Source organism: Kangiella profundi, from assembly GCF_002838765.1.
Classification (GTDB): Bacteria; Pseudomonadota; Gammaproteobacteria; order Enterobacterales; family Kangiellaceae; genus Kangiella; species Kangiella profundi.
In genome coordinates this window covers 1,326,443-1,383,924 of record NZ_CP025120.1, presented here as the reverse complement: position 1 = coordinate 1,383,924, position 57,482 = coordinate 1,326,443, and the positions used below count along the sequence as shown (strand labels likewise).

The 57,482-nt window shown below is 44.4% G+C and carries 57 protein-coding genes and 5 pseudogenes (2 of these 62 running past the window's edge); 39 read left to right on the top strand and 23 right to left on the bottom strand.

The features are described 5' to 3' along the window. On the top strand, window positions 1–388 hold the final stretch of the coding sequence (locus tag CW740_RS06450; RefSeq protein WP_227523799.1) for a sensor domain-containing diguanylate cyclase. The gene continues 944 nt to the left of window position 1, outside the view; the window shows 388 of its 1,332 coding nt (coding positions 945–1,332); its start codon lies beyond the left edge, outside the window; its stop codon occupies window positions 386–388. Between the two features lie 87 nt (window positions 389–475). Here CW740_RS06450 and CW740_RS06445 read toward each other — a convergent pair whose 3' ends face one another. After that, window positions 476–2,353, bottom strand: coding sequence for a M2 family metallopeptidase (locus CW740_RS06445; RefSeq protein ID WP_106646749.1), 1,878 nt, complete (start codon window positions 2,351–2,353; stop codon window positions 476–478). Window positions 2,354–2,560: 207 nt separating this feature from the next. On the opposite strand from CW740_RS06445, the gene nagZ reads away from it, so the two are divergent. Next, window positions 2,561–3,565 carry a beta-N-acetylhexosaminidase gene (gene nagZ, locus CW740_RS06440; protein WP_373286462.1) on the top strand — a complete coding sequence of 335 codons (1,005 nt, stop codon included), beginning with the start codon at window positions 2,561–2,563 and terminating at the stop codon, window positions 3,563–3,565. A gap of 37 nt (window positions 3,566–3,602) precedes the next feature. Continuing rightward, complete coding sequence (locus CW740_RS06435) at window positions 3,603–3,962, top strand: DUF2288 domain-containing protein (protein WP_106646747.1); 360 nt, start codon at window positions 3,603–3,605, stop codon at window positions 3,960–3,962. A gap of 83 nt (window positions 3,963–4,045) precedes the next feature. Here CW740_RS06435 and CW740_RS06430 read toward each other — a convergent pair whose 3' ends face one another. After that, a complete protein-coding gene (locus CW740_RS06430; RefSeq protein WP_018624835.1) occupies window positions 4,046–4,336 on the bottom strand; it encodes a hypothetical protein in 291 nt (96 codons plus the stop codon). A 157-nt stretch (window positions 4,337–4,493) separates the two neighbouring features. Here CW740_RS06430 and CW740_RS06425 point away from each other — a divergent pair, with 157 nt between their 5' ends. Beyond that, window positions 4,494–5,738, top strand: a complete 1,245-nt coding sequence (locus CW740_RS06425) for a lipoprotein-releasing ABC transporter permease subunit (protein ID WP_106646746.1) — start codon at window positions 4,494–4,496, stop codon at window positions 5,736–5,738. Continuing rightward, window positions 5,731–6,417 (top strand): lipoprotein-releasing ABC transporter ATP-binding protein LolD, encoded by a 687-nt coding sequence (gene lolD, locus CW740_RS06420; protein WP_106646745.1) that lies wholly within the window; start codon window positions 5,731–5,733, stop codon window positions 6,415–6,417. Before CW740_RS06425 ends, lolD begins: the two co-directional genes overlap by 8 nt. Window positions 6,418–6,712: 295 nt before the next feature. On the opposite strand, the pseudogene CW740_RS06415 reads toward lolD, so the two are convergent. Beyond that, window positions 6,713–7,219: pseudogene (locus CW740_RS06415) on the bottom strand (DUF2062 domain-containing protein); the annotation flags it as partial. Window positions 7,220–7,267: 48 nt separating this feature from the next. On the opposite strand from CW740_RS06415, the gene CW740_RS06410 reads away from it, so the two are divergent. From CW740_RS06410 to CW740_RS06350, 13 genes are all read left to right on the top strand, one after another. Further along, window positions 7,268–9,610 (top strand): DNA internalization-related competence protein ComEC/Rec2, encoded by a 2,343-nt coding sequence (locus CW740_RS06410; protein ID WP_106646743.1) that lies wholly within the window; start codon window positions 7,268–7,270, stop codon window positions 9,608–9,610. A gap of 67 nt (window positions 9,611–9,677) precedes the next feature. Continuing rightward, a complete protein-coding gene (locus tag CW740_RS06405) occupies window positions 9,678–10,400 on the top strand; it encodes a hypothetical protein (RefSeq protein ID WP_157826405.1) in 723 nt (240 codons plus the stop codon). A gap of 175 nt (window positions 10,401–10,575) precedes the next feature. Continuing rightward, window positions 10,576–10,854 carry a hypothetical protein gene (locus CW740_RS06400; RefSeq protein ID WP_106646741.1) on the top strand — a complete coding sequence of 93 codons (279 nt, stop codon included), beginning with the start codon at window positions 10,576–10,578 and terminating at the stop codon, window positions 10,852–10,854. Between the two features lie 334 nt (window positions 10,855–11,188). Beyond that, window positions 11,189–11,842 carry a MotA/TolQ/ExbB proton channel family protein gene (locus tag CW740_RS06395; protein ID WP_018624844.1) on the top strand — a complete coding sequence of 218 codons (654 nt, stop codon included), beginning with the start codon at window positions 11,189–11,191 and terminating at the stop codon, window positions 11,840–11,842. A gap of 30 nt (window positions 11,843–11,872) precedes the next feature. Beyond that, the gene (locus CW740_RS06390) at window positions 11,873–12,295 is read left to right on the top strand and encodes an ExbD/TolR family protein (RefSeq protein WP_106646740.1); all 423 of its coding nucleotides are present in this window, start codon (window positions 11,873–11,875) and stop codon (window positions 12,293–12,295) included. A 7-nt stretch (window positions 12,296–12,302) separates the two neighbouring features. After that, window positions 12,303–14,051, top strand: coding sequence for a lipid A export permease/ATP-binding protein MsbA (gene msbA, locus CW740_RS06385; RefSeq protein WP_106646739.1), 1,749 nt, complete (start codon window positions 12,303–12,305; stop codon window positions 14,049–14,051). A 31-nt stretch (window positions 14,052–14,082) separates the two neighbouring features. Continuing rightward, a complete protein-coding gene (gene lpxK, locus CW740_RS06380) occupies window positions 14,083–15,048 on the top strand; it encodes a tetraacyldisaccharide 4'-kinase (protein ID WP_106646738.1) in 966 nt (321 codons plus the stop codon). Then, window positions 15,038–15,223 carry a Trm112 family protein gene (locus CW740_RS06375; protein WP_106646737.1) on the top strand — a complete coding sequence of 62 codons (186 nt, stop codon included), beginning with the start codon at window positions 15,038–15,040 and terminating at the stop codon, window positions 15,221–15,223. Before lpxK ends, CW740_RS06375 begins: the two co-directional genes overlap by 11 nt. Beyond that, window positions 15,213–15,983 carry a 3-deoxy-manno-octulosonate cytidylyltransferase gene (kdsB, locus tag CW740_RS06370; protein ID WP_106646736.1) on the top strand — a complete coding sequence of 257 codons (771 nt, stop codon included), beginning with the start codon at window positions 15,213–15,215 and terminating at the stop codon, window positions 15,981–15,983. Before CW740_RS06375 ends, kdsB begins: the two co-directional genes overlap by 11 nt. Window positions 15,984–16,014: 31 nt before the next feature. Continuing rightward, on the top strand, window positions 16,015–16,500 hold the full coding sequence (locus CW740_RS06365) for a low molecular weight protein-tyrosine-phosphatase (protein WP_106646735.1): 486 nt from the start codon (window positions 16,015–16,017) through the stop codon (window positions 16,498–16,500). A gap of 88 nt (window positions 16,501–16,588) precedes the next feature. Then, entirely contained in the window at window positions 16,589–18,355 is a 1,767-nt protein-coding gene (gene argS, locus CW740_RS06360; protein ID WP_106646734.1) for an arginine--tRNA ligase, read from the top strand. Between the two features lie 123 nt (window positions 18,356–18,478). Continuing rightward, a complete protein-coding gene (locus CW740_RS06355) occupies window positions 18,479–19,912 on the top strand; it encodes an NAD-dependent succinate-semialdehyde dehydrogenase (RefSeq protein WP_106646733.1) in 1,434 nt (477 codons plus the stop codon). A gap of 116 nt (window positions 19,913–20,028) precedes the next feature. Beyond that, window positions 20,029–20,814, top strand: coding sequence for a class I SAM-dependent methyltransferase (locus CW740_RS06350; RefSeq protein WP_106646732.1), 786 nt, complete (start codon window positions 20,029–20,031; stop codon window positions 20,812–20,814). Here CW740_RS06350 and CW740_RS06345 read toward each other — a convergent pair. From CW740_RS06345 to CW740_RS06305, 9 genes are all read right to left on the bottom strand, one after another. After that, on the bottom strand, window positions 20,811–22,199 hold the full coding sequence (locus CW740_RS06345) for an MBL fold metallo-hydrolase RNA specificity domain-containing protein (RefSeq protein WP_106646731.1): 1,389 nt from the start codon (window positions 22,197–22,199) through the stop codon (window positions 20,811–20,813). The two genes, CW740_RS06350 and CW740_RS06345, sit on opposite strands and share 4 nt — an antisense overlap. Next, a complete protein-coding gene (locus CW740_RS06340; protein WP_188459690.1) occupies window positions 22,189–23,784 on the bottom strand; it encodes a Na/Pi cotransporter family protein in 1,596 nt (531 codons plus the stop codon). The genes CW740_RS06345 and CW740_RS06340 overlap by 11 nt, the downstream gene beginning before the upstream one ends. Window positions 23,785–23,797: 13 nt before the next feature. Continuing rightward, the gene (locus CW740_RS06335) at window positions 23,798–24,682 is read right to left on the bottom strand and encodes a ribose-phosphate diphosphokinase (RefSeq protein WP_106646730.1); all 885 of its coding nucleotides are present in this window, start codon (window positions 24,680–24,682) and stop codon (window positions 23,798–23,800) included. Further along, on the bottom strand, window positions 24,679–26,193 hold the full coding sequence (locus CW740_RS06330) for a thymidine phosphorylase family protein (RefSeq protein ID WP_106646729.1): 1,515 nt from the start codon (window positions 26,191–26,193) through the stop codon (window positions 24,679–24,681). Before CW740_RS06330 ends, CW740_RS06335 begins: the two co-directional genes overlap by 4 nt. 20 nt (window positions 26,194–26,213) lie before the next feature. Continuing rightward, a complete protein-coding gene (locus CW740_RS06325; protein ID WP_106646728.1) occupies window positions 26,214–26,960 on the bottom strand; it encodes an endonuclease/exonuclease/phosphatase family protein in 747 nt (248 codons plus the stop codon). A gap of 28 nt (window positions 26,961–26,988) precedes the next feature. After that, the gene (locus CW740_RS06320) at window positions 26,989–27,279 is read right to left on the bottom strand and encodes a hypothetical protein (protein WP_106646727.1); all 291 of its coding nucleotides are present in this window, start codon (window positions 27,277–27,279) and stop codon (window positions 26,989–26,991) included. 554 nt (window positions 27,280–27,833) lie between these two features. Then, entirely contained in the window at window positions 27,834–28,853 is a 1,020-nt protein-coding gene (gene arsB, locus CW740_RS06315; RefSeq protein WP_106646726.1) for an ACR3 family arsenite efflux transporter, read from the bottom strand. Further along, window positions 28,853–29,356 carry an arsenate reductase ArsC gene (locus CW740_RS06310; protein WP_106646725.1) on the bottom strand — a complete coding sequence of 168 codons (504 nt, stop codon included), beginning with the start codon at window positions 29,354–29,356 and terminating at the stop codon, window positions 28,853–28,855. The genes arsB and CW740_RS06310 overlap by 1 nt, the downstream gene beginning before the upstream one ends. A 62-nt stretch (window positions 29,357–29,418) precedes the next feature. After that, window positions 29,419–29,760: a metalloregulator ArsR/SmtB family transcription factor gene (locus CW740_RS06305; RefSeq protein ID WP_106646724.1), complete on the bottom strand. Its 342-nt coding sequence runs from the start codon at window positions 29,758–29,760 to the stop codon at window positions 29,419–29,421. 195 nt (window positions 29,761–29,955) lie between these two features. Between CW740_RS06305 and CW740_RS06300 the strand changes: the two genes are divergently transcribed. From CW740_RS06300 to nhaD, 3 genes are all read left to right on the top strand, one after another. Further along, entirely contained in the window at window positions 29,956–32,208 is a 2,253-nt protein-coding gene (locus tag CW740_RS06300; protein ID WP_106646723.1) for a heavy metal translocating P-type ATPase, read from the top strand. 17 nt (window positions 32,209–32,225) lie between these two features. Further along, window positions 32,226–32,588: a cupredoxin domain-containing protein gene (locus CW740_RS06295; RefSeq protein WP_106646722.1), complete on the top strand. Its 363-nt coding sequence runs from the start codon at window positions 32,226–32,228 to the stop codon at window positions 32,586–32,588. Between the two features lie 325 nt (window positions 32,589–32,913). After that, complete coding sequence (gene nhaD, locus CW740_RS06290) at window positions 32,914–34,317, top strand: sodium:proton antiporter NhaD (protein WP_227523798.1); 1,404 nt, start codon at window positions 32,914–32,916, stop codon at window positions 34,315–34,317. 16 nt (window positions 34,318–34,333) lie between these two features. Here nhaD and CW740_RS06285 read toward each other — a convergent pair whose 3' ends face one another. The 3 genes from CW740_RS06285 to CW740_RS06275 form a co-directional block, all read right to left on the bottom strand. After that, window positions 34,334–35,074, bottom strand: coding sequence for a HesA/MoeB/ThiF family protein (locus tag CW740_RS06285; protein ID WP_106646720.1), 741 nt, complete (start codon window positions 35,072–35,074; stop codon window positions 34,334–34,336). Between the two features lie 134 nt (window positions 35,075–35,208). Beyond that, on the bottom strand, window positions 35,209–36,825 hold the full coding sequence (locus CW740_RS06280; RefSeq protein WP_188459691.1) for a BCCT family transporter: 1,617 nt from the start codon (window positions 36,823–36,825) through the stop codon (window positions 35,209–35,211). A 9-nt stretch (window positions 36,826–36,834) separates the two neighbouring features. Continuing rightward, entirely contained in the window at window positions 36,835–37,938 is a 1,104-nt protein-coding gene (locus tag CW740_RS06275) for a hypothetical protein (protein ID WP_106646719.1), read from the bottom strand. A gap of 250 nt (window positions 37,939–38,188) precedes the next feature. Between CW740_RS06275 and CW740_RS06270 the strand changes: the two genes are divergently transcribed. The 4 genes from CW740_RS06270 (at window position 38,189) to CW740_RS06255 (ending at window position 41,005) form a co-directional block, all read left to right on the top strand. Continuing rightward, complete coding sequence (locus tag CW740_RS06270; RefSeq protein WP_157826404.1) at window positions 38,189–39,007, top strand: FRG domain-containing protein; 819 nt, start codon at window positions 38,189–38,191, stop codon at window positions 39,005–39,007. Window positions 39,008–39,037: 30 nt separating this feature from the next. Continuing rightward, window positions 39,038–39,538, top strand: a complete 501-nt coding sequence (locus CW740_RS06265; protein ID WP_106646717.1) for a hypothetical protein — start codon at window positions 39,038–39,040, stop codon at window positions 39,536–39,538. A gap of 228 nt (window positions 39,539–39,766) precedes the next feature. Then, window positions 39,767–40,360 carry a hypothetical protein gene (locus CW740_RS06260; RefSeq protein WP_106646716.1) on the top strand — a complete coding sequence of 198 codons (594 nt, stop codon included), beginning with the start codon at window positions 39,767–39,769 and terminating at the stop codon, window positions 40,358–40,360. A gap of 390 nt (window positions 40,361–40,750) precedes the next feature. Beyond that, a complete protein-coding gene (locus CW740_RS06255) occupies window positions 40,751–41,005 on the top strand; it encodes a hypothetical protein (RefSeq protein ID WP_106646715.1) in 255 nt (84 codons plus the stop codon). Window positions 41,006–41,270: 265 nt separating this feature from the next. Here CW740_RS06255 and CW740_RS06250 read toward each other — a convergent pair. Continuing rightward, a pseudogene (locus CW740_RS06250) lies at window positions 41,271–41,690 on the bottom strand (Tn3 family transposase); the annotation flags it as partial. A gap of 18 nt (window positions 41,691–41,708) precedes the next feature. After that, window positions 41,709–42,131, bottom strand: a complete 423-nt coding sequence (gene merR, locus CW740_RS06245) for an Hg(II)-responsive transcriptional regulator (protein ID WP_106646713.1) — start codon at window positions 42,129–42,131, stop codon at window positions 41,709–41,711. A 71-nt stretch (window positions 42,132–42,202) separates the two neighbouring features. Here merR and merT point away from each other — a divergent pair, with 71 nt between their 5' ends. The 5 genes and pseudogenes from merT to CW740_RS12440 all read left to right on the top strand — a co-directional run. Continuing rightward, window positions 42,203–42,553 (top strand): mercuric ion transporter MerT, encoded by a 351-nt coding sequence (gene merT / locus CW740_RS06240; protein ID WP_106646712.1) that lies wholly within the window; start codon window positions 42,203–42,205, stop codon window positions 42,551–42,553. A gap of 16 nt (window positions 42,554–42,569) precedes the next feature. After that, the gene (merP, locus tag CW740_RS06235) at window positions 42,570–42,845 is read left to right on the top strand and encodes a mercury resistance system periplasmic binding protein MerP (protein WP_106646711.1); all 276 of its coding nucleotides are present in this window, start codon (window positions 42,570–42,572) and stop codon (window positions 42,843–42,845) included. 25 nt (window positions 42,846–42,870) lie between these two features. Then, window positions 42,871–43,278 (top strand): organomercurial transporter MerC, encoded by a 408-nt coding sequence (gene merC, locus CW740_RS06230; RefSeq protein ID WP_000522993.1) that lies wholly within the window; start codon window positions 42,871–42,873, stop codon window positions 43,276–43,278. Window positions 43,279–43,316: 38 nt separating this feature from the next. Next, window positions 43,317–44,999, top strand: a complete 1,683-nt coding sequence (gene merA / locus CW740_RS06225) for a mercury(II) reductase (protein WP_106646710.1) — start codon at window positions 43,317–43,319, stop codon at window positions 44,997–44,999. 17 nt (window positions 45,000–45,016) lie between these two features. After that, window positions 45,017–45,094 (top strand): annotated as a pseudogene (locus CW740_RS12440) (transcriptional regulator MerD); the annotation flags it as partial. 278 nt (window positions 45,095–45,372) lie between these two features. Here CW740_RS12440 and CW740_RS06220 read toward each other — a convergent pair. From CW740_RS06220 to CW740_RS06210, 3 genes and pseudogenes are all read right to left on the bottom strand, one after another. Further along, window positions 45,373–45,567 (bottom strand): annotated as a pseudogene (locus CW740_RS06220) (Tn3 family transposase); the annotation flags it as partial. A 459-nt stretch (window positions 45,568–46,026) separates the two neighbouring features. Continuing rightward, window positions 46,027–47,460: a heavy metal sensor histidine kinase gene (locus CW740_RS06215; RefSeq protein ID WP_106646709.1), complete on the bottom strand. Its 1,434-nt coding sequence runs from the start codon at window positions 47,458–47,460 to the stop codon at window positions 46,027–46,029. Then, window positions 47,450–48,142, bottom strand: coding sequence for a heavy metal response regulator transcription factor (locus CW740_RS06210; protein WP_106646708.1), 693 nt, complete (start codon window positions 48,140–48,142; stop codon window positions 47,450–47,452). The genes CW740_RS06215 and CW740_RS06210 overlap by 11 nt, the downstream gene beginning before the upstream one ends. A 229-nt stretch (window positions 48,143–48,371) precedes the next feature. Here CW740_RS06210 and CW740_RS06205 point away from each other — a divergent pair, with 229 nt between their 5' ends. The 9 genes and pseudogenes from CW740_RS06205 (at window position 48,372) to CW740_RS12515 (ending at window position 54,509) form a co-directional block, all read left to right on the top strand. After that, entirely contained in the window at window positions 48,372–50,219 is a 1,848-nt protein-coding gene (locus tag CW740_RS06205; RefSeq protein WP_106646707.1) for a copper resistance system multicopper oxidase, read from the top strand. A 5-nt stretch (window positions 50,220–50,224) separates the two neighbouring features. Continuing rightward, window positions 50,225–51,061: a copper resistance protein B gene (locus CW740_RS06200; protein WP_373286463.1), complete on the top strand. Its 837-nt coding sequence runs from the start codon at window positions 50,225–50,227 to the stop codon at window positions 51,059–51,061. Window positions 51,062–51,099: 38 nt separating this feature from the next. Then, a pseudogene (locus CW740_RS12665) lies at window positions 51,100–51,303 on the top strand (hypothetical protein); the annotation flags it as partial. A 63-nt stretch (window positions 51,304–51,366) separates the two neighbouring features. After that, a complete protein-coding gene (locus CW740_RS12660) occupies window positions 51,367–51,804 on the top strand; it encodes a YybH family protein (protein WP_106648061.1) in 438 nt (145 codons plus the stop codon). A gap of 15 nt (window positions 51,805–51,819) precedes the next feature. Further along, window positions 51,820–52,413 (top strand): c-type cytochrome, encoded by a 594-nt coding sequence (locus CW740_RS06185; RefSeq protein ID WP_106646705.1) that lies wholly within the window; start codon window positions 51,820–51,822, stop codon window positions 52,411–52,413. A 77-nt stretch (window positions 52,414–52,490) separates the two neighbouring features. Next, on the top strand, window positions 52,491–52,676 hold the full coding sequence (locus tag CW740_RS06180; RefSeq protein ID WP_106646704.1) for a hypothetical protein: 186 nt from the start codon (window positions 52,491–52,493) through the stop codon (window positions 52,674–52,676). 49 nt (window positions 52,677–52,725) lie between these two features. Beyond that, the gene (locus tag CW740_RS12620) at window positions 52,726–52,857 is read left to right on the top strand and encodes a hypothetical protein (RefSeq protein WP_264755012.1); all 132 of its coding nucleotides are present in this window, start codon (window positions 52,726–52,728) and stop codon (window positions 52,855–52,857) included. A 73-nt stretch (window positions 52,858–52,930) separates the two neighbouring features. Then, complete coding sequence (locus CW740_RS06175) at window positions 52,931–53,815, top strand: DMT family transporter (protein WP_106646703.1); 885 nt, start codon at window positions 52,931–52,933, stop codon at window positions 53,813–53,815. Between the two features lie 337 nt (window positions 53,816–54,152). Further along, the gene (locus CW740_RS12515) at window positions 54,153–54,509 is read left to right on the top strand and encodes a hypothetical protein (RefSeq protein WP_198555394.1); all 357 of its coding nucleotides are present in this window, start codon (window positions 54,153–54,155) and stop codon (window positions 54,507–54,509) included. Window positions 54,510–55,205: 696 nt separating this feature from the next. On the opposite strand, the gene CW740_RS12570 is transcribed toward CW740_RS12515, so the two are convergent. The 3 genes from CW740_RS12570 to CW740_RS06150 all read right to left on the bottom strand — a co-directional run. After that, complete coding sequence (locus tag CW740_RS12570; protein WP_227523796.1) at window positions 55,206–55,640, bottom strand: bile acid:sodium symporter; 435 nt, start codon at window positions 55,638–55,640, stop codon at window positions 55,206–55,208. A gap of 282 nt (window positions 55,641–55,922) precedes the next feature. Continuing rightward, on the bottom strand, window positions 55,923–56,810 hold the full coding sequence (locus CW740_RS06155) for a cation diffusion facilitator family transporter (RefSeq protein WP_106646700.1): 888 nt from the start codon (window positions 56,808–56,810) through the stop codon (window positions 55,923–55,925). Window positions 56,811–56,844: 34 nt separating this feature from the next. Further along, window positions 56,845–57,482, bottom strand: partial view of a cation transporter gene (locus CW740_RS06150; RefSeq protein WP_106646699.1) — the 3' portion only. 265 nt of this gene lie beyond the right edge of the window; the window shows 638 of its 903 coding nt (coding positions 266–903); its start codon lies beyond the right edge, outside the window — the gene reads right to left on this strand; its stop codon occupies window positions 56,845–56,847.

Genomic DNA, 57,482 nt, shown 5'->3' with positions numbered 1-57,482 from the left:
TGATTTTAAAAAAATTAATGACACTTACGGTCATGACTTTGGCGATTATGTCCTTGTCAGACTGGCGCAAGTCATGCGTCAAAGCTGTCGCGATATCGATTACTACGCCCGAATTGGTGGCGAAGAGTTTGCAGTGTTGCTTCCTGAAACTGATATGGAATCGGGCAAGAGTGCGATGGAACGTTTCAGAGCACAAGTTGCGGAAGAAGTATTTACAGCCCCAGATGAAACCCGGCATTCTGTGACCATTAGCATAGGCATTGCCTGTTTGGCCGGACGTAGAATCAAAGAAACAGAGTTGCTGGCAGAAGCCGATAAGGCTCTCTATAAATCTAAGGAGCGGGGTAAAAATCAGACCACCTCCTATTGCCGAGACAGCATGAATTAATAACGCCCTACAGCACAGTTGGAAACATAAAAAAAGACGCCCGAAGGCGTCTTTTTACATAGCAAATAGTAATTACGTTAAACGCTATTACCATCCACAGTTACGATCTTTATTTTGCTCATCTAACCAGGTTTTCAATGGCGCATAGTACTCAAGTACTGCAGTTGCATCCATTTCACGCTGGCCTGTCATGGCTTCTAACGCATCTTGCCAAGGGCGACTAGCACCCATTTCAAGCATAGCATTCAACTTAGCACCAACTTCTTTGTTGCCGTAGAACGAGCAGCGGTGAAGAGGGCCTTCGTTGCCAGCCATTTCACACATGTCGCGGAAGAACTGGAATTGCAGAATGTGAGCCAAGAAGTAACGCGAGTAAGGTGTGTTACCTGGAATGTGGTATTTTGCGCCTGGATCAAAGTCGGCTTCAGTACGCTCAACCGGTGGCATGATACCTTGATATTGAGTACGTAGATTCCACCAGCCCTGATTGTATTCAGCAGCTGATACTTCACCGTTGAATACCTGCCAGCGCCACTTATCAACCATTAAACCGAATGGTAGGAAAGCAACTTTATCCATTGCTGAACGCATCAATAAAGCGATATCAGCACTTGCATCAGGCTCTTCTTCTATCAAACCAATTTGCTTTAAGTAGGCTGGAGTGATTGAAAGTGCAATCGTGTCGCCAATAGCTTCATGGAAACCATCGTTAGCACTACCTTTATAAAGGATTGGTTGATCTTTATAGGCACGTTGATAGTAGTTGTGACCAAGCTCATGGTGAACGGTCTGGAAGTCTTCAGAATTGATTTCCGTACACATCTTAATGCGGATATCTTCCTGATTGTCCAGGTTCCATGCGCTCGCATGACACTGTACTTCGCGGTCACGTGGTTTTACGAATAATGAACGCTCCCAGAATGTTTCTGGAAGAGGTGCGAAACCTAATGAAGAGAAGAAGTTTTCTGCAGTTTTAACTAGCTCTTTTACTGCTTTTTCTTTCTCGTTATAGGTTACAACTTCGTGATCTACGCCATAGTGCTTACGAAGGATAGGATCTAAATCAACACCTTTGCCAGCGCCTTCTGGTGCAACCAGGTCATAGATGTTACCCCATTGTTGAGCCCACATATTACCCAACAAGTGCGCTGGAATAGGCTGATCCAATGGAACCACTTCATCGCCATACTCTTCATTTAGCTCTGCGCGAACGTGGCAGTGAAGGGCTTCGTATAATGGTTCAACCTGACCCCATAAACGATCCATTTCGTTAGCGAAATCATCTGCTGGCATGTCGTACTTTGAACGCCACATGGCACCGGTATCTTTATAGCCAAGCTCTTTAGAACCTTCGTTAGCAATCTGTACCATTTCTTCGTAAAGAGGACGCATTTCTGGAGAAACGGTGCGCCAACCAAGCCATGCTTCAAGCTGTTCCTGAGGATCGCGAGAAGTACGTAATACTTCGCTTAACTGGCCTAAACTACGGCCATCCGGACTTTTACCAGTAGCGTAGATGCTGTCCAGTTTAGACGTGATTTCAGCAAGTTTTTTAGTTTTAGCTTCATCAGAAGGTGCTGGAAGTGTTAAGCCCAACTTGATCATTTCAAGTTTACGATTTAAATCATATGGCAAATCAAGATCGTTAAACTTTTTAGCTTCATTCGCCAGCTCAACACCAAGCTTGGTGTATTCTTCACCAACTTTAGCGTTAAGTTGAGTCGTATCGTAAGTCACAAAGTTTGCATTAACCCACGCTACTCGAGCCCCATACTCTGAAATTTCTTCAAGACGCTTTTCTGCATCAGCTACAAATTTTTCCGCATCGGCTACAGTAACCTGTGCTTCAGCCGGTTTTACTTCGGTGGTTTGTTGCTTGTCAGCGCTTTCATCGCCACAAGCCGACAAACCAAGTAGTGCACTGAATAGCACGGCACTACTGACGGCAGTTTTAATTTTCATCATAAGCTATACCTTTAACTCCACAGTGTGTTTATTGGTAATCATGGTTGTAATATGATTTTAATTTGAATAAATATTGACCTAACAGCGCAACATTATATCGGTTTTGGCTAATTTTAGAAGCAAGCAGTGATTTTGTAGCCCTCAATCGGTTACCATTACACACATTATTTAGGCATAACAGCTAACCAGGAACAGATATTCATGAGTATTGGCCCATTGATGCTTGATATTGAGGGTTTAGAAGTTAACTCTCGCGAGCGTGACCTGCTTCAGAACCCTTTGCTCGGTGGCATGATTTTATTTAGCCGCAATTATGACTCTCCTCAACAGGTCGCAGAGCTGACTCAGTCGATTCGTGAAATAGCGGGTAGAGATATCCTGATTGCCGTGGATCATGAAGGTGGTCGGGTGCAGCGCTTTCGTGAAGGTTTCACTGCCGTACCTGCAATGGGCACCATCCTTTTGGAGAACTCAGATCACGAGCAGGCCAAGCGCAAAGCCTATCATTGGGGCGCCATGATTGCGATAGAAGTGCAGGCCGTAGGCATTGATTTTAGTTTTGCACCGGTGCTTGATTTGAATAAAAACATCAGTCAGGTCATTGGTGACCGTGCTTTTTCAGGCAAGGTGGACGAAGTTATAGAACTTGGCCGCGAGTTCATTCGTGGCATGAACGATTACGGAATGGCCGCAACGGCTAAGCATTTCCCCGGACACGGTTCAGTGGAAGCTGACTCACACATAGATATTCCTGTCGATGATCGCCCTCGGGAACAGATTATCAGTGATGACATGCGAGTGTTTGCAGAATTAGCGAAGAACTACCAGGCTGTAATGCCTGCACACGTTATCTACCCAGCTTTCGATAAGCAACCAGCGGGTTTCTCGAATATTTGGCTTCAGGACATTCTTCGCGGCCAGCTTGGCTTTGACGGTGTCATATTCAGCGATGACTTGAGTATGAAGGGTGCAGAGGTGGTTGGCGGTTATTACCAGCGTGCCGAAGCAGCTATCAAAGCTGGATGTGACATGGTGCTGGTCTGTAACCACCCCAAAGAAGGACAGGAACTTGCAGAACAGTTTGATTTTGACTGTGATCCTAAATCAACTGAGCGTCTAGCAGCCATGAGAGGTAAAGCCCTTAATTACTCATTGTCCAAAGTGCAGGGCAGTGACCAATGGTTATCGTTAAAAGACAATTTACTGGCGTAACACATCATTGAATTAAAGAGATTAAAAAAGGTTAGACATGAGCGAGTCGGATAAGATTGAACAGTTAAAGAACGAACAAAAAACAGACAGCTTTACTGAGCTGACGCCGAGAGAAGAGTTAATTATGAAGCTCAATGGTGAGACAGCGGTTGTCGCCTGGAAAGAAATCGAGCGATTCTTTGCCAAAGGTAATTTGTTGCTGATAGAGCAGGGGGTGGATCTGATTAACTGTGCTGCAGACTTGTCATTGGATAATGCTGAAGCCATTAAACCCCTGATTGATTCGGAGAAGATTCAGCGCATGCCAATAGACTTCGTGAAAGCTAACTGCCAGCCTGAAACTGAATTTTGGTCAGTGGTTGTCGCGCCTTATGTGTTAGCCCAACTTAAAGAGTAATCAGATCAAAAAAGCCACTCAAAAGAGTGGCTTTGATATGTCTAACTGTAGGAGTCGTGGTTTAATCGACTATATAAAAAATCCTACTGATGATGAATAACGGTGTGAATCACACGGTCATATTCAAAGTAAACGGTAAATCCTGAATAAATCCATTTAGTGATAGGTGGATCGCCTACAGGGCCTTGAATTGATTGCGGTGCCCCAAACTTTTGCTCAACAGATGCTTGGGTAACGCCACTTTTAGGGACTTCGATACCAGCATTTTGACCTTGCTCAGAAACTGGAACGCGAACTTCGTCTGCGTTTGCTACCCCAAAAGCCATGGTGACAGCTAATGATACGCTGATGGCTAACCCCTTTAATGCTTTCATCTTACGACTCCTTAATCGTTATTTTCTTTAGAATATCAAAAAAATAGGTTGCTGTGTCAATAATTTAGCGCACTAACTTAATAATTTTAACCGATAACTTGACTCCAAATTGTGATCCATTCAATATGACGCCAACTTTGTTTGACCAGATAAGCTGATGCGACTGCCATTCTCGTTATTTGTAGGGTTGCGCTACACCCGGGCTAAACGCCGTAACCACTTCATTTCTTTCATATCACTCATATCCATGATCGGGATTGCACTCGGTGTAATGGTGTTAATCACCGTTATGTCAGTCATGAACGGCTTTGAACGTGAGCTTAGAGACCGTATTCTGGGCATGGCACCTCATGTACTGGTTCAGGGTTTAGGTGGGCCGCTTGAAGACTGGCAGTCTCTGGAAAAGACCGTTAAACAACACCCTGAAGTCATCGGGGTATCTCCTTATATTCAGACTGAAACCATGTTCCGTTTCCAGGGCCGTGAGCGATTTGGAATGGTGCAAGGCATATTGCCAGACAAAATTGGCGAGGTGTCGATAGTCAAAGATAACATGAGCATGGGCTCATTCGATGACATTAAATCTGGTGAATATAATATCGTTCTAGGAGCCTCAATCGCGAGAGGCCTGGGAATCAATCTTGGTGACAAGGTTTCGCTATTAATTCTTAGCGAAACTCGCATTTCTCTTGCTGGCGTCAGTATGCGCACTAAGCGTTTTACCGTTACCGGGATTTTCGAAACACGTTCAGAAGCTGACAAGAGTCTGGCGTTCATCCATATGGATGATGCTGCGCAGTTATTGCGCCAAGAAGGTGTAACAGCGTTGCAACTTAAAACCGATAATGTCATGAACGTTTATGACATTAACTATCAGGTCAGCCAATTACTTGACCACCAATATTTTGTAACCGACTGGACACGTCAGCACGAAACGCTATTCAATGCCATTGATATGGAAAAGAAGATAATGTTCATTCTTCTAACCTTCATCATTGCCGTTGCTGCATTCAATATTGTCACATCTCTTGTCATGTTAGTTACTGAGAAGCAGGCTGACATTGCCATTTTAAGAACCCTTGGCGCAAGCCCAGGCTCAATTCTACGCATATTCATGACCAGCGGTATTATCAATGGTCTGATCGGGACTTTAGCAGGTGTTATTCTCGGCGTTCTATTAGCTTTGAATCTTCCAGATATCGTGAGCTGGGTAGAAACGACTTTTGGTGTCAGCGTCTTCCCACAAGACGTTTATTTCGTAAACTTCCTGCCTACAGAGTTAATTGCTGATGACGTGATTAAAATTGGTCTTTCGGCATTTGCCATAAGCGTATTAGCAACTTTATATCCTTCCTGGAAAGCATCTAAAACACAACCTGCGGAGGCTCTTCGTTATGAGTAATGATCGTTTAATAGAAGTAACGAATTTGAGTCGTGTTTATGAAGACGGAGCTAGCAAGGTAACCGTCCTCGAGTCGCTTAATTTATCCGTAGAACGAGGCGAGCAGCTGGCCATTGTCGGTGCTTCAGGTTCCGGAAAAAGTACCTTGTTACATCTTATTGGCGCATTGGATAAACCTACCGAAGGTACGGTACTGATCAATGATCAGGATGTTCATAAGCTTAAGCCAAAAGCGCAGGGTGAGTTCCGCAACATGAATATAGGTTTTGTGTATCAGTTTCATCACTTATTGCCAGAGTTTACGGCCCTTGAAAATGTCGCAATGCCATTAATTATTCGTGGTACTAATCGTGACCAGGCCTACCGTAAAGCTTCTGCGCTAATCGAACGAGTTGGCCTAACAAACCGTGAAAGTCACAAGCCTTCAGAATTGTCCGGCGGTGAGCGTCAACGAATAGCTTTTGCACGAGCGCTGGCTAATGAGCCTGTTTGTGTATTGGCTGATGAACCAACAGGTAACTTAGATCACGCTACAGCCTTGAAAGTTTATGATCTGATGTGTGAAATTAATCAGGAAATGGGCACGACTTTTATTACAGTGACCCACGATCTGGAGCTGGCATCAAAAATGCAGCGTCAGTTAAAGCTTGAAGATGGTCACTTAATGGCGATTGAATAAGTAGTGAATAATTTGCAATAAAAAAGCCGCTGAGATTGATGTCATCAGCGGCTTTTTTGTATCGACTTGTTGAATTCTCGGATATGTCTTAATGCAAAGAGAGTTAATCTCGCACAGTGTTCCAATTACTGCTTTGTCATAATCCCAATCAATCGTTGCGATGGTCGTTATGACTCTTGCGGTAATCTTCGCTTTCAGACTCTGCTTCTGATTTTGGCTCAGACTCATCAGTTTCTTCTTCATCTTTTTTATTTAACTGATCAAGATGTAAAGTATGAAGCAACTTTTCTTTCCAGCGAGTCTGACGTGCGCGCCATGCACGAACTACGTGATAGCGCCAGAATAGGCTGATGGTGTAGTAGCCGATTAAAGACAGAGTACCGCCGCAAATTAAACAGCCCAGCAGGAAAGGTTTCCAGATATGAACCAGTTCAGACTGAAGCCATGCAAAGCTAAGTTCGAAATTAAACTCACTGGGTGGGACGCCGAGAATCCATGCACCCAGCTTATAAGCAAAGTAGAACATGGGGACCATTGTAATAGGGTTAGTAATCCAACACAGAACAACTGATATCGGCAGGTTAACGCGGAAATAGATGGCTAGACCTGCCGCAATGACCATTTGAAATGGGATTGGCAAAAAGCCACAAAATAAACCCACTGCGAAAGCACCTGATGCACTGTAACGGTTCAGGTGCCATAAGCCGGGATCGTGTATAAGATTACCGAAAACCTTCATATAGCGGTTTTCTTTGATCTTCTTATGATCAGGCAAATATTTTTTAAAAATTTTGCGGGGCATTAATAATCACTTAACACTTTAAAACAATCAGGATAAGGACTATCCATTATGTTTGTATGGACGCTGGCATTATTAGCAGGTTGTTGCTCTATACTGTTCATTCCAAGCTTGTCGTTTGATGTCATCATATTATCAACGCTGTTATCGGCACTGGCAGTGTTTGGTCTTGCCTCGACTGCCTTATGCATCTTAACAAAAGCCCCCAAAGCAATTAAAACAAAGCTATTGGTGTTCGGAGGTTTGAGCCTTGGAATTGTATGGTCTTGCAGCAACGCTTATTGGCAATTACAACGCCAAATACCGGAGCCCTTCAACAATCAGGCGCACATTATAGATGCCGAGGTTATTGGATTACCAGCGATTTATCCCGAGTATTGTCAGTTTACGGCCCGAATCCAGAAAGCCAATGAATTTAAACTGTTAGGCAGGGTAATTCGACTAAAGTTCTATCAATCTGAATGTCCTTTCGAATTAGGTCAGGTATGGCAAATGCAAATCAAGCTCAAGCCAATTCATGGCCCAGTCAATATGGCGGGCTTTGATCTGGAGAGATTTTATTTTGAACAGGGCATTGATGGGCGGGGTTATGTGCGCCAGGATTTTCTTGTATTAAAGTCAGAAGCTTCTAATCCCGTACATCAATTCAGGCAACTGACGCATTCGCAATTATCCAGCTTACACAATGCTGGGATCTTTCAGGCATTGTTGATTGGCGAAAAATCATCCATTACAGATCAGCAAAGAGACGTCTTACAGAAACTTGGACTGAGTCATCTGATCGCCATATCAGGCTTACACATTTCAATTATCGCGGGTGTGAGTTTCTGGCTTATCCGTTCGCTCTGGGGATGGATGAGTGGTTATAAACTGACCAGGCGATGGCCGCCATTGTTTGTTGGCTTGTGGGGTAGTTGCATAGTGGCCTTTAACTACAGCGCAATGGCTGACTTTTCTATTCCAACGGTTCGCGCTTTGATCATGTGGTGTTCGGTTGCTTTGGCTTTTCTGCTGCAAAGGCGATCGGCGATTTATGAAGGCTTAATCTGGTCACTGTTATTGGTGCTACTGATATTTCCACTCAGCGTCTTATCGGCCAGTTTTTGGATGACCTTTATCGCCGTTGTGGTGATTAGTCTATTGCTGATGGGGCGCAGTCAACAAAACCATAACTGGAAACACAAATTTAACAGTTTATTAAAACTGCAAGTTGCCATAACTTTAACGCTGGCCATTCCATCATTGTTGTATTTTCAGCAGGCCAGTCTGCTTGGCATGATGGTCAATATCTTCATGATTCCCTTATTCAGCATCCTGTTATTGCCAGCCATATTTCTAAGCTTCTTGTTGAGTCTCATTGGAATCGATTGGCAGTTTCAGCAACTCGATGCATTAGTCAGTGTATTTTTCAAATTCAGTAAAGAACTTTTGAACAGCGACCTTATCGGAAGTTCTTCCTTGTTTGTCATTAACACAACTCTTCCAACTTTTATTGGCATTCTGCTATTCATGGCTTTAATGATTTGCTGGCTACCACTCTCAAGTATCAAAAGACCCTTGGTAGTTTCTACATTGGTAATCAGCGCAATTATGCTGATGGGACAAAAACTCGACAGGGAATTATCAGAAGCTAAATGGTCAATCGATGTTTTCGATGTGGGGCATGGCTTAGCCATACTTTTGCACAACAACCGTCACGCCATACTTTACGACACCGGCTACGCCAGTCCAGGCTCCAGCGCAGTAGAGAGTTACATCATTCCAAGTCTTAGAGCACTTGGTATTTCAAAAATCGACACATTAATACTCAGCCACAAGGATAATGATCATGCAGGTGGCGCTACCCAACTTCTCGAAAACTTTCCAGTAGACCAAATTATCGCCGACTCCTGGTACGATAAACCTAGTCAGCCATGTGAAGTAGGGCAGGTCATTGAGCTTGAAGATGCAACACTAGAGTTCTTATATGGCGAACAAAATGCAGTATCCGACAAACCCAACAATCAATCCTGCGTGGTAAAAATCACCATCAATGATTTTAGCTTACTGATTCCAGGTGATATCGAAAAAGACGCAGAGTACCTGCTAGCCAGCAGCGAAGTCTTTGCAAAACTGGAAGCTGATATATTAATAGCCCCACACCACGGCAGTAAAACCTCATCAACCTATCCCTTCATCAAACGCGTCGATCCTGAAATCGTCATCTACACCAGCGAACTCTACAGCCGCTATCCAATCCCACATCCCAGCGTCTATAAACGCTATCAGGAATTCAACATCAAAGGCGAACACTCAGGCTGCGCAGGCCAAATCACCATTAATCCTTATGACGGAAGCATAAAACGTTGGAGGGATGAGCAGAGGGTATGGAGGAAAGAAGCTTGTGAAGTTTGATAAAGTAGACTAATAAGAAATAAGAATGTAATGTTAGGTTCATCATAAATAATGACATGAAACAAATATGCTCAATAAAGTTAAATATATATTTTTATCATTGCTACTATTTTCCTGTGTCGGTACGCCAATCGAAACAAAAGTAGGAAGTCCAATTAGTCAAAACTATGTATTTATTACTAATGTTAAGCAGGAAGCCAATGTAGGAGATACAATGACATCATCTTCTCCATTGCCACTTCATAAACAACTGATAGTGGAGTCTGATATTGCCACAAGTGCTCCACATAGAAGTAAAAACTTTAGAGTTTTTGCAAGCTCTGGCTCGTACACATTAGTAGCTCAAGATGCCTATGGTTTATTTTTTGAAGCAGATGGTAACTACGTTAAAGTTGACAATGATTACGTTGTCGGTGGCTACTATATGAGCAAAATAAACAGCAATGACTTATCTATTTATTGGCATTGGAAAAACTCACTAAAGAACTCTCCAAACGGCACAGTTTATATTGCCGATATTTCTAAGAAACCTAATTACAAAATTACTGAAAGTATTAGTGGGCATAATTTTCGAGGCTTTGTTTCAACTTTGACTTATGGTGGAATTGCTAAAGGAAAAATCATGTTTGTTTATCGCGAGTTTTCTGATGGTTTTGCTAGAGATGCCTTTACTCAAGAAGTTTACTTGGATTATAAACCAGAGAGTATATACGCATATAAAAATTCTAGATTTGTAGTACATAAAGCGGATAACACTATGATCTCCTATACTTTGCTCAAACCACTTTGAATAAATAGCATGTAATTAATGGAATCAGAGTAAATTAAGGCGCTTTGCAGGAGATAAAGATTTACTATGAACAATCAAGATAGTCCGTGACATTAATGGTGTCTTTTTCTGTTGCGCCATTAGACTGTTGTTGTAATGCCATTCAATATGAATTTATGCGTTTAGGAGCTCAATCATGGGAAAAATATTTTTATTATTAACGCTAATTTTAAGCGCTTCATGTGCGTCTAATACGGGCATCATCAATATCGGTGAGGAAAAATACTTCATTGCTAAGCAAGCAGCTACTGGGTTTTCAGGTACGGGTTCCATTAAGACTGAATCATTAAAAGAGGCGGCGGCATACTGTACTGCCCAAAATAAAGAACTAAATGTTATAAAACTAGATGAAAACGAGGGCCCATATATCTTAGGTAAATACCCGCGAGTTGAGCTTACATTTACTTGTATATAAACTCGCTCTCAAAGATTAAAGGCTTATACTGAATTACAAGCTTGTAGAAGGTTGCGTTGTGACTCACTGTTTCAGTATCATCAAGTTTTATGGTGCGTCGTGACGCACTCTACCGGAAATACACACCTTCTTTATTCCCCCTAACCACGTCACAGTTGGGCGTAATTAGCTCTTGCTCTTGCTGGGCGTCTACTGCAAAATGGTTCGGTTCCTAATTTTAGAATTGTTTGTTTTTCAAACAATTAGGCCTGTTGGCCAAAGTAAACTATAAGCTGGCAATAAAATGATGATAAGCCAGTGATTTATCAGTCTTTTTCGAATATAGAGGGGAAATATGCCTTTATTTGCTACCTCAAGCGGCATGTTATTTGATCTGCTTAAAACAGGTGGTTGGACGATGGTTCCGATCATGCTGTGTTCCTTGATTGCTATGGGTATTATCGTTGAGCGCTTCTGGAGCCTGCAACGTAACCGTATTTTGCCGAAACACCTGGTTGCTCAGGTTTGGACCTGGATTAAGAATGGTCAGTTCGACAAGACCAAGATGCGTGATCTGAAGAATAGCTCGGCGTTGGGTGAAGTCTTAACCGCAGGTCTTTTGAACCATCAGCACGGTCGAGCGGCGATGAAAGCCAGTATTAATGAAGCAGGGCGTGCGGTTGTGGTGCGTTTGGAGCGCTTCTTGAATACTTTGGGCTCGATTGCTTTGGTGACTCCTCTGTTAGGTCTTTTAGGTACTGTAATCGGTATGATCCGCGTATTTACCGTGATTCGCGTACAGGGCGTGGGTAATGCTGATGCTCTGGCTGGCGGTATCTCGGAAGCGCTTATTACCACTGCTGCTGGTATGGCTGTGGCGATACCAACGCTGGTTATGCACCGTCATTTCTCGCGTCGCGTTGAAGAATTGGTCAGTGAGATGGAACAAGAAGCCTTGAAAATGGTGGATGTTCTACACGGCGAACGTGAAATCTTCACTGGCAACTAAGCCGACTAACGAGCAGGCTTTGTAATTAATATGTGGCAAAACAAGAAAAAAGAAGATTTGCAGCTGAACCTGACACCACTAATTGATGTGGTGTTTTTGTTGCTGATTTTCTTCATGGTTTCTACCAGTTTTAAGAAAGAGAGTAAAATCAGTCTTGATTTACCAGAGGCTAATGGTGAAATTGCTGAGAAGCTGCCTGAGTCCATTGAAATCAGTATTAACAAGGATGGCGAGGTGTTTGTTAACGGCGAAGGCTTGATTAATCGTCAACTAGAGACTATAAAGGACGCCATTAAGCAGGTAGCCAATGATCCTTCAACGCCGCTGGTCATCAATGCAGACGCTCAGGCGCCTTATCAGGCAGTCATTAGCGTTATGGACGCAGCAGGGCAAGTAGGTTTTAATAACCTGACATTAGCTACGCAACAACCGAAATCGGACACTCAAGACTAGTCGACTCATGACTGAACCAAAAAACTACACAGGCTGGGAAATTTATAAACGCCTGTTAGGCTTCACCAAAAAATACAAAACGGTTTTTATCGTTGGCGTCACCGCGAACATACTCTTTGCGCTGGTAGAAACCTATTTTGTAAATTCGATTAAATACCTGATCGATGACGGTATTAAAGCGCGTGACAGTTATTTCCTGCTGGTTAAAACGCCTCTATTTATTATGGGCGCCATTATGCTGCGCGGTGTTTTCAACTTTGTCTCGGTTTACTGCATGGGCTGGGTGGGCCGCAAAGTGGTGCAGACCCTGCGTGAACAGCTCTATGAACATTTCGTACGCCAACCGACCGAATTCTTTTCTAAGCGCGCTCCCGGTAATCTTTTATCGACCTTAACCTTTAATACTGAGCAAGTTGCCGTTGCCAGTTCTGACGCTATCACATCAGCTTTGCGTGCTGGTGGAACCATTATTTTTATCATCACCTTCATGGCGATTACCAGCTGGCGCTTAACACTATTCTTATTCATTTTGGTTCCAGTCGTTGGCTGGGTGATTAAAGTCAGTGCGCGCCGTTTGAAGAAAGTTAGTAGCAGTATTCAGAACGTAGTGGGTGATGTGACTCGAGCAGCCGAAGAATCCATTAAGGCCAATCAGGTTATTAAAATCTTTGGCGGTACAGAGCGCGAAATTGAAAACTTTAACAAGCAAGCCAATCGCAACCGCCAACAAGACATGAAGCTGATTGCGACCAAAGGGCTTGCGTCACCAGTTATTCAGTTTATTGCCGGTATTGGTTTTGCAGCCATTATGTATTTTGGCAGCCAGGAAATGCTTAATGACCGTATATCAGAGGGTGAGTTAATTTCCTTTATTACGCTGATGGCGATGATTCTGCGTCCGTTAAAAGAAGTTAGCAACGTTAATACACATTTGCAGCGCGGTATCGCTGGCGCGCAGAGTGTATTCGATATTCTAGACCTGCCTAATGAGCCAGATGAAGGGACAAAGGTTATTGACGAGGCAGATGGCTCTATAGAATTTAAACACGTCAGTTTCGGCTATAAGCCTGATGAAAAAGTTCTCAATGATATTTCCTTCAATGTGCCGGCTGGTCAATCCATTGCATTAGTGGGCAAGTCGGGCAGCGGTAAAAGTACTATTGCCAGCCTGTTGCAGCGACTTTATAACATCAATCAGGGCGAGTTATTGATTGATGGGATTCCAATTCAGGAATTGACGCTCGACTCGTTGCGTAAACAGATTGCCACCGTGTCACAAAGCGTAGTGCTGTTTAACGATACCATTCGCCATAACATCGCCTACGGCCGCATGGACGAAGTTTCTGATGAAGATATCATTCAGGCCGCTAAAAACGCTCATGCTTGGGAATTTATTGAAAAACTTCCACAAGGGTTGGATACCATAGTTGGCGACAATGGTGTGATGCTCTCTGGTGGTCAAAGACAGCGTATTGCGATTGCGCGTGCCATGCTTAAGGATGCTCCGATTCTGATTCTCGATGAAGCGACATCAGCTCTGGACACCGAATCTGAGCGTCACATTCAAGAAGCTCTTGAAGAGTTGATGAAGGATCGAACGACCGTTGTCGTTGCTCACCGCTTATCAACTATCGAAAATGCTGATCGAATTCTGGTGTTAAAAGATGGTGTGATTATTGAGTCAGGAAGCCATCAGGAACTGCTTGGTAAAAATGGTGAGTATACTCGTCTTTATCAAATGCAGTTTAGTGAATAAACGCACAGCCAATTAACCAGCAGGATAGGGCATGGCCATTTCCAAAAGCCAACAGTTTTTTGAGTCATTGTGGTACCGCAAAACTGTCTGGTGGCTTTGGTTGTTATGGCCATTGCAACTTCTATTACGGATTCTTGTTTTTCTTCGCAGAACTTTCTACCGGATTGATCTTTTCAAATCGACTAAACTCAATGTGCCTGTCATTGTTATTGGCAATATCACCGTTGGCGGTACCGGAAAAACGCCTTTAGCCATTTATCTCATCGAACTTCTCAAAAGCCAGGGATATAAACCCGGGCTTATTAGTCGTGGTTATGGTGGAAAGTCTGAACATTATCCTTTAACAGTAACTGAATCTATATCTGCGGCTGAATCTGGTGATGAGCCATTCTTGATTCGCAGAAGAACTCAGGTACCTGTTGTGGTTGACCCGATTCGTGCGCGTGGTGCCAAGGAGCTCGAAGACCAGGGTTGCAACATCATTATTTGTGACGATGGACTTCAGCATTATGCTTTGCAGCGCGATATTGAGATTGTGGTGATTGATGGCCATCGAAAGCTGGGTAATGGTTTGTTAATGCCATTGGGTCCATTACGGGAGCCACAATCACGCTTGAAGCGTGCTGATTATATTGTCGTTAATGGAAAGGACATGGTGCTTGAACCCGATACTATTCAAGCCATAAATGGGCACGACAAGCAGATTCAAGAGCCATTCACCGCAGTGGCAGCCATCGGTAATCCAGAGCGCTTTTATCGAACACTTGAAGGGCTGGGCTATCAATTTGATAGCCAATCATTTCCCGATCATTATGAATTTTCAGAACAGGACTTTGAATCATTTCAGGGCAATATTGTCATGACTGAAAAAGATGCTGTGAAATGCCTATCGTTTGCTGATGAGCGTTTTTATTTTTTACCCGTTAGCGCTAAACTGTCTAAACAGTTTATACAGTCGTTAATGGAACAGATTAAGGCTATAACGCATGAATCATAAACTTTTAGATGTTCTGGTTTGCCCGATTTGCAAGGGCGACCTGGTGTATAAAAAAGATAGCGAAGAGCTAATTTGTCGCTTTGATAAATTGGCATACCCCATTCGAGACGATATTCCGGTAATGCTGGAAAACGAAGCGAGAAACGTCTCAAGCGAGGAACTTGATGCACTTTAAGGATTTTATTGTTGTTATTCCGGCTCGTTATGCTTCGAGCCGACTACCAGGCAAGCCGCTAGCCATGATTGGTGGCAAGCCTATGATTCAGCATGTTTATGAAAGAGCCATGATGGCTGATGCTAAACAGGTTGTTGTGGCAACTGATGACAAGCGAGTTGAGCAGGCGGTTAAACTGTTTGGCGGTGATGTTTGCATGACCCGGGAAGATCATGTTTCGGGTAGCGACCGTCTTGCTGAAGTCTGCGAAAAATTATTGCTTAAAGACGACACCATTGTGGTTAATGTTCAGGGTGATGAACCTTTCATATCCCCTGAGAATATTCGTCAGGTTGCCGAAAACCTTCATCAGCATACCGCATTTCCTATGGCAACCTTGTCTACGCCTATCACGGATGCGGAAGAAGTCTTTAATTCAAATGTGGTTAAAGTTGTGGCTGATGAGCATGGCAAAGCACTGTATTTTTCTCGTGCGCCAATTCCATGGCAACGTGGTGCCTTTGAAGAGCAGCGCGTGCAGGAAATTGAGCACTGCCAGCGTCACATTGGAATCTATGCCTACAGAGCTGGTTTCTTAGCTGAATACGTCAAGATGGCCCCAGCCATGATAGAGCGTATGGAGTCGCTAGAGCAGCTACGTGTACTGGCTCATGGTTATTCGATTCATGTAGAACAGGCCAGCGAAGCGCCTGGACTGGGTGTTGATACTCAGGAAGATCTGGAAGCTGCGGAACAATTCTACCGCATGCACCGTCTATAATTCATATCTCATTTAAGGAAAAATCTTAGTCATGCCAAGATTTTCAGTGTTATTCGTATGTCTCGGAAATATATGCCGTTCACCAACCGCGGAAGGCATTTTTAAACATAAACTCGACCAAACGGAATTAAGCGATCGAGTGTTCGTTGATTCAGCAGGCACGAGTGCTCATCACGTTGGTGAGTCTCCCGATCCAAGAGCTCAGGAAGAAGCCAAAAGGGCTGGTTATGACTTATCCTTTGTCCGTTCTCGACAGGTTCGTGAAGTAGACTTTCATGAGTTTGATCTCATTATTGCAATGGATGAGTCTAATTATTACAACTTGAAAGACCTGGCTCCTGAACCGGAATATCATGACAAAATTAAGCTTTTCCTGGCTGATTTTGCGCCTCAGCTACCAAAACGGGATGTTCCAGACCCATATTATGGCGGCAAGCAGGGTTTCGTTGAGGTCATTGAGCTAATCGAAGCGGCCAGTGATGGGTTGATTGGACATTTAAGGAAATTACACCAATAATTCCCTCGATCCGTGGCATGCACAGCTCAAGCAGGTATAATAGCGCCAATTTTTTCTATTGTTTCAACGATCTGGACCTGTAATCAAAATGCTTGTATCTATCGAACAACAACTCAGCCAATTATTTGCCGATGCATTTGAAAGTCTTGAACTGCCACGTGAGCTTGGCGATGTTCAGCGTTCAAACCGTCCTGATTTAGGCCACTATCAATGTAATGGTGCCATGGCTGCAGCTAAGCTGGGTGCAGGCAATCCTTTCGTTACTGCTGAAAAAGTGGTTGCAGCGTTATCTGAAAATAGTCTGATTGAGAAAGTCGACGTTGTTCGCCCCGGTTTCATCAACGTTTTTGTCAATGCTGAGTCGCTAGCGAAAACACTGGAAACGTTCGGCTCCGATCATACCTTCGGTTGTCACGAGGATAAATCCAACACAAAAGTCATGATCGACTTCGGTGGCCCTAATGTTGCCAAGTCCATGCACGTTGGGCATTTACGCACAGCCATCATTGGCGACTCATTACAGCGTATTTTCCGTTTTAAAGGCTATAACGTTGTTTCCGATGCTCACTTGGGAGATTGGGGCACGCAAATGGGTATGCTGATAGAAGGTTTGAAAAAGCGTCAGCCGGAGTTAGTGTATTTTGATGCCGACTTTAACGGTCCATATCCCGAAGAGTCACCAGTAACCATTCAGGATTTAGAAGAAATTTATCCTCAGGAATCAGGCTTGTGTAAGTCTGATGAGACCGCCGCAGAGAAAGCCCGTCAGGCGACACTTGAGTTACAAAATGGTCGTGCTGGTTATCGTGCCTTGTGGCAGCACTTTGTTAATGTTTCGGTCGCAACCTTAAAACGTGACTATGGCGAGCTGGGTGTTAGTTTTGATTTGTGGAAAGGTGAAAGTGATGCCGATCCATTTATTCCTAAAGTCATTCAGGAACTTGAAGACAAAGGTCTTGCGGTCCGTGACCAAGGCGCTTTGATTGTGCCGTTTAAAGACGAGCAGGGTGAGGCAGTTATGCCACCTCTAATCTTGCGCAAATCTGATGGGGCAGTGATGTATGGCACAACAGATTTAGCAACGCTTTATGAGCGTGTTTATGACGATCATGCCAATCTTGTTCTTTACGTAGTTGATGGTCGTCAGCAGCAGCACTTTAAACAGGTTTTTGCAGCAGCGGATCTGATGGGTATGAACGCCAATACCGAATACGAACATACTTACTTCGGTACGGTGAATGGCAAGGACGGCAAGCCCTTTAAGACTCGCTCTGGCGGTGTCATGAAACTCCATGACCTTATCCAGATGGCAAAAGAAGAAGCCCGTAAGAAGTTGGCAGAAAGTAACTTCGGTGACGATTTCAATGACGATGAAAAAGAAGAGATCGCTCATAAAGTAGCTATTTCAACCTTGAAGTTTGCTGATCTAAGAAATTACCGTATCAAAGACTATATTTTTGATTTGGAAAAATTCAGTGAATTTGAAGGCAAGACAGGTCCATACTTGTTGATGCAGGTTGCTCGGATTAAGTCAATCTTACGTAAGGCTGAAGAGGCTGGTGCAAAACCGGGTGATTTAATGCCAACCACGGATAATGAATTGGATTTAACCTTTGGTCTTTTGGACTTTCCTTCTGCTCTTGATAAAACCGTCGATAAGCGTGCACCGCATTATCTTTGTGAGCATCTTTATAACCTTGCGCAACAGTTCAGTTCTTTCTATCAGAAGCAGCACATAATGAATGAACCTGACAAAGCACGTCAGGCTAGCTTATTACGTTTGAGTCAAATTTGTTTGGCACAACTTGAAATGGGCCTAGAGTTATTGGGCATCGAAACTCTGGAACGTATGTAACTTTATTTTCAACTCTTAAGGTATAAACCTCGAATTCTTCACGCTGTTACGTAGTGAAACTTTGATTAATCAATAAGCTTCGTTAAGATGGCTCCAGATGGAGCCATTTTTTTTTGGAGTCTTATGAACGAATCATTAGTCAAATCTCGCGCCTTTATTAACGGCGAATGGGTTAAAACCAATAAGCGATTTCGTGTTGATGATCCTTTTTCGCAGGAACTGATCGTTGAAGTTTCGGACTGCGGGGAAGAAGAAGCAAATCAGGCGATTGAAGCTGCCCACAACGCTTTTCAAACATGGAGTAAAACCACCGCGCAGGAACGTTCTGATAAGCTATTGGCCTGGTATGATTTGATCATTGAGAATCTTGATGACCTTGCCGAAATTCTGACTACAGAGCAGGGCAAGCCTCTTAAAGAAGCTAAAGGTGAGATTCAGTACGGTGCTAACTATATTAAGTGGTTCGCCGAAGAAGCGCTTCGTATCGATGGCGATATTATTCCTTCCCCTGATGGCCAAAAACAGATTCATGTCATAAAACAGCCGGTTGGCGTAGTCGGTATTATTACACCTTGGAACTTCCCACAGGCAATGATTGCCCGTAAAGTAGCACCAGCTCTTGCCGCAGGCTGTACCGTTGTCATTAAGCCAGCTGCCGAAACCCCATTATCTGCATTGGCGATGGCAGAACTATCGCTACAGGCTGGGATTCCAAAGGGCGTTATTAACTTGGTTCCAACCAGTGAAGCTAGTGTAATTGGCGAAGCTATAACTTCCAGCTCTAAGGTTCGCAAGATTTCTTTCACTGGATCCACCAAAGTGGGCAAGATACTTATGAGCCAGGCAGCTGAAAACGTTCAACGAGTCACTATGGAGCTGGGCGGCAATGCGCCATTTATTGTATTTGATGATGTAGATATTGATGACGCAGTCGAAGGCATTATGGCTAGTAAGTTCAGAAACTCAGGACAAACCTGTGTTTGCGCTAATCGAGTTTTTATCCATGAAACAATTTACCAGGAAATTGTCGAGAAGCTGACAAATAAAGTGGAGTCGATGAAAACTGGTTCAGGGCTTGAAGATGATGTTTCTATAACGCCACTTATTAATCAGGCCGGAATTGATAAGGTTAAACGCTTGGTACAGTCAGCCAAGGATAAGGGTGCAAAAGTTATTGTGGGAGGGAATGTCTCTGACAAACACAATCAAATTTACGAGCCGACTATATTAACCGACGTCAGTTTCGATATGGATATTGCCTGCGAAGAGATCTTTGGCCCCGTTCTGTCATTAATCCCATTCAGCAATGAAGAGTCTGTTGTTGAGCAGGCAAATGCCACTAAAGCTGGTTTAGCTGCCTATGTCTATACCGATGATCGCCATCGGATCAAACGCCTGAGTGAGCAAATAGAATCAGGCATGATTGGTTTTAATGAAGGCATCATCTCCAATCATATGGCGCCATTTGGTGGCGTTAAAGAGTCCGGAATGGGGCGTGAAGGCTCAAAATACGGTATCAGTGACTATCTAGACATCAAGTATTTGTGCATAAAATAGTCAAAGAATGGGTTAAGAGTACTAGCTAACTCATTGAAAATGTAGTACAAAGAAGGTGCGAGCCTAATACGCGATAGGTTATGCGCTCGTACCTAATTTCAAATAAGGAGTCAGCTATGAATTTTCAAGAAGTTGAATCCGTAAAACAATCCTTAGAATTAAGCAGCCATCGGCTGGTTGATTTCCTTCCTTTTCTTTATCAGGACTTTAAAGAGCTCGGTAGTAATACTGGCTATATGATAGAGCTCATAGATGAACAACAAAAAACGGCTCCTGATAAACGTGTTCTCGATCTCTGTTGCGGTAAAGGCGCAACTCTTATGACACTCGCAAAACATTTTAACTGGCGTGGCATTGGTGTTGAAGTGGTCAGCGATTTTGTACAACAGGCTACCATGGATGCCTTTAGTCAAAGACTCAGAGGGCAGGTAGAATTTGTTCGTGAAGATATTTCTACTTTTCTCGATCGCAACACTGAGCTTTTTGATGTCATTGTGTTTCCAGCCTGCACCAATGTGTTAGGTGACAGAGTAGAGTCCTTGGATATCCTATCTCAGCATATCAAGGATGATGGATTTATTTTGGTTGAGAGCGACTATAAAAGTCACAGTTTTAACATCGGTAGTGGACTTGAATTAACCAAGAATATGGATGATGTCATAGCGGAATCCAAATTAACGACTGCTCGCAAGGTTATCTGGGATCAGAAGGTTTTAATCGATATATATCAGCGAGATACCATACGTTTAAACACCCGAGTGAATGAACTAAAAACCAGACAACCAGAAATTAAAAGAGAACTCGAACAATTTATTGAGCATCGTAACCAACATCTGCAAAATTACAAAGACAATGAAGTTGCTCGAGCTAGCTGGTTATTAGTCAAACAAAAATTAATCTAGACTCTAATTACTTCTCCCTGCTTAGCGATAGTTATTTCGCTATCAACATTTTGTGTCATGAAGTCATGGAATTCTTGAATGGTGGTTTGAGCACCGTGCACAAGCACCAGGCGAGGAGAGTTCTCAAACTTCTGATACCACTTCAGTAGATCTTTTTGCCCGGCGTGAGCTGAGAAGCCACCGATGGTGTGCACTTTGGCTGCTACTTTAACGGTCTCACCCCATAATTTTATGTATGGTGCACCTTCTACGATTCGATTACCCAGAGTTCCTTCAGGTTGGAAACCTGCAACAATCAGAGAACATTGAGGCCTCCAAATATTATGCTTTAGGTGTTGCTTAATACGCCCACCATTCATCATACCGCTACCTGCAATGATTATGGCACCCTTGTGAATACTATTCAGTTCAATTGACTGCTCGGTATCAGGTGTAAATTTTAAGTTGGGTAGCTTTTGATGCAAGGTCTCGCCTGACCAAAGATATTGGCTTTCTTTTTTATAGAGTTGCCAATACTTTCCATAAGTATTCGTCACTTTGATTGCCATTGGTGAATCGAGGTAAATATCCCAATCGCTCAGACGCCACTCGTTATAGTACTTAGCAAAGTAATACAGCAGTACCTGTGTTCTACCGACGGCAAAGGAGGGTATCAAAACGTTGCCTCCATGCTGGCGGGCCTCGTCGAGTGCAGTTTTTAATTCAATAATTGAGTCATCCCAGCTTTGGTGGTTTCGGTTACCATAGGTTGACTCCATGATGACCAAATCAGCTTTACCATAGATATTTGAGTCTTCCTGGATTGGTGAACCAGGGTTACCAATATCACCACTTAGAATGATACGTTTAGTGTGGCTATTTTCTTTAACTAATAGCTCCACATGCGATGATCCAAGAATGTGTCCTGCATTATGCAGAACCATAGTTATATCTTCTGTAATCTCGATTGGTTGTTTATAAGGATGCAGGTTCAAGAGAGAAAGAACAGGCGGCACATCATCCTGCGTATAAAGTGGGTCAAGTAATTTAAGCCCTTTGCGGCTACGTTTTGTATTGGACCATTCAGCTTCTTTTTCCTGAAGGAATGCACTATCCATTAACAGAATATCCAGCAAATCAGCATTGGCTTCATGAGTATGAATAGGCCCTTGATAACCCTGGCTAACCAGTACCGGTAACCGGCCACTATGATCAATGTGAGCATGAGTCAGGATAACAGCATCAAGTTCACGCAGAGAAAAAGGGAAGGGCGCGCGGTTACGCTCCTCTTTTTTAGGAGCCCCTTGGATAAGACCGCAATCAATGATGATATTGCTGTGTTCAGTGGTAATCTGTATGCAGGAACCGGTGACTTCTTCCGCTGCACCATGGACTTTAATTTTCATGGTTGGTTTCCTTTATCGTTTTATCAATTAATTCTAAAGCCTGCATGTAATATTTGCAGGATTTATAGAGTGATTTGTTTAAGTTTAATAATGTCGAAATGATATCCACAGAAATGTTCTGGCTTATTTGTGAGGATAAGAGATTTGCTTCACTGGTTTTGAATTCGTGGTAAAGCTTTTCGTACCAACTCTTACTGAAGTCTTTAAAACTTAACTCAACTTTCTGATCGAATAGATGCCTGGAGTCTTCATAGAAAGCCTTTGATTGATTAAAAATAGGGAACATTGTTTTGTCATGATATGACTCGGATAAATCTGGCTGCTCCAGATCTGCCAGAAGATCTTTCAGAAGCTTTGCCGAATAGATACCGTCCCTAATCGCTGCCAGAAGATTATAAATTACCTGTGTTTGTTCCTGAGTCAATGGTCGCTCTGATAATTGACGAGACAGCTTAATAAATAGGCCTTCCATTTTTTTTAGCTCAAAATAGTGTTCAGGATTGATGTAATCTATTGATAGACATTTCTGGTTAAACTGACTCACTTTGTTCATGAAGGCAATGGTTTCAGAACGAAAATGTTCGATGGCAACCGGAGGCATGTTAACCGGGATCAACGACAGTCTACTTTCAATTGGGCTGAGACTGTCAGAAAAGCGTAATGATAGGAAGTTTACAAAGTAATTAAATAGTGTCAGGTAAACCAGTATCCCAATCAGATTGATGATACTGTGGAAAGCTACAATGCTAATCAAAACATCAGTGATATTTAGAAACTCAAAGATTGTTTTGATGAAAGGTAGTATTAAAAATACAGCAACAATTGCGTTGGTCAGATTAAAGACAACATGGGCCAATGCCAGTTGTTTCTTGATTTTAGCGCCTTTTATGCTGCCTAAAATTGCTGTGCTCGTTGTCCCAATATCTGCACCAACTACAATAGCAAATGCGTGTTCAACACTAATTAACCCTGCGTGTGCAGCACTTAAATTCATCATCATGACAGCTGAGCTGGATTGAACTAGTGTTGCTAACAAAATACCAACAGCTACGAATATGAACGGTGACTGGCTTTGTAGGTTAGTGATATCAAAGTTGTGGCTTAACGCAATGGTACCGGATTTAATTAAATCTAAACTGAAAAGAATCAGACCAATACTGATGAACAGCGTATAAAAAGCAACTTGATTAGTATTCTTTGCAAAGAAAACTCTCAATAGCGCTGCGAAGCCAATAAAATAAATGGCAAAGTCACCCAGACTGAACTTAAAACCAAGATAGGTGACCAGCCAACCGGTGGCCGTAGTACCCAGGTTCGCACCGAATATAACACCAACCGCCTGCTTTAGATTGAGTAGCTTAGAACTGGCAAGTGCTAATACAATTATGGTGACTAATGAGCTGCTTTGCACAACGGCGGTACATACAGCACCAGTTGCTACAGCGGAGATTGATGTTTTTGTCCAGGAAGTAAGGTAATAGTTAAGCTTGCCGGAAGCTAGTTTGGCCAGGCTTGATTCAATAAGCGACATTCCCCATAGGAAAATACCTACGCCTGCAAAAAAGTTAAGCCATTCCGAGCTCATCAACTGATTCCCATCACTTTACCAGTTTATAGCTTTCAGCAATGCTATCGGATACATCTACTGCATTACTGACGTGAGGAATGGTATTGCAGGTAACAATCTGGCTGATATGGGATTGAGAAAGCATGCCATAAGCATTTTCATTGAATATGGCATGAGTAGCGATACAGCTAATTGTATTTATGCCTGCATCTTCTAGATGTTTGGTTATCTCTAGAATGGTATGCCCCGTTGAAATGATGTCATCGACCAGTACTACCGTTTTGTCTTTGTGATCTTCAATACCTCGAATAGTAATTTCTACATCTTTATCGCCATGACGGACTTTATTGGCTACTAAAAAGGGTACATGAATTTCACTGGCGATTGCTTCAACCCACTGCCGACTTTCGCTGTCAGGTCCAATGATGACGGGGTTATTGATATGAGTTTTAATCCACTGCGCAATTGGGCTGGTCGTGTGAGCCAAATAAGTTCGAATAGGGTACACCTGATCCAAACTAAAAAAACGATGGAGGTGAGGATCAACCGTAATCAGCGCATCAATATTTTCGGAAAGTATTTCAGCAAAGTGTCGCGCAAGAATCGATTCACCGTCATTGAACACTGCATCTTGACGCATGTAAGGGAGGTAGGGTGCAATAAGTACAACTTTTTCTGGCTCATGCTCTCTAATCATGCGCAGCACAAATAATAAAGGAAGAATCTTGGTGTTTGGATGGGATAGGTCAGCTAATACGACGACTGTTTTTCCTTTGCATTGATTCTGTAGCTGAATATTAACTTCACCATCAGGAAAATAGTGCATGGATAATTTACCCATGGTCGCCCCAATTTTTTCACAAACAGGCGCTGATAGATTCAGGTTGTCCGATAAATCAAAAAGCAGGGTACTCATAATCCTTCCTCAATAATAATCATTTCTTTGTGGGTGTTGTAGAAATCCAATGCATACTCAAGCTCTCCGGGAGCTTCTGAGTGAATAGTAAGCAAAGTAGAGCCCTCGGTAATGTAATGACCTACTTTTGCCTCCATGTAGACACCTGATGCATGATCGGCCGGAGCACCAGCGAGCTTAGCTAAACGTGACAGGAGGCGGTTGTTGATGCGGCGTATATAGCCGCTTCTTTCGGCATGAACATCCATTTTGCAGCAAGCAACAGGGGGGTGTTTAAAGCCTCCCTGTGCTTCGCAAATCTGCATAAAGGTTTTCCACGCTTCTCCAGACTCGATTACTCTTAATGCTTCTGATTTGCCTTCACCTGTGGCCTCAACTTCTGCATGCTCTAGTAGCACTCCAGCAAGTAACACAGAGCGTTCTTTTAAGTCAGCTGGTGCTGAACTAGCATTTTTTAATACCCCTATAACATCCCAAGCTTCGAGAGCTGGACCAATGCCGTAGCCTACAGGCTGAGAACCATCGGTTAGCACGACTTTTACTTTAAGCCCCATTTCTCCACCTACAGTGGTCAGTTGGTTAGCTAGTGCCTGTGCACTTTCTTCGCTTCTTAATTTAGCAGTAGGCCCAACGGGTATATCAATTAATACATACTTTGAACCTGCAGCAATCTTCTTCGAAAGAATTGAAGCAATCAGCTGTCCCTCAAAATCAATATCCAATGCTTTCTCGACACTGATCAGAATGTCGTCAGCAGGACTCAGGCTTACAGAACCTCCCCATGCAAGACAGCCGTGATGTTTTTGAACCACCTGTTTTAATTGCTCGAAACTTAAATCAACCTTGGTCATCGTTTCCATGACATCAGCTGTTCCCGCTGGTGATGTGATTGCACGCGAAGATGTTTTAGGAATGGTGAGTCCCTTTGCAGCGAGAATAGATACTACAATTGGCGACGTTCGATTGCCTGGCAAACCACCAACACAATGCTTATCAACAATTTTATCACCGGGCCAGGTCAATGTTTCACCCGCATCAACCATACCTTGAGTCAAATACAGAATTTCATTCTGGGTCATATTGTTATTAGCACAAGCAGTAATAAAAGCAGCAAGATGCACGTCCATATAATGCCCATCCACTATATCGCGCATAATTTCCTGCAACTGATGTTTATTTAATTCATGGCCAAATGCTTTAGCGCGAATATAGGCAAGAGAATCAACTTGAGGAGCATGTGATAGTTTAATTCGTTGGCCTTTTTTGAGCTTTAGGCGTTTCCAGGCAGTTTCCGAAAGTCCTGCGAAACCCGACTGAATTAGATCACTATATACAATAAGCAGGGTGGCAATAATTGATTTGTTGTTTACTTGTACAAGTACACGAGACATGCTCTCAAAACCTTCTGAGCGAGCTACTGGCGAATCAGAACGCAAAAAAATAAGAGGCTCATGGCGTGAGTTAATCCCTAGTCTTAATGCAACTGGTAATATTGATTCGGTTTTATCCATTTGGATTATTACTCTATTATTTATATCTTAAACTCGGCAATAACCGGTTTATGATCACTGGCTACTTTCGATAATTTTTTTCGACACAGGAAAACATTTTCGAGTTTTAAATCGCCTTGATAAAAGACCCTGTCCAATCCGCCTCTAGGAGAAAATGATGGATAGGTTTTTAATGCTGATACCTTGTTCCTGTAGCGTCTGTCTGTGGCACATTTGAAACCTGCTTCTTCAGTCATTGGTTTGCGTAGCAATGACCTCCAATCATTGAAGTCTCCGATTACTAACTTATTAGCATCTTCATCAAGCTTTTTTAGTTCAGTTGAGTTTAATAACTTTTGAATTTGCTTATCACGCTCTTTAGCCGAAAGTCCAAGATGCAGGTTGAATACATCAAGATGAACTGTTCTCGAGGGGCTTGAGGGAATATCGATGGTTGTATGCTGACATCCACGACGTTTTTTATTATCTATTGTAAGGTCAATATTTCGCTCGCGAACGATTGGAAAACGACTGAGGGTTGCGTTGCCGTAATGACCTTTTTTGAGGCTTACATTTTTGCCAAGTACGTAATAAGGAAAATCAAGCGCTTCAGCAAGTTCTTTAGCAAGATTTAGTTCTCGCGAGCGGGGCACTCCATCGTCAACTTCCTGGAGAGCTATAATATCTGCATCATAGCTCTCCAGAATCTCAACAATTCGTTCAGGACGAAACCGACGATCAACGCCAATTGCGCGATGAATATTGTAAGTTATGACCTTAAGGTTCATCCTGTATTGTCCAGCTTAATGATAGGGATTAGTCAGTAAGGTCGCTGGAACGAAATGCTTGCTTTATATCCTTGTATGCTTCCTGCAGTTGATGACCCAAAAGTACAAAGCCTTTACCAACATCTTCAGAAGCTTTTTGAGCACCTTTGCCAATAGTTTTAGCCTTGGCTTCAAAACGCTCCCAGTCATGCTCGGTTTCTTGCCATTTATCACGTAATTCCGCTTTCGCTAAGTGAGCTTGAACTTTTAGCTCATCGCGCTGGGTTTTTAGCTTTTCGTAAAGCTTTTTTGCTTCCGCTTTCAATTCTTCTTCATTCATGATGCAAACTCCTTAATTCCATGTGTTTAAGAGTGTAAAGCACACATTATGTATATCATATTAAGAGTTTAACTGCTTGATTTTTGTCAAGGAATGAGGAGGAATAATTGGTATTGATTAGTTGAGATATATGAATATCAGAATGGGTAGGGGCGGTATCTGTACGTCTAGCCCAAAGTAGGTGCGAGAAGTACTCGGATACAGCTTTCGAAGGACGTAGGGACAACTCATGAGTTGTCCCTGGTAGCTAATGTAACCCTTATTGTATTGAAAGATAAAGGCAGATCCTGAATCAAGTTCAGGATGACATGGGAATTGGTGTGGTACTAATTCAGGGGGACTTTACGGTAAAGTTAATTGTGCACCTACAAAATTAATAAGATTTACCTAAAACAGGTACTCCTAACTAGAGGATTGTCATCCTGAACTTGATTCAGGATCTGCTCTTAAGGATCTTTATGCAAAAGGGCAAGCAAAAGGACCAGTCTACGGCAAGAGTGGACATATTTATGAATAAAGCAGGGACAACCCATCAGGTGTCCCCACAAATAAGCCTACCCCTTAAACCAATGCTGAGTCCGGTTAGCAAAAGCCACAAGGGATAGCATCACGGGTACTTCAACTAGAACGCCCACAACAGTGGCCAATGCAGCGCCAGAATGCAGTCCAAACAATGAAATAGCGACCGCTACTGCAAGCTCAAAGAAATTCGAGGTACCAATCATGCAGGCTGGCGCGGCAATATTATGTGGAAGCTTCATAAATTTTGCAGCGACGTAAGCAATGATAAAAATACCATATGTCTGAATCAGTAACGGAATAGCAATTAGACCAATATCGAGCGGTTTAGCGAGGATTTTTTCGGCCTGAAAAGCAAACAGCACAATGATGGTTAGTAATAGCCCTAAAATAGACCATGGTTTCGACTTAACAAGAAACATGTGTAGTCGATGATGGTCATCTTTCTTGTCCAGTACATTTCGGGTTATGGCACCTGCAATCAGCGGTAACAGCACATAGAGGACTACCGATAAAAGCAAGGTTTCCCAAGGCACAGTAATGTTGGTAACACCTAACAGGAAGGCGGCCAAGGGAGCAAAGGCAAACACCATAATGACATCATTAATCGATACCTGAACTAAGGTATAGTTGGCGTCACCTTTGGTTAAATGGCTCCACACAAAAACCATAGCGGTACATGGTGCAACGCCCAGTAAGATCATACCTGCGATATATTCATTTGCCGTTTGTGGGTCAACCAGATCTGCAAAGAAGAACTTAAAGAATAGTACGCCAAGAGCGGCCATGGTAAACGGTTTTATCAACCAGTTGACGACTAAGGTTAACACCAGACCTTTGGGCTTTTTGCCCACATCCTTAATCGATTTGAAATCAACCTGAACCATCATTGGGAATATCATTAGCCAGATAAGCACTGCAACGAACAGGTTTACATGGGCATACTCTAGCTTAGCGATATAGTTAAAGACCTCTGGCAAAACGTTGCCTAAAACAACGCCAACGACGATACATAAAGCAACCCATAGCGATAAAAATCGTTCAAAAACACCCATTAAAATAACTCCCCAAGTTGTTGCAGTTCAGTTTTAAGTTGATCAGCATCCATATGTTCGAAATCTTTCTCCAGAAGCGTGTTAATTCGCTTTTCTATGACCTTAATGACATGCGCAAAAGCTTTAGCTTCTTCCTCTTCGGAAGCATGATCTCCAGAAACACTCTCTCCAGAACTGGGACCTTTAGAAGGATCTGGCAAACCCCAGTGCACTTTTAGGGTTTTACCCATCCATAGCGGACAGCTTTCGCCAGCTGCGCTATCGCAAACGGTTATAACCACATCGGGATCAAAGTCGCTCAGTTCATCCCAGCTTTGACTCGTTAACCCATCAGTGCTGTAGCCATGTTGGCTAAGATATTTCAGGGTAAGAGGATGGACTATGCCGCGTGGAGCGCTGCCGGCACTGGCGGTTTCAAGACGGCCTTTGCCAAGTGTGCGGGCTATAACCTCGCCAAGTACGCTGCGGCAGGCATTATGCGTACAAATAAACAGTATTTTCATGCTCTAACTCGTTTATAAAAAGGATTAAAATAATTCGCTAACCATTTGTAAATAAATGCAATTTAGCAACATAGAGAGCGTTCTGGTCTATTTGCCATGTTTCCAAGACGCTTAATGTTATTTGCTACAAATTGCTGGTTACTTTGCGCAGTTTCGGCTAGCACTTTGACAGTCCAATTGGGTAGCTCGGGGTTTAAGCGGTAGTAAACCCACTTGCCATCACGCCTATCGAGAAGCAGTCCGCATTGGCGTAATTGTGCTAAATGGCGTGAAACTTTTGGCTGATTCTCGTCTAATGCTTCCATCAGCTCACATACACATAGCTCAGACTCTTGTTGTATTAAGAGCAAACTTCGCAATCGGGTCTCATCGGCCAGGCATTTAAAAAAATTAGTCGGTTCCATCTAATTGCCCCATAAAGACATATATGGCGGCCAATATATATGAAAAGGCATATATGTCAATCATGGTTAAATACGATGGTTTAAACGAGGTCAGTAAGCCCCCAAAATCTTATGGTTATTTTTCTAAATAACTAGTGATAGAGTAATAGGTATTAACACAGTAAGCATTACCATTAATGGTTAAGGTTAAGCTGCATGAGTGAACATTCTTCCCATTCAAAAGCCGTAGAGCTCAATATTGAAGGAGCAGGCTGCGCCAGTTGCGTCGGTAAAATTGAAGGTGCTTTAAAAAGTATTTCAGGCGTTGAAAGCGCCGAGATGAACTTCGCAGACCGCACCGTTACCGTTAAAGGGTCTGCAAATACCGACACCATGATTGAAGCTGTTGAGAATGCGGGCTATCAGGCGTCGTTAATTGAAAATGAATCAGAAAGCGACGCGCTGGAAGAAAAGGAACAGGCTAATAAAGCTTACTATAAGCGTCTGATGACCAAGATGTGGATTGCGCTTGGAGTTGGTGTGCCTTTAATGGCTTATGGGTTATTAGGCGGAGCCATGACCGTAACCACCCCAAAAGAACGCATTGCCTGGTTGGTTGTTGGACTGATCACATTGGCCATCATGTATTTCTCAGGAAAACATTTTTTCACTGGCGCCTGGAAATCCTTCAAAAATCACTCCGCGAATATGGAGACTCTGATTGCATTGGGCACAGGTACGGCCTGGGTCTATTCAATGATTGTGGTATTTTTCCCTGATTCGTTACCCGAAATGGCACGTCACGTCTATTTCGAAGCAACAGCCATGATTATTGGTCTTATTAATTTGGGCCTGGCCTTAGAAGTTAGAGCGCGCGGTAGGACCTCAGAAGCTATTAAACGCTTGATTGGCTTACAGGCTAAAACTGCAAGAGTGATTCGTGACGGTGATGAGAAAGATATTCCCATTGAGGATGTACAAAAAGATGACCTGGTGCGAGTACGCCCTGGTGAAAAGATTCCTGTTGATGGCGTTGTGACTGAAGGCAGCTCCACGCTTGATGAATCGATGCTAACGGGCGAACCCATGCCCGTTGAAAAAGGAGAGGGCGACGAGGTTTCAGCCGGAACCATTAATAAAAGCGGAACCATAATTTTTAAAGCCACTCGAGTGGGTAAAGATACGGCCCTGGCGCAAATTATTAAAATGGTTAAGCAGGCGCAAAACTCTAAGCCTCCAATTGGTAGATTAGCGGACGTTATCGCCGCGTATTTTGTGCCGACTGTCATGATTATTGCGGTTATTAGTGCCTTGGTTTGGCTGAATTTCGGAGCACAAGATGCCATTGCCTTTGCCGTGGTTTCTGCGACTACCGTTCTGATTATTGCCTGTCCCTGTGCGCTAGGTTTAGCAACGCCCATGTCAGTTATGGTGGGTGTTGGTAAAGCCGCAGAAGCGGGTGTATTGATTCGCAATGGTGAGTCGTTGCAGACTGCTTCGAAAATTACAGCCATGGTGCTCGATAAAACTGGCACGATTACAGAAGGCTCGCCCAAAGTTACCGACATTGTTGCCTATAATGACTTCTCTGAAAATGATGCGCTACAACTGGCAGCCAGTCTCGAAACAGGCTCGGAGCATCCTCTTGCACAAGCCATTGTTGAATCGGCAAAAGAAAAAGATATTGAACTCAGCAAAAGCTCAGACTTTAATTCTATTGCCGGACATGGTGTAGAGGGAAAGGTTGATGGTAAGCATCTTTATTTTGGTAATGAAAAGCTAATGCGGGACCAAGGCATTGATATTGACCATGCAGTCGATAGAGCACAGGAGCTTGCTGGCGAGGCGAAAACACCAATGTACTTTGCCGTTGATAAACAACTCGCTGCTATTTTAGCGGTGGCCGATCCTATAAAAGAAGATTCTATCGAAGCAATTAAACGATTACAGCAAGCGAATATCCGAGTTGTAATGCTGACCGGTGATAATAAAGCCACAGCCAAAGCAGTAGCTAATAAAGTCGGCATTGAAGAGTTTTTTGCGGAGGTTTTACCAGAGGATAAAGTTGACAAGGTAAAACAACTGCAGAAGGAAGGCGAGCTTGTTGGCATGACCGGTGATGGTATCAATGATGCACCAGCGCTGGCACAAGCAGATGTTGGCTTTGCCATTGGAACGGGTACTGACGTTGCTATTGAAAGCGCTGATATTACTTTGATGCGCGGTTCTCTACATGGCCTTGCGGATGCCGTGGCTACCAGTAAAGCCACATTGCGTAACATCAGACAAAACCTGTTTGGCGCCTTTATTTATAATGTTGCGGGCATACCTATTGCCGCAGGCTTGTTGTATCCCTTCTTCGGTATTTTGCTGAGCCCCGTCATTGCAGGTGCAGCCATGGCATTCTCATCGGTGACCGTGGTGACTAATGCCAACCGCCTACGTTTTTTCAAACCTAAAGACCATTAAGCCAAAAAGGACATCACATGAATTTACTGGTTATAAACATAATTGGCTTAGCACTGATAGCGCTTATTATTTATTGGTTCTGGATTTATAAACCTAAGAATGTCCAGGCAAAAGATCAGGATGTAATTAAAATCATCGTTGAAGATGGTGTGTATCAACCCGCCCATATCAGTGTTCCAGTGGATACTGAAATTAGCTTGGAATTTTTACGAAAGGATGAAACACCTTGCGCAGAAATGGTGATTTTTCCTGAACTTGATATCAGTGAAAGCTTGCAAGTTAATAAGACAAAAAGCATCAAGCTGAAAAAACTGGAGAAGGGCAATTATCAATTTCACTGCCAGATGCAGATGTATAAAGGCGAGTTGGTGGTTGAGTGAGCTAGATTCCGGCTCGTAGGCCGGAATGACAAGCCGGTTTCGATGATCTGTATCAGGTCAGCAGCGCTCAACAAAGTCTTGTCATCCTGAACTTGATTCAGGATCTGCTTTTTTCTATCTATAAAACAGCTGGATTATAAAACCAACTGCTACTCGTATGCACTGTTACAAAAGGGTGCCCCACCAGGTAATAAACCAACCCATAACCTTTACTTATCCCACCCCATACAACAAATACTACAAAAACATTGATTTAGATCTATGACATCTAGCTATAGATACCTATAATTGCGCCACCTTAAAAAAGATAGCCATGGTCATCACCATGAAAAAGCATTCATATTTTCTATTTTTAGCTTTATTACTCTTTCCTTTTCAATTGCTTGCAGCAGATGTCTCAACCAATACTTTACTTAATTTAACCGACCATTGGGTTGGCTTTTTAGCCATAGCCATCTTTGTTCTAGCTTATTCGCTGGTTATTTTCGAAGAAAAAATTCACCTGAGAAAATCTAAACCGATCTTGGTTGCAGCAGGTTTAATCTGGCTGGTCATTGGGATTGTCTATCATCAGCATGGTATGTCTCAGCTAGCTGAAGAAGCGGTGCGCCACAACTTCTTGGAATACGCAGAGCTATTTTTCTTCCTACTTGTGGCGATGACCTATATCAATGCCATGATTGAACGTGATGTCTTTGACGCTTTGCGTGACTGGTTGGTCAATAAAGGTTTTACCTACAAGCAGCTGTTCTGGATGACCGGGATTCTGGCATTCTTTATTTCACCAATAGCCGATAACCTGACCACAGCATTGATCATGTGTTCTGTTGTATTAGCAGTCGGGAACGGTCATGCAAAATTTGTTGGCCTTAGCTGCATAAACATTGTGGTTGCAGCTAACGCAGGCGGTGCTTTTAGCCCGTTTGGTGACATCACAACACTGATGGTCTGGCAAAAAGGTATGGTTGAATTCTCAGAATTCTTTGCGCTATTTATTCCATCCTTAGTTAATTTCCTGGTTCCGGCAATTATCATGCAGTTTGCGATAATGAATGGTAAACCTAAGCCAATAGAAGCGGGGAGTCATGCGCAGATAAAGCAGGGTGGCTTAATCATTGTAGGTCTATTCCTGTTAACTATTATTACAGCGATTTCGTTCCACAACTTCCTGCACTTGCCACCAGCTATCGGTATGATGCTCGGACTTGGATTCCTGAAGTTCTATGGCTTTTTCTTACGCAAACAACACAAAAAAGAAACTGAAGAAAATCCTACTAGCGTATCAACTCAAAGGCCTTACGATATTTTTGACCGTATAGCACAAGCCGAGTGGGACACATTGTTCTTCTTCTACGGTGTGATTCTGGCCGTGGGTGGTTTAGGTTTCTTAGGGTACTTAGGCATGGCATCAAGCTATATGTATGGCGAACTTGGAGCAACACCAGCTAACGTTTTAGTCGGTATATTGTCATCCATTGTGGATAATATTCCAGTCATGTTTGCGGTGCTGACTATGCAACCAGATATGTCGCATGCGCAGTGGCTACTGGTGACATTAACTGCAGGTGTTGGTGGTAGTTTACTTTCGGTCGGCTCAGCAGCAGGTATTGCATTGATGGGCCAGGCACGTGGCCACTATACATTCATGACTCACCTGAAATGGACGCCAGTGATTGCCTTAGGTTATGCAGCCAGCATTTGGGTCCATATCTTGATTAATGGCTCTTGATAAGCGGTGATGCTGATCAAGAACAGACTGGGCAGCTGATATCTTTAGCGACTTTCATTTTTCTAAAGTCAAAGCTTAAGGCATCGTAAACTAGTAGCTGCCCGTCCGCTACCTGGCCTGCACCGGAGATGATTTTTAAGGCTTCTGTCGCTTGTAAAGTGCCTATGGTTCCTACTACAGGTGATAGAACACCTTGATCAAAACAGTTTTCATCAAGCTGAATGTCTGGTTGGTAAAGACATTGATAGCAAGGCGATAATTCATTGTAATTAAACACTGCTACCTGTCCTTCAAATCTAATAGCAGCACCTGATACTAAGGGCTTAGCATGCTTCACTGATGCTCGGTTGACTGCAAATCGAGTCGCAAAATTATCACAACAATCAATCACCACATCGACTTTGGCGATCATTGATTCAAGTTGTTCTCCTTCGAGTTTATCAGCAATGCATGTTACCTGAACCCACGGATTTAAATGCTCAATGGTTGACTTAGCTGAGTCGACTTTTGTTTGATTTAAGCTGTTGAGTGTATGAATTATCTGGCGTTGCAGGTTTGAGCGTTCAACTTTGTCATGGTCTGCAATATATAGGTGACCAACTCCCGCAGCAGCCAGATACAAGGCAACTGGCGAGCCTAAGCCTCCCATTCCTATGATGAGAACTTTAGATTGTTTGATTCTTGCCTGACCCTCTTCATCAATTTTAGGCAAGATAATATGACGGCTATAGTGAATAAGCTCTTGTTCTGTAAGCATGTTTAATAACTCGATAATTTAGAGTGCAAAGTATGGCACAAATAAACAGAGTAAAAAACTGCGCTCCTCTCCTATAAATGATAAGGATAACTGGCCAAATTAAAGCCCCTGACGGGGCTTTTTAAATTAATTTTCTAGTCATCTGCATTTTTATAATTAAGGTTGTAGGCAGCTCTTAACCCAATAAATAAACTGACACACATCAGAAGCAGCACGATAGAGAAGGGCAGACCAACGGTAATCGCCGCAGCCTGCAAAGCACCCAAAGCCTCTTTTCCGCCACCAAAAAGCAGTACAGCGGCAATAACGCCTTCCATCACTGCCCAATAAACTCTTTGAGTGACTGGTGCATCAACCTTACCGCCAGCGGTAATACTGTCGATAACCAATGATCCTGAGTCAGAGGAGGTGATAAAGAACACCAAAACCAGGATAATTGCGATGATTGAAGTAACGATACCATAAGGTAAATTTTCCAACATTTGGAAAAGAGCCAGTGACTTGTCTGTAATGCCATTAGCTAATTCGCCAACTTGATTTTGGACTTGCTCTAAACCCATTGTGCCAAATGTGGTCATCCACACAGCGCTTAAAAGTGTTGGGATAATTAGAACTGCAGCAATAAACTGCCTTACAGTTCGACCTTTAGAAACTCGTGCGATAAACATACCCACAAATGGCGACCATGAAATCCACCAGGCCCAATAGAAAATTGTCCAGCCGGTATAAAAAGTCTTATCTTCTCTACCAACCCAATTGCTCAACGGCACAATATTCTCAATATACACCCACAAAGTTTTACCAATTCCATTAAGAATGAGCACAGTGGAGCCTGCAATAATCACAAAAATCATGAGTAGGGCAGCTAACGACATGTTGATGTTACTCAGAACTTTTACTCCGCCCTCTAGGCCTCTGATAACTGAGAATATAGCAATGACGGTAACCCCAAATATGATAGCCATTTGTGTTGTAATGTTATTAGGAATGTCATTAAACAGATAATGCAGACCACCTGCCGCCTGTTGCGCACCAAATCCTAACGAAGTCGCTAAACCAAATATCGTGGCTAACACGGCAATGGTATCGATGACATTGCCGACCGTACCCCAAACACGCTCACCGAATAACGGATAAAAGCTGGAACGAATGGTTAGTGGCATGTTGCAGTTATAGGAAAAGAAGGCGAGGGAGAGGGCAACGACCGCATAAATACCCCAGGGATGTAGACCCCAATGGAACATGGTCGCACCCATCGCTAATTCACGAGCTTCTGGAGTTCCGGGCGGCACATTGAAGGGGGTTCCAGCCCAGTTGGTGTAATAGCCAACAGGTTCTGCCACACTCCAGAACATTAACCCAATACCCATACCAGCAGCGAATAGCATGGCAAACCAGGACAGAACACTAAAATCCGGTTTCGCTTTTTTACCGCCGATACGGATTTTACCGTACGGCGACAACAGCAACACAATACAGAAAATCACAAACACGTTACCGCTGATCATAAACAACCAATCAAAATTTTCGATAGACCAAGACTTGGCTGCCTCATAATAAGCCCCGGATCTGTCGGGAAATAGCAGGGTTAAAAGAACAAAGAAGATAACGAAAAAAGATGATGCAAAAAATACCGGGTTATGCAGATCCATACCCAGTATTTCGACATTGTTTTCGCCTATTTCATGATCAGTATCAAACCTTTCATGCAATGGATTTTGCGGAGTATTAGGGTCGTTTTGTTGACTCATGGATTCTCCCTAGAAGTAATAACCAATGTTAATGTTTAGGCGTGAATGCCACTTTTCAGGCCCATCGTAGACACCTATACCAGGTCCGCCAGCAAACCACATGTTTTTACCAGCGATCCAGTCAATATAAGTATAAAGACCACCTTTTATGAGGGTGCAACCAGTGACGTTTTGAATTGAATCTGTGAGTTGAAATTCATTGGGTGTAGCGGTGTAGGTAAAGTCGTTATAGCAGACAACTCTATCAACAAATTCATTTCCGATATCAAAGGACTTAGCCACATTAAAGCTGGTAACGTTTGCTTCAGTGGCAATTTCGAAAGGGAAATCAAATGCCGACATGGCAATTCGACCGTCAGCAGTCTGTAATTCAGGCGCCTGCTCAAAATCGTAATAAATATGCTGTAATTGAAGATTCCAGCTACCAAAATGGCCATCAAAATGAACAGCGCCTGCGTAATGGTTTCCTAAAGAGTTAGTCGTATTATTTCTGATTTTTCCTGCTTGAAGGGAAGCGCCTATCGTATGATCGCCCAATGCATATTGCGCTCTAAAATTAGCCTGGCCATCCTCTTTATTATCACGTCCATCAATGCTCGCAATATCAAATGAATAACGCCCATAACGACTCGAATCATCGTATTCGCTATTAAAGAAGTAGGCCGTATCAAAGGTCCATTCATCAACGGTATGTGTCCATTTGACTCCAGTATCGTAATCATCCTCGAATCCGAGGTAATAAGTACCGCCAAACCAGAATCCATGCGAGGCATAGGGGCTAATACCGAAAGGCACCTGACTGACGCCAGCGACTACCGTATCCTCATCACTGAATCGATATCCAATTTCAGCATGATGAACCGCATCAAAGGTTTGATAGAAACGAAACTGAGCATCAACAAACCAGTTACCACGAATCACATCAACATCAACAGCAAACAACTCAAAGTCAAAAGCACCGTCGTCATCATCACCATAATCTTTCCAGTTATAGTTCAGACGGACAGCGCCACCAATATTAACATCAGTTTCTTCTTCAGCGGACACAGCGGTAGGTTGGAAAGCCAGAAAGCTTAAAGAAAGGACAGTTAGAGCAGATAAACAATGTGACATGCGATCTCCCTGAACAGCAAATATCTCTTAACCACTATACAAGCTGGGTGGGATAGATCAAATGTGGGGCACTCAAACTTCAAGCATGTATTGCATAACTTATAATTATCAATAAGTTATATTGCTTACAAGCCATTAAAGATGGAGGTGAGTATTGAAACTATCTTTTTTTGATTTTTTTGAAAAAAAATGAGATTTTACATTTCATAAATTAGTTAGAAATGTTTTTTGAATGGGTAGAGAGAATAAAATGATTGAGGAAACAACTATAAGAAGCTGGAATAGCTTAATGAAAAAGTTTGAAGAAATATCAATGCATGGTGATATGTACAATGGGTTCAGTGTTTTATTCAGAGGAGAAGGGGATAAAAAATGGGGGATTAGGTCAACACTAGAAAGGAGAGCGGGGGCAAAAACTTTTGATCTAGTTAATTATTACAACAGGATAAATCATTTTATTGATGAACTTAATTCCTTCAAGAATGAGAAGTGGGAACTCCCAAGAGGAGGAATAGAAGAAATTAGAAGAGAAGTTTTAAGTGAAAACACTAGAAGCAGTAATTTAGAGCTTTTATGGTTAGAGCTGTTGATTTATTTACGTCACCATGGTTTTCCTTCTCCATTAATAGATTGGTCGATGTCACCTATAGTAGCACTATATTTTTGTTTAAAGGATATGAAGGGAGAATGCGATGGAGCAGTATACTGCTTTCAAGAGAACTTTAGAGAAAGTAATGGTAGGGGAGTTTCATCACCTATAACAAATGTGATTGGGCCTTATATAACTACCCATAGAAGACACTTTTTACAGCAGGCTAATTATACAGTTTCTGGTGTAAAGAATTATTACGGAGAAGGATTAGCATTAGAGTCTGTAACGTTAATGAATTTCATGGATTGCCTTAGAGATGAGTCAAATAGACACAAGGTCACAAAAATTATAATAAAAAACAAATTTAGGAAAGAGTTTTTAAGAAGAATAATGGATTTCAACATTAATGATTATGTTTTATTTAACTCTGAAGACTCATTAATAGAAACCTTCGCTTGCAAATCATTTGATATTTAAACTTTTGAAATAATAATTATGGAGATAGTCATGGATGTTTGGGTTCCAACGATTTCAGTAGTGGTAGGGTATTTTCTTTATGCTGCTATAGAATTTATAAAATCGAAGTTAGTATCTAATCAAATAGATAACGATAAAAAAAGAGAGTATTACGAGAAACTTTATTTAGAGTATAAAGAAATCCTCCTTAATTTTATTGTTGATAGCGAAGAGTTAATAAGAGAAATAATGATAATAAGGTCAAGAATTAAAGGCGGTGCAGAAGTTAACTTTGATAAAGCTACTGATTATTACTTAAATGGTTATAGGTCTTTAAATAATTTACAACTACTTATTAACAATCTTGCTCTTGTTGAGTCAGCGAATAGTTATTATACAGTGCTAACAAATGCATATATGAAATTAAGAAGAAATGAAACTAAAATATTAGAGAAAGAAAATGATTTATTTTCTAAATTTCAAATTCAAGTTAGGGAATATTTAAACGACCTAAGGAAAAAAGGTTTTGGGCTGGATGAGCATGAATTATAGTAAAAAAGTGTTTAGCAAAAGGAAATTAATGGGAACAGAGCAAATTACTTAAATCATACTAGAGTGGGGCGGTTAACTGCCCCTTTCCTCCTTCAGCGATAATTGTAAATTCATTTCCAAATCCGTCCTTTTTTCTTGTCGTCCAGTCTCTGTAGGCGTAGATTTTTAAATTAATAATAAAAGCACTAATAACAAACCCACTAAACCTACGCTGAAAGGAGAAATATCATGTGTGATCTTGATATATTTTATGGGCTTTTAATAGCAGCCCAGGTAGCTCTTATTGCTGCCATAGTCGCGGTTGGAGCGGCAGCAGCATCAAACGCTGGATTTTTCACGGTTGGAGCCGCACCTGTTGCTATGACCGTGGCGTCAGTTGCTTTAGGAGCGTCAATTGCATCTTTAGGAGGTGCGAGTTACGCCTTATACGACTTTTGGGAGTGTGCAGGTAGTCCCGACGAGTGTTCAGCAATCTTTGCGAGCTTAGAATCAGCCCTTGCTGGACTCATGGCTGACTTAGCAGTCGCGCTGGTAACATGCCTAGGGCTTATCGGTGTCATGGCAGCGCCATTCGTTGGCGCAGCTGCAGCTATCGCATTTCTAGCAGTTCTAGGGATTTACATTGCAGTCTTTGGCACAGCGATTTATTTCCTAGAAGAGCTAAAATCCTGCATTGAATCTGTTCCAGCATCAACGACAGGACCGTTAGCTGAAGCTGTACCGTTTATTTACTTTTATATATTGATACCAATTACTGTAGTGACGTTAGCAGTGACTGTGTACAAACGTAAGAAGAAAACCAATATAACTCACCATAATTAAAATCCTGATTAGCAAGCCAGTTGTTGGGTATTAATCAATGACTGGCTTAGCAAAATCTATGAAAATAGCATCCCAAACGCTCAATAGAGCATTATCCATGCAGAACCTTGTCCGACCATATACACAACCATATGTTCGCATAACTTATATTATGTTAAATTAGTGATAAGAGTCAAAAGCAAAGATAAATTCTTCTCATTTATGACCAACTAAAACACTTCACTTTTAACAACTAAAGTACTTCAATTACAACTAATACGCTTCAAAGCACGTAGGATTACAAGTAAATTAGTGCAAAATTCATATAGAGAATTATGTTCTATAACGGCTTGATAACAGGCATTAAATATGTGATTAATAGAGCTCGATACCCTTTCTCGACAATACAATATGCAGGTACATGAGTTATTTCTAGAAATTATCAATCGAGATGATCCTAAACTCACCCTAGCATTTAATAAAGATGACAAGTGCTGGGGCTGGTATGGCTACGATGGGATGGGTAGGTATGTATTTCTTGAAATCAAAAACCAGGAAATCCTAAGTTCAGCCGAGTATTACTTCGAGCAGAATCTACTTCATAAGATTAAAGATGTATACGCTGTAGAGAATGGTTGTGAATGCACCTTATATGAAATTGCTTAAGCAACATCTCAGTCTTTAAATCTGTCAAAATATCATTATTAGAATCGTTTAGATGCCCTGCTCTTTATATGTGGCGTGATATTTTAGCTCTATGCGTGGCGTGAGTGGTTCCAATCCTGATATTGCATAGCTACCCTATTAATATTTCAATTCGATGTAAAACGGTACATACTCTATTTGTTCTAGTCTCCACTCTTCCCTACTAAACGAGGATCGGCCGGGATTCCGGTAAAATACAGCCACTTCTCTTCCAACCTGTTGAAACTTATTTGATATTTATCTTGTAACTCAATGGGGAAATCTTTCTTTTAAGGTCGACTGCATAGTCACCAAAGCGATTAATATAACTATTTCGGTACGGTGAAAAACCAGCTAATATCTCATCAGTTATCTCATATCCTTCTTGCTGCAAATCATTAAGTATCCGCGTCATTAAATCAACGTTATTAAGAATTACTAGGTTTGCAACGAGCTGATTGTATTTGATTACTTTGCGTTGCTCATATCTCAAATTCTGCGCTATGATCCCTTCTCCTCCAAAAAATAACCACTTCGTAAAGCCGTTAAATTCTTCGCTTTTGTTGGTCGCAGCGTTAATCGTCTGTCTTAACTCTATGTCGCCAATAAAGTTTAAAAGAAAGTTAGTTCGCACGGCTCGACTTAGCTCCCGGAAGGCAAAATTCAACCCGTGACAACCCCGCACCTAGACCGCGAGCTTCGTTCCGTCTTGCAGCGACGCAATCAGCGGACAGGACACGCTCCCCTTCCGCGCATGGCAGGCGCAAACCAGTTCAGACAGCACGGCCTCCATGCGCGCCAGGTCGGCTATCTTCTCACGCACGTCCTGAAGCTTGTGCTCGGCCAAGTGGCTGGCTTCCTCGCAGTGGGTGCCATCGTCCAATCTGAGCAGTTCGGCGATTTCATCCAGGCTAAAGCCCAGCCGCTGGGCTGATTTTACGAACCGCACCCGCGTCACATCCGCCTCGCCATAGCGGCGAATGCTGCCATAGGGCTTGTCCGGTTTCGGCAGCAGGCCCTTGCGCTGATAGAACCGGATGGTCTCGACGTTGACCCCGGCCGCCTTGGCAAAAACGCCGATGGTCAGATTCTCAAAATTGTTTTGCATTTCGCTTGACTCCGTACATGGCTACGGAAGTAAGCTTAAGCTATCCAAATCAAATTTGAAAGGACAAGCGTATGTCTGAACCACAAAGCGGGCGCGGCGCACTCTTCGCCGGCGGACTAGCCGCCATTCTTGCGTCAGCCTGCTGTCTAGGGCCGCTGGTCCTGATCGCCTTGGGCTTCAGCGGGGCATGGATCGGCAACCTGACGGTGCTGGAACCCTATCGCCCGATCTTCATCGGCGCAGCGCTGGTCGCGCTGTTCTTTGCCTGGCGGCGCATCTACCGTCCGGCAGCCGCCTGCAAACCGGGGGACGTGTGTGCGACTCCCCAAGTGCGAGCGACTTACAAGCTCATTTTCTGGGTCGTGGCCGCGCTGGTTCTGGTCGCGCTCGGATTTCCCTACGTAGTGCCACTTTTCTATTAACCCACAGGAGTTCGCCATGAAAAAACTGTTTGCCTCTCTCGCCCTCGCTGCCGTTGTTGCCCCCGTGTGGGCCGCGACCCAGACCGTCACGCTGTCCGTACCCGGCATGACCTGCCCCACCTGCCCGATCACCGTCAAAATGGCGATTTCCAGGATTGAAGGCGTTGATAAAGTTGACGTTACCTTCGAACCACGCGAAGCGGTTGTCACCTTCGATGATACCAAGACCAGTGTGCATGAGTTGATCAAGGCCACTGGCGATGCGGGCTACCCGTCCAGCGTTAAGCAATGAGCCACTGAGTCCGAACCTGGCGATCATGGGACTGATTACACGCATTGCCGACAAGGCTGGCGCGCTTGGCAGCGTTGTTTCCGCGATGGGATGCGCTGCCTGTTTCCCGGCTATCGCCAGCCTGGGCGCGGCCATCGGCCTTGGCTTTCTACAGGAATACGAAGGGTTGTTTATCTCCAAGCTGCTGCCGCTGTTCGCAGTCGTGGCTTTGCTGGCGAATGCACTGGGCTGGCTGAGTCATCGGCAATGGTACCGCAGCCTGCTCGGGATGGTCGGCCCAGCCATCGTGCTGGCGGCCATGCTCTTGTTTTTTGGCAATTGGTGGACGGCGAACCTCCTCTATGTCGGTCTGGCCTTGATGATCGGGGTGTCGATCTGGGATCTGCTCTCACCGGCCAACCGCCGCTGCGAACTACCACCCAAACACGGCTAACTGCATTGGCAGTTGCCGAAACGAAAAGGAACGATGCAATGTATTTGAATATCACCGGAATGACCTGCGACTCGTGCGCGACACATGTCAAGGACGCCCTGGAGAAAGTGCCGGGCGTGCTGTCGGCGCTCGTGTCCTACCCGAAAGGCTCCGCGCAACTCGCCACCGATCCCGGCACCTCGCCAGAGGCGCTGACCGCCGCTGTGGCCGGCCTCGGCTACAAGGCCACACCTGCCGATGCCCCATCCACTTCAGCGCGGGGCAGACTGCTTGGCAAGGCGCTGGGATGGCTGGGCGGTGGCGACAAGGCTGGTGGTGATGGGGACGGACTGCACGTCGCCGTTATTGGCAGCGGCGGAGCCGCGATGGCGGCGGCGCTGAAGGCCGTCGAGCAAGGTGCGAACGTCACGCTGATCGAGCGCGGCACCATCGGCGGTACTTGCGTCAATGTCGGCTGCGTGCCGTCCAAGATCATGATCCGCGCTGCCCATATCGCCCATTTGCGCCGTGAAAGCCCATTCGACAGTGGCATCGCGGCGACTGTGCCTGCGATTGATCGCAGCAAACTACTGGCCCAGCAGCAGGCGCGCGTCGATGAGCTGCGCCACGCCAAGTACGAAGGCATCCTGGACAGCAACCCGGCCATCACCGTGCTGCATGGTGAAGCGCGTTTCAAGGACGACCAGAGCCTTGCCGTCCGTTTAAACGATGGCGGCGAGCGTGTGGTGGCGTTCGACCGCTGCCTGGTCGCCACGGGTGCCAGCCCGGCCGTGCCGCCGATTCCGGGCCTGAAAGAGTCACCCTACTGGACTTCCACCGAGGCCCTGGTCAGCGACACCATTCCCGAGCGCCTGGCCGTGATCGGCTCGTCTGTGGTGGCGCTGGAACTGGCGCAAGCCTTTGCCCGGCTGGGCAGCAAAGTGACGATCCTGGCACGCAGCACGCTGTTCTTCCGCGAAGACCCGGCCATCGGCGAGGCCGTTACAGCCGCGTTCCGTGCCGAAGGGATCAAGGTATTGGAACACACGCAAGCCAGCCAGGTCGCGCATGTGGACGGCGAATTCGTGCTGACCACCGGGTACGGTGAAATACGCGCCGACCAGCTGCTGGTCGCCACTGGCAGGGCACCGAACACGCGCAGCCTGGCATTGGAAGCGGCGGGAGTCGCTGCCAATGCGCAGGGGGCCATCGTCATCGACAAGGGCATGCGCACCAGTACGCCACACATTTATGCGGCTGGCGACTGCACCGACCAGCCTCAGTTCGTCTATGTGGCGGCAGCGGCCGGCACCCGTGCTGCGATCAACATGACTGGCGGCGATGCGGCCCTGGACCTGACCGCAATGCCGGCCGTGGTGTTCACCGACCCGCAGGTCGCCACCGTGGGCTACAGCGAGGCGGAAGCACATCACGACGGGATCGAGACCGACAGTCGCACCTTGACCTTGGACAACGTGCCGCGTGCGCTTGCCAACTTCGACACACGCGGCTTCATCAAGCTGGTCATCGAGGAAGGTAGCGGACGGCTCATCGGCGTGCAAGCGGTGGCCCCGGAAGCGGGTGAACTGATCCAGACGGTGGTGCTCGCCATTCGCAACCGTATGACCGTGCAGGAACTGGCCGACCAATTGTTCCCCTACCTGACCATGGTCGAAGGGCTGAAGCTCGCGGCGCAGACCTTCAGCAAGGACGTGAAGCAGCTTTCGTGCTGCGCCGGATGAGGAAAAGGAGGTGTTCAATGAGCGCCTACACAGTGTCCCGGCTGGCCCTTGATGCCGGGGTGAGCGTGCACCCCAGGCGGCTACGGCTTGTTCGATGACTACCGGAAGTATACGCCGCTTACGGCCGAGTATACGTAACAGTTGTGTTGGTGTGGCTATAGGGAATGGATGGTATTCAGCCACACTGGGGGATGTGGCTGGCGTGGCGATTATGCCATGCAGGCATCGCAGTGATAATGTTTGCTCCAAGATGATTCAAATCGCACGCAATACTAATCTCTACTACTATGACCGCGTTTTAATTGTATCAACATTATTAATCAAATACTTAAACTACTTTTTGTGAAAAAAATTTAGAATCCCGTTGCTACCTCAAATTAATACCAAGCAGATAGGCTAATCCAAACACCGGTGTGCTTTGTGCTTGCGTATCCCCATGTAAAGTATCTGGCTGAATTTGTGATTCGTTTTTAAGAAGTCCATCCAGAATATAAATGGCTTCGTGTACACCACATGGAATAAAGTGGCTAAACAATGCGATGTATTTATCAGATACATGATAGTAACCAAACTTAACCATGATAGAAGGTTTGAAACTGTGTGCGCAAACCTTTGACAAGGATGTGGAAGAACTGCCCTGTTGTGCCGGTTGAGGATTCACTAATGGAACATCTTGCAATAAACGGTAGTTTTACTTTAACGGGAGAGCAATCTGTAGACGCTTGCTGCAGACCATCCAATACCTGGCCCAAACGACGCTTCGGTGGTTTTTGCACGCACGCTTGTCAGTTTGTGTTCAGCCAGTTCCTGGACTTCCGCACAATGGGACTCACACAGTGATAACAGGTTGTAGATCTCTTCGTGGCGCGCTAGAAAAATAACATCCTTGCCTGCGTGCCCTAGGAATAAGTGCGGTACCCTTGGACTGGTTTCAGAGTTTGCGTGATGAGGCCTCGGTGTTTGAAATAGCGGATGGTTTATACACTGACTTGTACAGCTTGTGCATATTTTCCGATGGTGAACAGGCTCATGACAAAGCCCCTGCTACTCTATGCCTATCATTGGCCACTTGTTGAAAGATGATTGTGAAGGACGTTATTCCATATGCTGAAGACACAGAGATGGTGCCGTTGTGAGCCTCAACGATGGACTTTACAATTGCTAGCCCCAGTCCTGCGCCCTCACTCTGGCGTTGACGCGAAGGGTCAACCCGATAAAAACGGTCGAACAAATGAGGTAAGTGTGCGGAATCTATAGTCGGGCCGGGGTTTTTCACACGCAGGTAGACAGCATTACTGGCTTGCCATATATTGACTTGCACCATACCACCTTCGGATGTAAATCGAAGTGCGTTAGAGAGCAGGTTGGATAATGCGCGTCGCAACATTGCCCTATCCCCAACGAAAGCTGTGGGCTTCCCCTGGACTTGAAAGCGAATACCCTTTTCCTCAGCCAGGGCTTCTAAAAATTCAAAAGTGGCTTCTACCTCCTGAACTAACTCAAGCTTTTCTCGGTCAGGCCTCAGTAAACCGTTTTCACTTTGTGCCAGCCATAACATGTCGTTCACCATTTTGGTCAACCGTTCCTGTTCTTCAAGGCTTGAATATAACAACTCTCGATATTCATCATGGCTTCTGGACTTACTTAAACCAACTTGAGTTTGGGTAATCAAGTTGGTTAAGGGCGTCCGCAATTCGTGAGCAATATCAGCGGAAAAATGAGACAACTTGTCGAAGCTTTCTTCAAGCCGACTGATCATACGATTAAAGGAATCAACCAAGGTAATCAGCTCTGCGGGGATCGTGTCAGTATCCAGCCTCACATCAAGATGATCCGCCTGAACATTCTGAATTACCTTGCTTAATGCACGCAGTGGGGCATGGCCTTGGTGGACACCGAACCACGCTGCTAACAATGTGATCACACCTGCTAGACTCATAATAAGCCATAGCGTACGCCCAAAGCTGTCCAGAAAGTGCAAATGAAAGCCCATATCGATGACAGCAACAATATGGTACCGGTGGTTGCCAACTTGGGTTTGCGTCACAATGCCACGGAAGGTTTTTTCATCGACTGACCAACGATATAAATTGTCGGCTTGAATTTTCTCTACCGCAAAGTAGGTGATGGTTTGCTTAGAGGGATGCAGATTTGGTGGCCCAAAAATCAACTGATGGTGTTCATCCCAGACTTGAAAATACACACCATGGTGGCCTGAAACAGCTTTTGCCAATACATCTTCCGGTGGGAGCCTTTCAGCGCTTGCCTTATTCAGCGCTGATTCTACAGCTTGGGTAATCACCGCTAATTCATCGGCGTCCTGCTCTTCAAAATGACGCTCCACTGCGCTTTGCACCAAATGTCCAATTATCAACATACTAAAACTGATTGCAATCGCCACGAACAGCATCGCTCGGTTGGTCAGTGAAAGCGGGCGATGGATGATCCGACTAAATTTCATCAAGGTCATCCTCAACATCCAGCATATAACCCATGCCTCGTACGGTATGAATAAGCTTTGTATCGAACTCGTCGTCAATCTTGGCTCGCAAGCGTCGTATAGCGACATCAATGACGTTGGTGTCAGAATCAAAATTCATGTCCCACACCTGAGAGGCAATTAACGAACGCGGCAACACCTCACCCTGGCGACGCACCAGTAGTTCCAGTAAACAAAATTCTTTGTGGCTAAGACTAATTTTTCGACCCGCACGAATGACCCGGTGCCGCGGCAGATCCAGGCTTAGATCAGCGACTTTAATTTGATCAGTCAGTACGGGGGTCGAGCATCTGCGAAGCAAAGTGCGTATGCGAGCTAGCAGTTCAGTGAACGCAAAAGGCTTGACGAGGTAATCATCCGCCCCCATTTCGAGGCCTTTAACTCTATCATTCACGCTGTCGCGGGCCGTCAGGAAAAGCACGGGAGTTTGGTGTCCCGCTTCTCTGATGGATTGTACGATTTGCCAACCATTAACATCCGGAAGCATTACGTCCAGCACAAGCAGATCAAATATTTCCGTCATCGCGAGGTGATGTCCGTCAAGACCGTTGCGCGCCAAAGTGACCATAAAGCCAGCTTCAGTCAGGCCTTGCTGTAAATAATCACCCGTCTTGATTTCGTCTTCGACCACTAACAAGCGCATAGCTTAATACTCCGTATATTATTATTACTGACCAACTTAATTCTTAAGATAAATCACTCTTCCCAACAATGGTATGACAACAAGATTACAACATTGTCATTCTAAAGTCATGCTGGTGACAGGCCTCGGGCGTTAATGTGTTTGGTATTAAAAGCGGTGATCAAAGAGACGTTCCGCCGTAAACACCCAATTGTCAAGACCAAGTAACCCATTCGGGAAATATTGCTCGATGAAAAGAAGATCCGAATTCATACTACCGAATATCAGTCGGCGCCGATTCGTCCAAGGGTTGGCAGTTGGTGGTGTGATGGCAGCCACTCCTGGGTGGCTGCAGGCTGGGATTACAAGCCTAACCTCGCAAGGCTCAGCACCCGTGCTAAGCGGTCGTGAAATTGATCTAGTCATAGCAGAGACGCCTGTCAATTTTACCGGTGTTACACGGATGGCCACAACCATCAATGGAGCAATCCCTGCTCCAACGCTGCGCTTGCGAGAGGGCGATGAAGTGAGAATCCGCGTGATCAATCGCCTGCCGGTTGCAACTTCCATTCACTGGCACGGTATCCTGTTACCCTACCAGATGGATGGTGTCCCTGGCATTAGTTTCAAAGGCATTGCACCAGGGGAAACCTTCATTTACCGATTCAAGTTGCGTCAAAGCGGCACTTATTGGTATCACAGCCATTCAGGGTTCCAAGAAATGACTGGAATGTACGGTGCCCTTATTATCGAGCCCAGATTGGGAGAAAGGCACAGCGCTGATCGGGAGCATGTGGTCCAGCTTTCGGATTGGACAGACGAGGACCCAATGCATGTATTTAGCAAGCTAAAGGTGCAAAGTGATATCTACAACTTCAGCCAGCCTACATTTTTCGATTTTACACGAGATGTATCCAAAATGGGAATTCAGGGTGCATTGGAAAAACGTCAAATGTGGAACAGTATGCGTATGAACCCCACAGATCTTGCAGATCTTTCAGCAGCTACAATGACATTTTTGATGAATGGAACAACCCCCGCCGGCAATTGGACTGGCTTATTCAGTAAAGGAGAGCGCATACGACTTCGCTTTATCAATGCCGCCAGCAATAGCTTCTATGATGTTCGTATTCCGGGCTTAAAATTGACAGTTATACAGGCCGATGGTCAGGATGTGGAGCCTGTAACGGTTGATGAGTTCCGCTTCGGTCCTGGAGAAACTTACGATGTGTTAGTGCAACCACAGGATGACGCTTATACCCTCTTTGCACAAAGTATGGATCGCAGTGGCTATGCCAGGGGCACACTGGCGACCCGCCAAGGCTTGTCTGCACCTACACCAAAACTTGATCCTGTCGAGTGGCTAACCATGGCCGATATGATGGGCAGTATGAATCATGAAGGAATGAACCACAAAGGGATGGATAAAAGCGCAACGGAAAGGATGAAACATTCCGATATGCATAGCGGCATGACTAATAGTCAGCAAAGTAACCATAAAATGCAGGGTAAAAAACACCCTGCACAGAATCCGCATTCCAAACCTTCACCCAATGTGCGCCACGCAAGTAGCGAATATGGGCCTTCTGTAGACATGCGTGTCGATATGCCGAGCACAAGACTGGATGATCCTGGCATAGGCCTGCGTAATTTAAGTCAGAGGCAGTTACGCCCGCAAGGACACCGTGTGCTCACTCTGGCGGATTTAAAATCCATTGATGGTGTGATGGATGACCTTCGTCCACCTCTAAAAGAGTTAGAGCTCCACCTCACAGGGAATATGGAACGATACAGCTGGTCATTCGACGGTTTAGAGTTTGGCAAAAGCACTCCTGTATCCCTGCGACATAACGAACGAGTCAGAATCATATTGCAAAACGATACGATGATGACTCACCCAATGCATCTGCACGGCATGTGGAGTGAAATTGAAACTGACCAAGGAGAGCTTCGAGTACGTCGACATACTATCCCGGTGCAACCAGCACAACGTATCAGCTACCTGACGACTCCTCATGATTTGGGGCGCTGGGCCTGGCATTGTCACCTGCTGTTTCATATGGATGCGGGCATGTTCCGCGAGGTGGTGGTGTCATGAGAATGATGACTATGAACTGGTTAGCTGCAGTGATGCTATCTGCCAGCAGCTTGCAGACGAATGACGCCATAGCACAGATGGATCATGGTGAGATGAAGGCACAAGGAGGCAGCGCGCCAGCCGATGCGCGCGATCCCCATGCCTACTCTGACGGCTACACGCTCACCGAAGGGCCCTACGCACAGCCGGGCCCACGACAACTGAAACTGGCTGATGAAAAAGCCTATTGGGCTGTGCTCGGTGACCGCTTCGAATACCAGCAAGACAGTGATACCACCGTATACGATCTCCAGGGCTGGTACGGAACTACCTACGACAAGCTAGTCATCAAGGCGGAAGGCGATATCTCAGATGGCAGCTTGGAAGAAAGCTCAACCGATCTACTCTGGGGGCATGCGCTGAACGCCTATTTTGACACCCAAGTCGGTGTTCGGATTGATCAATATGACGAAGGTAAAGATCGTCAATGGATGGCGCTGGGTCTACAAGGGCTTGCCCCCTATTGGTTTGAACTGGATCTTACCGCCTATGTGGGTAACAACGGCCGGACCGCACTGGCCGCTGAAGCTGAGTATGAATTATTGCTGACACAACGACTGATTTTACAACCTCGCGCCGAGCTGAGCCTGTACGGCAAGGACGACCCGGACAATGGTTTGGGCTCTGGTCTGTCGGATCTTGCTCTGGGCCTACGTTTGCGCTATGAGTACAGCCGTCAGTTCGCCACCTATATCGGGGTTGAATGGACAAGCACTTATGGCAATACGGCTAAATACCGGCGCGTTGCAGGCGAGGACCGCTCGAACACCCAGATCGTGGCCGGTCTCAGATTCTGGTTTTAATCATTAACACTACTTCTAATCCCACGAGGAAACTATCCATGAAACGTAAAATTTTATCACCTGTTCTAGTACTGATCGTCTTGGGCGTCGCTCATTCAGCCCAGGCTCATGACCCGAAAGAGCACATGAAAGACGCTAAAAAACCGGATTGCGCCGCGATGAAAAACATGGATCACAGTAAGATGGATAAGAACGATCCGGTCATGCAGGCCATGATGAAACAGTGTATGAAAGACCAGCATCAAGATGTAGGGCATGGCGAGGAACAAAGTCATGGATCGGACGACAACCATAAAGAGCACAAGATGGACGCGGGTAACCAGCGCTCCGATTCTTCTGTTAGTGTCACAGATTCCGAGAAAGGCCCTGTGTCGGGCTTGGAAACAGAAGCCGCAAAAGTAGTTACGACATTCCACAAGGCGCTACGCACTGGCGATGGCCGCTTAGCTCGTAGCCTGCTTGCAGATCAGGTGACCATATTTGAAGGGGGGCGCGTAGAGCGTAGCGCCGATGAATATACCCAGCATCACATGCAGGCGGACATGAAGTATTTAAAGGAAATGAATATTGAGGTTCTGGAACATCAGGTACAGGTAATGGGAACTACCGCCATTTCAAAGTCGCGCACCCATACGAAAGGCAAATATAAAGGCAAAGAACATGACAACGAAGGAATGGAAACCATCGTGTTGGAAAAACAAGGCAAACTCTGGAAAATCAAGCACATTCATTGGTCCCATTAAAAATAGGAAATTCACATGCCATCACTCACCGCTTTTATCAAGAGTCTACTCATTGCTGCTGTACTTGGTCTTCTAGGCGGAGGACTGTTTATCTACTCCGGTGTTTACCCGATCGGGGCTGATGTGCCCCACAACAAAGTGACTTACTGGCTGCTAGAAACTGTGCGTGAACGTTCCATCGCCCGCGCAGCTAGCAACATTCAAATTCCTGACAATTTGAATACCTCTGATCGATTATTGGCGGGTGGTGCAGATTATAATGACATGTGTGCAGGTTGCCATCTAAAGCCAGGCAAAAAAGAAAGTGACTTAACAATCGGGCTTTACCCCTCCCCTCCTGATTTAACAGCAATTACAGATATTTATGAACAACAGCAACTCAACAAAGCATACGTATCGGAGAATATGACAGAAGAAGCTATCCAACGCCAGTTCTGGATTATCAAGCACGGCATAAAAGCATCGGGTATGCCGGCGTGGGGACCAACCCACAGTGACGAGCGTATCTGGAATATGGTGGCCTTTTTGCAGCGGTTGCCGACACTGTCTGAGGACCAGTATCAGATACTGACATCTCGGGGCAGCGCGACTGAAATGCATGACCACTAAATTTCATATTTTTTAAACGCGTTTATTAACCACTTTATCAACCGCTATCGTTGCTGGTTTATAATAGGATTATAATAATGACTCAATCATCATTCTTTCACACACTTGCTCTGATCGGCTCGCTACTGTTTTCTGGAATGGCTTTCGCCCATTCTGCTCATGACCCAATAAAGGACATTGAGAAATATGACCTCGCAGTTACTGAACAACAGGCGCGCTTCGAAACGACCATCAAAGAAGAAGAGCGCTTACAAAGTCTTTAAGAACAAATCGAAATGATGCAGAGAAAATTGCTTGCCTGTGAGAAACTTAATGGCAAATGACTACCCGCATCTCAAAGAAAAAATGAGCAAATACAAATTTGATTACATGGATGAAGTTGACGAAACTATTGTCCAGTTAAAAATGACCCTTAAACAAACAGATTCATTACTCGACAAATGAAACATGTTAATAGAAGAGTAACAAGTCATTTGAAAGACTCGGCAGCTAGCCAGTGGATATAGCGACTTAACCCATGCGTCCTAAAGTGTTTGCTACTATTGGCGCTGTATTCACCATGGTGTTATGGGCAACATGTTTCCCGCTTATCTCCCTGAGTTTACCGTATGCCCCGATTATGTTGACGGCATTGTTTAGGGCAGTGATTGCGGGTATCTTTTTAATTGTCATCGCTTGGATCCTAGGTAGACCTTTCCCAAGGTCCACTAAAGTCTACCTCTATATCCTTGGCATTGGTCTAACCGCAACGAGTATTGGGTTCTGGGGCATGTTCTATGCGGGCAGCCTAATCACACCCGGACTGGCAACCGTACTAACCAACACACAACCTCTAATTGCCGGCCTTCTGGGCTGGCATATTCTGAACGAACGCATAGGGAAGCGGGCAATGCTGGGTACTCTACTCGGTTTTTCAGGAATTGTGGTCATCAGTGCGGAAAGTCTTTTCGCCACAGATGTTCAGTCAGTGAGCGGTATCGCCTATGTTGTTATTGCCGCTGCGGGTTTAGCAATCAGCAATATCTTGTTGAAGAAGTCTGCTAATCGTGTCGATGTGCTATATGCCATGGGATTCCAGCTCTTACTGGGGGCTATCCCCCTGGCGCTATTGGCCTTTTTTAACACTTCCTTGCCGCCCCTGAGTTGGAATTGGGATTACGTGTGGATCTTACTGGCGCTGGCATTGCCCGGCACTGCTCTGCCATTTATTCTGTGGTTCTGGTTGATGGATACTGCGCCACTATACAAGCTCAATGTCTACAGCTTTCTAACGCCTGTATTCGGGCTGTATTTAGGTTACACTTATTTTTCTGAATCGCTTTCCTCAATGCAGTGGCTGGGAGTCTTTCTGGTTATAGCTGCCATGCTCCTGGTGAATTCGTCAACCAGAGCAGCGAAATGAATCAATATGAATTAGGACAGTTTAATTGCGTGACAGGATCACCATTTGCCCACGAGGTGGCGTTATGACAAGTTACATTAATTGTTCGAACTAATTTTCCCTAACGTATGTAAGCATCACTTGCGTACCTCCACATTATACGGTGACTATAAAAAAATGAAGCATTATACCCAATACTTGCTTTCATCACCTTGATCCATCCTTTGTGGTTCTCGTAATAAAGGAAGTATTTTTCCTTCCAGTTTGTTATACAGCGCACCAGAATCATCACTTCCGGCATTGCTCTCACTGATAACGCTCCCGCGATGCCCACAAGGCAACTCTCGGTCTACCGGCCGTGGAGAACACTCAGGTTCGAGTCACCATTAAATGTCTCTTTAATGCCACTTTAGATCTGCGAAATCAACCTACCGGGATAGCAAACGCCACCAGGAGAATCCCCAGCATCGCAACCGGAGCCCACGCCGCCACAACATGGCTGAGTAGCGGCCCGGAAATCAAAAATCCACTGCCGATTATTGTCGCCAGTGGTGTTACCGTAGCCCGCCAAAGAGAGGCATTGCGTACCCTCGGTAGAAATAAAACCACCAGCACAGCCAGCGCCACACCGGGTAAAAGAAGGTTAGACATCAATTTACCTTATTCGTTGGCAGTCAGACCAATTGGTGTTGATGAACGAATTAGTCGAAAATAATACGACTTCCTACTTTTATCAGAAATCGCCAAATGCCCCAAAAACAGATGCTCATACAAATAGAGGTACGGCCACGATTCGTGACAATTCGACCAAAAAGCATCTTAACTTTATGAAATATATCGAATATGTCAATGCAATCGCAGATGACTATGTGCTATTGATACACTTCCTGTTTAATGGCTAACCGTATTTATTGAACTACTTTATCGCTACAGATTATAGGTGATCTCTTATCTAAAATGGGTTTGCTTAAGGATAAGATGATCTTGAAACCTAGCTATGCTTTGTTCCAATTCGCTCATATCATCGGCTAATACTTTAAGTTACTTTGCCTAGTACCGTACTGTATGGTTATGGCAGGCACTATGATTTCTTTATTACTAAATTGGTCGTATGTTTCGATGAAAAAATCCTTCATATCTCTTTCGAAATCAAGCCTCGAGCAAGATATTTGGCCACAATAGGAGATGTGATCATCTGAATTACTGCAAAAAATGTGGCTGGTATTACTATTTCTGATGGCAACCCTGATGCAGCCACAAAAGCCGCTGCAATGCTAAATTCTTTTTTGCTTACAGTAAATAGGTATGCGATGACTTCCGGTCGGTCTGTCGTTATAAACCGTGAAGCCATTCCAATTAAGTAGCCACAAAGATTTAGACTTAAAGCTGCTCCAGCAATTACAAAAGCATACTATCCATAACCAATGATGGTTTCTGCATTGGAAGCCACTACCGCAAGTAATATTACAAGATAGAAGACTGACCCAATTCCTGCGTAAGTCGAATCATGCTTTGAAATAATCATCGGAAAGTTGGTGCGTAAGGTTACACCGAGAATTGTAGGCACTAAAACAACTAGAGCTAACTCCAGGATGATGGAAACGAGAGGGACTTCTAGCTGTATCCCTGTCAGCCATAGAAAAAGGAGCGGAACTACGAAAGGAGAAAAGGCTGTATTGACCGCATTGAAAACGGCGGCCAAGGCAACGTTTCCACGAGCCATCAGTACTAAAAGAGGAGAAGATACATCTGTTGGCAGTGTGCCAAGCAGAGTTTGGCCTGTAGCAAGCAATCCGTTTCCAAAAAAAGGCGACCAGTCAAGAAGCCTGCAATTGAATCGGGCCATAGACGAGCCCCATTGCCAAAAACTGTCTTGACGGTTTGCGAAAGTCTATTCGTACGGCATGTGCATCAAATGTAAGGCTGATCACAAACATCAGAATCACAAGTAAAGGGGCTATTGAGGAGTCGAGGTACTTCCCGGATTCGGGCAATATCAGGCCAACTCCAGCTACAATAATCACAAACCAAACAAGATTTGATTCAACGAAATAAATTAATCGACGCATAAGTCAAGGGTACCAGTTACTGTGCGGCCACAATATAAATTATAGCTGTACTCTCCCAATTACAAAGCTTCAGAAGCATCGCGGCATTGCTCGTCAGTCATTTCAAGCTCAATGGTCGTATGCTCTAAATTAAATTTACTCAATCGTTCTGCTATGGACTTTTTTAACTCCAGTTGCTGTTGAGTAGACAGTGCCTCTTGTAGAGCTAGATGAGCAGTAAGTACATGATGCTCTCCATCCAATGACCACAAGTGCAGGTGATGGATACTATCCACTTCTTTGAGTTCTATTAAGGTTTTATAAACTGATTTTGACAGTTCTTTGTCAGGGATTGCCTGTAAAAATAACCTTATAGTGTGCCAAAGGTTTTTAGCAACATTAATTAAAATATAGAGAGTGAAAAGAATTGATAAAGCTGGGTCAAGAATGGGCCAGTCAACAAAAAGAAGTACGATGGAAACGATTAAAACTGCAACCCAACCCAGTACATCTTCCAATAAATGCCAATTGAGTACACGCTCATTAAGAGTTTTGCCTTTACTTAATTTATAAGCCGCAAACCCATTAACTAGCACCCCAAACACGGCTAAGGCGATCATGCCCTCAACTATAGGCATTTCTGGTTGCAGGAGTTTAGGGATAGCTTCTGTCAGAACCCAGACGGAACCAATAATGAGGACTAGACCATTAATAAGTGCACCGAACAATGATAACCGGCGGTAACCATAGGTGAACTCTGAATTTGAACCTTTTTCACTAACTTTACTGAGAAACCAAGCAAATCCGATGGATAAACTGTCGCCAAGATCATGAACGGCGTCGGCCATGATGGCGGTACTATTGGTTAAGATACCTCCTATAAATTCGATAATGGTAAAGGTGACATTCAGAAAAAATGCCCAACCTATACGATTATTTGAACCATGTGAGTGCGAATGATCATGCATTTAAGATTACCTCTTGTGGAGCTCTATTCCTACCTTAGGATTTGATCTTCAATATACGAAAACCGCCAACTAAAACAATTAATCCAATGATAAACCCAATGATTAAGTCTGGATATTGTGAGCCCGTCCATGCCACTAATCCTCCGGCAATAATAACGCCTGCGTTAGCGATGACATCATTAGCAGAAAAAATCCAGCTTGCTCTCATGTGAGCGCCGCCATTTCGCTTTTTAGCGATTAAGATTAAGCACCAGACATTTGCTACCAAGGCAATTAAGCCAAACACCATCATAAGGTTTGAATCAGGCTCACTCCCTTGAACCAGTCTCCTCACAACTTCTGTTAATACACCCAGAGCTAAAATAACCTGTAACCAACCTGATATATGCGCTGCACGGAGTTTTTTTCGGACGCCATGCCCAACGGCGTATAGTGCCACCCCATACACTGCTGCATCGGCAAACATATCCAATGAATCAGCTATCAATCCGGTCGATTGTGCCCACCAGCCGATAACAAGCTCTGTAATAAACATCACTGCATTAATAGCTAACAGCATTTTAAGTATGCCAGCTTCCTCTGCTTCTTCATTTTGTGCCGTTAACCTTGCCTTATGGATAATCTCGCTGTCCACAGCGCTGGTTGACTCTAATCTCGCGCCAAGTCCAAGAG

Excerpts from the sequence above, each read along its gene's own strand:
- CW740_RS06365 (WP_106646735.1), top strand. The coding sequence starts at position 16,015 with ATGCCAAGATTTTCAGTGTTATTCGTATGTCTCGGAAATATATGCCGT.
- CW740_RS06430 (WP_018624835.1), bottom strand. The coding sequence starts at position 4,336 with ATGAAAGCATTAAAGGGGTTAGCCATCAGCGTATCATTAGCTGTCACC.
- CW740_RS06175 (WP_106646703.1), top strand. The coding sequence starts at position 52,931 with ATGCGTCCTAAAGTGTTTGCTACTATTGGCGCTGTATTCACCATGGTG.
- CW740_RS06350 (WP_106646732.1), top strand. The coding sequence starts at position 20,029 with ATGAATTTTCAAGAAGTTGAATCCGTAAAACAATCCTTAGAATTAAGC.
- CW740_RS06295 (WP_106646722.1), top strand. The coding sequence starts at position 32,226 with ATGAATTTACTGGTTATAAACATAATTGGCTTAGCACTGATAGCGCTT.
- merR (WP_106646713.1), bottom strand. The coding sequence starts at position 42,131 with ATGCAAAACAATTTTGAGAATCTGACCATCGGCGTTTTTGCCAAGGCG.
- CW740_RS06280 (WP_188459691.1), bottom strand. The coding sequence starts at position 36,825 with ATGAGTCAACAAAACGACCCTAATACTCCGCAAAATCCATTGCATGAA.
- CW740_RS06310 (WP_106646725.1), bottom strand. The coding sequence starts at position 29,356 with ATGAAAATACTGTTTATTTGTACGCATAATGCCTGCCGCAGCGTACTT.
- CW740_RS06255 (WP_106646715.1), top strand. The coding sequence starts at position 40,751 with ATGCAGGTACATGAGTTATTTCTAGAAATTATCAATCGAGATGATCCT.
- CW740_RS06180 (WP_106646704.1), top strand. The coding sequence starts at position 52,491 with ATGACTCAATCATCATTCTTTCACACACTTGCTCTGATCGGCTCGCTA.
- argS (WP_106646734.1), top strand. The coding sequence starts at position 16,589 with ATGCTTGTATCTATCGAACAACAACTCAGCCAATTATTTGCCGATGCA.
- nhaD (WP_227523798.1), top strand. The coding sequence starts at position 32,914 with ATGAAAAAGCATTCATATTTTCTATTTTTAGCTTTATTACTCTTTCCT.
- CW740_RS06215 (WP_106646709.1), bottom strand. The coding sequence starts at position 47,460 with ATGAAATTTAGTCGGATCATCCATCGCCCGCTTTCACTGACCAACCGA.
- CW740_RS06355 (WP_106646733.1), top strand. The coding sequence starts at position 18,479 with ATGAACGAATCATTAGTCAAATCTCGCGCCTTTATTAACGGCGAATGG.
- CW740_RS06285 (WP_106646720.1), bottom strand. The coding sequence starts at position 35,074 with ATGCTTACAGAACAAGAGCTTATTCACTATAGCCGTCATATTATCTTG.
- arsB (WP_106646726.1), bottom strand. The coding sequence starts at position 28,853 with ATGGGTGTTTTTGAACGATTTTTATCGCTATGGGTTGCTTTATGTATC.
- kdsB (WP_106646736.1), top strand. The coding sequence starts at position 15,213 with ATGCACTTTAAGGATTTTATTGTTGTTATTCCGGCTCGTTATGCTTCG.
- CW740_RS06185 (WP_106646705.1), top strand. The coding sequence starts at position 51,820 with ATGCCATCACTCACCGCTTTTATCAAGAGTCTACTCATTGCTGCTGTA.
- CW740_RS06435 (WP_106646747.1), top strand. The coding sequence starts at position 3,603 with ATGAGCGAGTCGGATAAGATTGAACAGTTAAAGAACGAACAAAAAACA.
- CW740_RS06275 (WP_106646719.1), bottom strand. The coding sequence starts at position 37,938 with ATGTCACATTGTTTATCTGCTCTAACTGTCCTTTCTTTAAGCTTTCTG.
- CW740_RS06425 (WP_106646746.1), top strand. The coding sequence starts at position 4,494 with ATGCGACTGCCATTCTCGTTATTTGTAGGGTTGCGCTACACCCGGGCT.
- msbA (WP_106646739.1), top strand. The coding sequence starts at position 12,303 with ATGACTGAACCAAAAAACTACACAGGCTGGGAAATTTATAAACGCCTG.
- CW740_RS12660 (WP_106648061.1), top strand. The coding sequence starts at position 51,367 with ATGGACGCGGGTAACCAGCGCTCCGATTCTTCTGTTAGTGTCACAGAT.
- merA (WP_106646710.1), top strand. The coding sequence starts at position 43,317 with ATGTATTTGAATATCACCGGAATGACCTGCGACTCGTGCGCGACACAT.
- CW740_RS06325 (WP_106646728.1), bottom strand. The coding sequence starts at position 26,960 with ATGAACCTTAAGGTCATAACTTACAATATTCATCGCGCAATTGGCGTT.
- CW740_RS06300 (WP_106646723.1), top strand. The coding sequence starts at position 29,956 with ATGAGTGAACATTCTTCCCATTCAAAAGCCGTAGAGCTCAATATTGAA.
- CW740_RS06390 (WP_106646740.1), top strand. The coding sequence starts at position 11,873 with ATGTGGCAAAACAAGAAAAAAGAAGATTTGCAGCTGAACCTGACACCA.
- CW740_RS06305 (WP_106646724.1), bottom strand. The coding sequence starts at position 29,760 with ATGGAACCGACTAATTTTTTTAAATGCCTGGCCGATGAGACCCGATTG.
- CW740_RS06265 (WP_106646717.1), top strand. The coding sequence starts at position 39,038 with ATGGATGTTTGGGTTCCAACGATTTCAGTAGTGGTAGGGTATTTTCTT.
- CW740_RS06395 (WP_018624844.1), top strand. The coding sequence starts at position 11,189 with ATGCCTTTATTTGCTACCTCAAGCGGCATGTTATTTGATCTGCTTAAA.
- CW740_RS06445 (WP_106646749.1), bottom strand. The coding sequence starts at position 2,353 with ATGATGAAAATTAAAACTGCCGTCAGTAGTGCCGTGCTATTCAGTGCA.
- CW740_RS06260 (WP_106646716.1), top strand. The coding sequence starts at position 39,767 with ATGTGTGATCTTGATATATTTTATGGGCTTTTAATAGCAGCCCAGGTA.
- merT (WP_106646712.1), top strand. The coding sequence starts at position 42,203 with ATGTCTGAACCACAAAGCGGGCGCGGCGCACTCTTCGCCGGCGGACTA.
- CW740_RS06320 (WP_106646727.1), bottom strand. The coding sequence starts at position 27,279 with ATGAATGAAGAAGAATTGAAAGCGGAAGCAAAAAAGCTTTACGAAAAG.
- lpxK (WP_106646738.1), top strand. The coding sequence starts at position 14,083 with ATGGCCATTTCCAAAAGCCAACAGTTTTTTGAGTCATTGTGGTACCGC.
- CW740_RS06330 (WP_106646729.1), bottom strand. The coding sequence starts at position 26,193 with ATGGATAAAACCGAATCAATATTACCAGTTGCATTAAGACTAGGGATT.
- CW740_RS06210 (WP_106646708.1), bottom strand. The coding sequence starts at position 48,142 with ATGCGCTTGTTAGTGGTCGAAGACGAAATCAAGACGGGTGATTATTTA.
- merC (WP_000522993.1), top strand. The coding sequence starts at position 42,871 with ATGGGACTGATTACACGCATTGCCGACAAGGCTGGCGCGCTTGGCAGC.
- CW740_RS12620 (WP_264755012.1), top strand. The coding sequence starts at position 52,726 with ATGGCAAATGACTACCCGCATCTCAAAGAAAAAATGAGCAAATACAAA.
- CW740_RS06200 (WP_373286463.1), top strand. The coding sequence starts at position 50,225 with ATGACTATGAACTGGTTAGCTGCAGTGATGCTATCTGCCAGCAGCTTG.
- CW740_RS06205 (WP_106646707.1), top strand. The coding sequence starts at position 48,372 with ATGAAAAGAAGATCCGAATTCATACTACCGAATATCAGTCGGCGCCGA.
- CW740_RS06345 (WP_106646731.1), bottom strand. The coding sequence starts at position 22,199 with ATGAAAATTAAAGTCCATGGTGCAGCGGAAGAAGTCACCGGTTCCTGC.
- CW740_RS06400 (WP_106646741.1), top strand. The coding sequence starts at position 10,576 with ATGGGAAAAATATTTTTATTATTAACGCTAATTTTAAGCGCTTCATGT.
- CW740_RS06340 (WP_188459690.1), bottom strand. The coding sequence starts at position 23,784 with ATGAGCTCGGAATGGCTTAACTTTTTTGCAGGCGTAGGTATTTTCCTA.
- CW740_RS06270 (WP_157826404.1), top strand. The coding sequence starts at position 38,189 with ATGATTGAGGAAACAACTATAAGAAGCTGGAATAGCTTAATGAAAAAG.
- merP (WP_106646711.1), top strand. The coding sequence starts at position 42,570 with ATGAAAAAACTGTTTGCCTCTCTCGCCCTCGCTGCCGTTGTTGCCCCC.
- lolD (WP_106646745.1), top strand. The coding sequence starts at position 5,731 with ATGAGTAATGATCGTTTAATAGAAGTAACGAATTTGAGTCGTGTTTAT.
- CW740_RS06155 (WP_106646700.1), bottom strand. The coding sequence starts at position 56,810 with ATGCATGATCATTCGCACTCACATGGTTCAAATAATCGTATAGGTTGG.
- CW740_RS06375 (WP_106646737.1), top strand. The coding sequence starts at position 15,038 with ATGAATCATAAACTTTTAGATGTTCTGGTTTGCCCGATTTGCAAGGGC.
- CW740_RS06410 (WP_106646743.1), top strand. The coding sequence starts at position 7,268 with ATGTTTGTATGGACGCTGGCATTATTAGCAGGTTGTTGCTCTATACTG.
- CW740_RS06335 (WP_106646730.1), bottom strand. The coding sequence starts at position 24,682 with ATGAGTACCCTGCTTTTTGATTTATCGGACAACCTGAATCTATCAGCG.
- CW740_RS12570 (WP_227523796.1), bottom strand. The coding sequence starts at position 55,640 with ATGGCCCGATTCAATTGCAGGCTTCTTGACTGGTCGCCTTTTTTTGGA.
- CW740_RS06405 (WP_157826405.1), top strand. The coding sequence starts at position 9,678 with ATGCTCAATAAAGTTAAATATATATTTTTATCATTGCTACTATTTTCC.